This is a genomic window from Pseudomonas mandelii (assembly GCF_024138395.1).
Taxonomy (GTDB): Bacteria; Pseudomonadota; Gammaproteobacteria; order Pseudomonadales; family Pseudomonadaceae; genus Aquipseudomonas; species Aquipseudomonas mandelii_E.
The window spans coordinates 1-54,820 of sequence record NZ_JAMYDU010000007.1; the positions used below are offsets into that span (position 1 = coordinate 1).

Annotated in this window: 59 protein-coding genes (1 of these 59 cut by a window edge); 25 read left to right on the plus strand and 34 right to left on the minus strand. The window is 59.8% G+C overall.

Going from position 1 to position 54,820, the window contains the following annotated elements:
• Positions 1–112: 112 nt before the first annotated feature.
• Entirely contained in the window at positions 113–757 is a 645-nt protein-coding gene (locus NHU87_RS13280) for a TetR/AcrR family transcriptional regulator (RefSeq protein WP_253548968.1), read from the minus strand.
• A 2-nt stretch (positions 758–759) separates the two neighbouring features.
• A complete protein-coding gene (locus tag NHU87_RS13285) occupies positions 760–2,418 on the minus strand; it encodes a bifunctional 3-(3-hydroxy-phenyl)propionate/3-hydroxycinnamic acid hydroxylase MhpA (RefSeq protein ID WP_253548970.1) in 1,659 nt (552 codons plus the stop codon).
• A 300-nt stretch (positions 2,419–2,718) separates the two neighbouring features.
• Here NHU87_RS13285 and NHU87_RS13290 point away from each other — a divergent pair, with 300 nt between their 5' ends.
• The 8 genes from NHU87_RS13290 to NHU87_RS13325 all read left to right on the plus strand — a co-directional run bounded on the left by NHU87_RS13290 (position 2,719) and on the right by NHU87_RS13325 (position 14,847).
• Positions 2,719–5,616, plus strand: a complete 2,898-nt coding sequence (locus NHU87_RS13290) for an AAA family ATPase (RefSeq protein ID WP_253548972.1) — start codon at positions 2,719–2,721, stop codon at positions 5,614–5,616.
• 244 nt (positions 5,617–5,860) lie between these two features.
• Entirely contained in the window at positions 5,861–6,076 is a 216-nt protein-coding gene (locus NHU87_RS13295) for a hypothetical protein (protein WP_253548974.1), read from the plus strand.
• A 117-nt stretch (positions 6,077–6,193) separates the two neighbouring features.
• Positions 6,194–7,708 (plus strand): efflux transporter outer membrane subunit, encoded by a 1,515-nt coding sequence (locus tag NHU87_RS13300; protein WP_253549534.1) that lies wholly within the window; start codon positions 6,194–6,196, stop codon positions 7,706–7,708.
• A 30-nt stretch (positions 7,709–7,738) separates the two neighbouring features.
• A complete protein-coding gene (locus tag NHU87_RS13305; protein ID WP_253548976.1) occupies positions 7,739–8,851 on the plus strand; it encodes an efflux RND transporter periplasmic adaptor subunit in 1,113 nt (370 codons plus the stop codon).
• Positions 8,848–11,943, plus strand: coding sequence for an efflux RND transporter permease subunit (locus NHU87_RS13310; RefSeq protein WP_253548978.1), 3,096 nt, complete (start codon positions 8,848–8,850; stop codon positions 11,941–11,943). The genes NHU87_RS13305 and NHU87_RS13310 overlap by 4 nt, the downstream gene beginning before the upstream one ends.
• A gap of 298 nt (positions 11,944–12,241) precedes the next feature.
• Complete coding sequence (locus tag NHU87_RS13315; protein ID WP_253549537.1) at positions 12,242–13,033, plus strand: XRE family transcriptional regulator; 792 nt, start codon at positions 12,242–12,244, stop codon at positions 13,031–13,033.
• A gap of 264 nt (positions 13,034–13,297) precedes the next feature.
• Positions 13,298–13,972: a polysaccharide lyase family 7 protein gene (locus tag NHU87_RS13320; protein WP_253548980.1), complete on the plus strand. Its 675-nt coding sequence runs from the start codon at positions 13,298–13,300 to the stop codon at positions 13,970–13,972.
• 191 nt (positions 13,973–14,163) lie between these two features.
• Positions 14,164–14,847 carry an SOS response-associated peptidase family protein gene (locus tag NHU87_RS13325; RefSeq protein WP_253548983.1) on the plus strand — a complete coding sequence of 228 codons (684 nt, stop codon included), beginning with the start codon at positions 14,164–14,166 and terminating at the stop codon, positions 14,845–14,847.
• 33 nt (positions 14,848–14,880) lie between these two features.
• Here the strand turns inward: NHU87_RS13325 and NHU87_RS13330 are convergent, their stop codons facing one another.
• From NHU87_RS13330 to NHU87_RS13340, 3 genes are all read right to left on the minus strand, one after another.
• Positions 14,881–15,717: a hypothetical protein gene (locus NHU87_RS13330; protein ID WP_253548985.1), complete on the minus strand. Its 837-nt coding sequence runs from the start codon at positions 15,715–15,717 to the stop codon at positions 14,881–14,883.
• A 368-nt stretch (positions 15,718–16,085) separates the two neighbouring features.
• Positions 16,086–16,340 carry a hypothetical protein gene (locus tag NHU87_RS13335; protein ID WP_253548987.1) on the minus strand — a complete coding sequence of 85 codons (255 nt, stop codon included), beginning with the start codon at positions 16,338–16,340 and terminating at the stop codon, positions 16,086–16,088.
• A gap of 767 nt (positions 16,341–17,107) precedes the next feature.
• Positions 17,108–17,302 (minus strand): hypothetical protein, encoded by a 195-nt coding sequence (locus NHU87_RS13340; protein WP_253548989.1) that lies wholly within the window; start codon positions 17,300–17,302, stop codon positions 17,108–17,110.
• 188 nt (positions 17,303–17,490) lie between these two features.
• Here NHU87_RS13340 and NHU87_RS13345 point away from each other — a divergent pair, with 188 nt between their 5' ends.
• Positions 17,491–17,685, plus strand: a complete 195-nt coding sequence (locus NHU87_RS13345; protein ID WP_253548991.1) for a hypothetical protein — start codon at positions 17,491–17,493, stop codon at positions 17,683–17,685.
• 265 nt (positions 17,686–17,950) lie between these two features.
• Here the strand turns inward: NHU87_RS13345 and NHU87_RS13350 are convergent, their stop codons facing one another.
• The 4 genes from NHU87_RS13350 to NHU87_RS13365 form a co-directional block, all read right to left on the minus strand.
• Positions 17,951–18,181: a hypothetical protein gene (locus NHU87_RS13350; RefSeq protein ID WP_253548993.1), complete on the minus strand. Its 231-nt coding sequence runs from the start codon at positions 18,179–18,181 to the stop codon at positions 17,951–17,953.
• 136 nt (positions 18,182–18,317) lie between these two features.
• Entirely contained in the window at positions 18,318–18,653 is a 336-nt protein-coding gene (locus NHU87_RS13355; protein WP_253548995.1) for a hypothetical protein, read from the minus strand.
• 74 nt (positions 18,654–18,727) lie between these two features.
• On the minus strand, positions 18,728–18,970 hold the full coding sequence (locus NHU87_RS13360; protein ID WP_253548997.1) for a hypothetical protein: 243 nt from the start codon (positions 18,968–18,970) through the stop codon (positions 18,728–18,730).
• Positions 18,971–19,072: 102 nt separating this feature from the next.
• Positions 19,073–20,299, minus strand: a complete 1,227-nt coding sequence (locus NHU87_RS13365) for an RtcB family protein (RefSeq protein ID WP_253548999.1) — start codon at positions 20,297–20,299, stop codon at positions 19,073–19,075.
• A gap of 91 nt (positions 20,300–20,390) precedes the next feature.
• Here NHU87_RS13365 and NHU87_RS13370 point away from each other — a divergent pair, with 91 nt between their 5' ends.
• Both NHU87_RS13370 and osmE read left to right on the plus strand, forming a co-directional pair.
• Complete coding sequence (locus NHU87_RS13370) at positions 20,391–20,630, plus strand: hypothetical protein (RefSeq protein WP_253549002.1); 240 nt, start codon at positions 20,391–20,393, stop codon at positions 20,628–20,630.
• Between the two features lie 11 nt (positions 20,631–20,641).
• Positions 20,642–21,004, plus strand: a complete 363-nt coding sequence (osmE, locus tag NHU87_RS13375; protein ID WP_253549012.1) for an osmotically-inducible lipoprotein OsmE — start codon at positions 20,642–20,644, stop codon at positions 21,002–21,004.
• Positions 21,005–21,192: 188 nt separating this feature from the next.
• On the opposite strand, the gene NHU87_RS13380 is transcribed toward osmE, so the two are convergent.
• Complete coding sequence (locus tag NHU87_RS13380) at positions 21,193–21,396, minus strand: SPOR domain-containing protein (protein ID WP_253549014.1); 204 nt, start codon at positions 21,394–21,396, stop codon at positions 21,193–21,195.
• A gap of 221 nt (positions 21,397–21,617) precedes the next feature.
• Between NHU87_RS13380 and NHU87_RS13385 the strand changes: the two genes are divergently transcribed.
• Complete coding sequence (locus NHU87_RS13385) at positions 21,618–21,980, plus strand: NUDIX hydrolase (RefSeq protein ID WP_253549016.1); 363 nt, start codon at positions 21,618–21,620, stop codon at positions 21,978–21,980.
• A gap of 44 nt (positions 21,981–22,024) precedes the next feature.
• On the opposite strand, the gene NHU87_RS13390 is transcribed toward NHU87_RS13385, so the two are convergent.
• From NHU87_RS13390 to NHU87_RS13425, 8 genes are all read right to left on the minus strand, one after another.
• Positions 22,025–22,798, minus strand: coding sequence for a 1,6-dihydroxycyclohexa-2,4-diene-1-carboxylate dehydrogenase (locus NHU87_RS13390; RefSeq protein WP_253549025.1), 774 nt, complete (start codon positions 22,796–22,798; stop codon positions 22,025–22,027).
• 213 nt (positions 22,799–23,011) lie between these two features.
• Complete coding sequence (gene benC, locus NHU87_RS13395) at positions 23,012–24,025, minus strand: benzoate 1,2-dioxygenase electron transfer component BenC (protein ID WP_253549027.1); 1,014 nt, start codon at positions 24,023–24,025, stop codon at positions 23,012–23,014.
• Positions 24,026–24,035: 10 nt separating this feature from the next.
• A complete protein-coding gene (benB, locus tag NHU87_RS13400) occupies positions 24,036–24,524 on the minus strand; it encodes a benzoate 1,2-dioxygenase small subunit (protein WP_253549029.1) in 489 nt (162 codons plus the stop codon).
• Positions 24,521–25,885: a benzoate 1,2-dioxygenase large subunit gene (gene benA, locus NHU87_RS13405; protein WP_253549031.1), complete on the minus strand. Its 1,365-nt coding sequence runs from the start codon at positions 25,883–25,885 to the stop codon at positions 24,521–24,523. The genes benB and benA overlap by 4 nt, the downstream gene beginning before the upstream one ends.
• 279 nt (positions 25,886–26,164) lie before the next feature.
• The gene (locus NHU87_RS13410; RefSeq protein WP_301271444.1) at positions 26,165–27,124 is read right to left on the minus strand and encodes an AraC family transcriptional regulator; all 960 of its coding nucleotides are present in this window, start codon (positions 27,122–27,124) and stop codon (positions 26,165–26,167) included.
• A gap of 119 nt (positions 27,125–27,243) precedes the next feature.
• On the minus strand, positions 27,244–28,173 hold the full coding sequence (gene catA / locus NHU87_RS13415; protein WP_253549033.1) for a catechol 1,2-dioxygenase: 930 nt from the start codon (positions 28,171–28,173) through the stop codon (positions 27,244–27,246).
• A gap of 54 nt (positions 28,174–28,227) precedes the next feature.
• Positions 28,228–28,518 carry a muconolactone Delta-isomerase gene (gene catC / locus NHU87_RS13420; protein ID WP_007895545.1) on the minus strand — a complete coding sequence of 97 codons (291 nt, stop codon included), beginning with the start codon at positions 28,516–28,518 and terminating at the stop codon, positions 28,228–28,230.
• A gap of 10 nt (positions 28,519–28,528) precedes the next feature.
• Positions 28,529–29,677: a muconate cycloisomerase family protein gene (locus NHU87_RS13425; RefSeq protein ID WP_253549035.1), complete on the minus strand. Its 1,149-nt coding sequence runs from the start codon at positions 29,675–29,677 to the stop codon at positions 28,529–28,531.
• 127 nt (positions 29,678–29,804) lie between these two features.
• Between NHU87_RS13425 and NHU87_RS13430 the strand changes: the two genes are divergently transcribed.
• The gene (locus NHU87_RS13430; RefSeq protein ID WP_253549037.1) at positions 29,805–30,695 is read left to right on the plus strand and encodes a LysR family transcriptional regulator; all 891 of its coding nucleotides are present in this window, start codon (positions 29,805–29,807) and stop codon (positions 30,693–30,695) included.
• A 148-nt stretch (positions 30,696–30,843) separates the two neighbouring features.
• Here NHU87_RS13430 and NHU87_RS13435 read toward each other — a convergent pair whose 3' ends face one another.
• The 5 genes from NHU87_RS13435 to NHU87_RS13455 all read right to left on the minus strand — a co-directional run bounded on the left by NHU87_RS13435 (position 30,844) and on the right by NHU87_RS13455 (position 33,713).
• Complete coding sequence (locus NHU87_RS13435) at positions 30,844–31,095, minus strand: DUF1652 domain-containing protein (RefSeq protein ID WP_253549039.1); 252 nt, start codon at positions 31,093–31,095, stop codon at positions 30,844–30,846.
• Positions 31,096–31,229: 134 nt separating this feature from the next.
• On the minus strand, positions 31,230–32,129 hold the full coding sequence (locus NHU87_RS13440) for a polysaccharide deacetylase family protein (protein ID WP_253549041.1): 900 nt from the start codon (positions 32,127–32,129) through the stop codon (positions 31,230–31,232).
• A gap of 343 nt (positions 32,130–32,472) precedes the next feature.
• Positions 32,473–32,631 (minus strand): hypothetical protein, encoded by a 159-nt coding sequence (locus NHU87_RS13445; protein WP_253549043.1) that lies wholly within the window; start codon positions 32,629–32,631, stop codon positions 32,473–32,475.
• A 72-nt stretch (positions 32,632–32,703) separates the two neighbouring features.
• Positions 32,704–33,015, minus strand: a complete 312-nt coding sequence (locus tag NHU87_RS13450) for an AzlD domain-containing protein (RefSeq protein ID WP_253549544.1) — start codon at positions 33,013–33,015, stop codon at positions 32,704–32,706.
• The gene (locus NHU87_RS13455; RefSeq protein ID WP_032830637.1) at positions 33,015–33,713 is read right to left on the minus strand and encodes an AzlC family ABC transporter permease; all 699 of its coding nucleotides are present in this window, start codon (positions 33,711–33,713) and stop codon (positions 33,015–33,017) included. The genes NHU87_RS13450 and NHU87_RS13455 overlap by 1 nt, the downstream gene beginning before the upstream one ends.
• 136 nt (positions 33,714–33,849) lie before the next feature.
• On the opposite strand from NHU87_RS13455, the gene NHU87_RS13460 reads away from it, so the two are divergent.
• Positions 33,850–34,236 carry a DUF2784 domain-containing protein gene (locus NHU87_RS13460; protein ID WP_253549546.1) on the plus strand — a complete coding sequence of 129 codons (387 nt, stop codon included), beginning with the start codon at positions 33,850–33,852 and terminating at the stop codon, positions 34,234–34,236.
• A 15-nt stretch (positions 34,237–34,251) separates the two neighbouring features.
• Here NHU87_RS13460 and NHU87_RS13465 read toward each other — a convergent pair whose 3' ends face one another.
• The gene (locus tag NHU87_RS13465; protein WP_253549045.1) at positions 34,252–35,829 is read right to left on the minus strand and encodes a sensor domain-containing diguanylate cyclase; all 1,578 of its coding nucleotides are present in this window, start codon (positions 35,827–35,829) and stop codon (positions 34,252–34,254) included.
• Between the two features lie 149 nt (positions 35,830–35,978).
• The gene (locus tag NHU87_RS13470; protein ID WP_253549047.1) at positions 35,979–36,506 is read right to left on the minus strand and encodes a DUF3087 domain-containing protein; all 528 of its coding nucleotides are present in this window, start codon (positions 36,504–36,506) and stop codon (positions 35,979–35,981) included.
• Between the two features lie 228 nt (positions 36,507–36,734).
• On the opposite strand from NHU87_RS13470, the gene ppnN reads away from it, so the two are divergent.
• Entirely contained in the window at positions 36,735–38,108 is a 1,374-nt protein-coding gene (gene ppnN / locus NHU87_RS13475) for a nucleotide 5'-monophosphate nucleosidase PpnN (RefSeq protein WP_253549049.1), read from the plus strand.
• Positions 38,109–38,330: 222 nt separating this feature from the next.
• Here the strand turns inward: ppnN and NHU87_RS13480 are convergent, their stop codons facing one another.
• Both NHU87_RS13480 and NHU87_RS13485 read right to left on the minus strand, forming a co-directional pair.
• On the minus strand, positions 38,331–39,758 hold the full coding sequence (locus tag NHU87_RS13480) for an FAD/NAD(P)-binding protein (RefSeq protein WP_253549051.1): 1,428 nt from the start codon (positions 39,756–39,758) through the stop codon (positions 38,331–38,333).
• 93 nt (positions 39,759–39,851) lie between these two features.
• A complete protein-coding gene (locus NHU87_RS13485) occupies positions 39,852–40,415 on the minus strand; it encodes a helix-turn-helix domain-containing protein (protein WP_253549053.1) in 564 nt (187 codons plus the stop codon).
• A 15-nt stretch (positions 40,416–40,430) separates the two neighbouring features.
• On the opposite strand from NHU87_RS13485, the gene NHU87_RS13490 reads away from it, so the two are divergent.
• The 7 genes from NHU87_RS13490 to NHU87_RS13520 all read left to right on the plus strand — a co-directional run bounded on the left by NHU87_RS13490 (position 40,431) and on the right by NHU87_RS13520 (position 47,756).
• Positions 40,431–41,435, plus strand: coding sequence for a DMT family transporter (locus tag NHU87_RS13490; RefSeq protein WP_253549548.1), 1,005 nt, complete (start codon positions 40,431–40,433; stop codon positions 41,433–41,435).
• Positions 41,436–41,680: 245 nt separating this feature from the next.
• On the plus strand, positions 41,681–44,611 hold the full coding sequence (locus NHU87_RS13495) for a monovalent cation/H+ antiporter subunit A (RefSeq protein WP_253549055.1): 2,931 nt from the start codon (positions 41,681–41,683) through the stop codon (positions 44,609–44,611).
• Positions 44,611–44,955 carry a Na+/H+ antiporter subunit C gene (locus tag NHU87_RS13500; RefSeq protein WP_008029186.1) on the plus strand — a complete coding sequence of 115 codons (345 nt, stop codon included), beginning with the start codon at positions 44,611–44,613 and terminating at the stop codon, positions 44,953–44,955. The genes NHU87_RS13495 and NHU87_RS13500 overlap by 1 nt, the downstream gene beginning before the upstream one ends.
• On the plus strand, positions 44,952–46,637 hold the full coding sequence (locus tag NHU87_RS13505; protein WP_253549057.1) for a monovalent cation/H+ antiporter subunit D: 1,686 nt from the start codon (positions 44,952–44,954) through the stop codon (positions 46,635–46,637). The genes NHU87_RS13500 and NHU87_RS13505 overlap by 4 nt, the downstream gene beginning before the upstream one ends.
• Positions 46,634–47,122: a Na+/H+ antiporter subunit E gene (locus NHU87_RS13510; RefSeq protein WP_253549059.1), complete on the plus strand. Its 489-nt coding sequence runs from the start codon at positions 46,634–46,636 to the stop codon at positions 47,120–47,122. The genes NHU87_RS13505 and NHU87_RS13510 overlap by 4 nt, the downstream gene beginning before the upstream one ends.
• Positions 47,119–47,397, plus strand: coding sequence for a K+/H+ antiporter subunit F (locus NHU87_RS13515; RefSeq protein WP_253549061.1), 279 nt, complete (start codon positions 47,119–47,121; stop codon positions 47,395–47,397). Before NHU87_RS13510 ends, NHU87_RS13515 begins: the two co-directional genes overlap by 4 nt.
• Positions 47,394–47,756 (plus strand): Na+/H+ antiporter subunit G, encoded by a 363-nt coding sequence (locus NHU87_RS13520; protein WP_007895414.1) that lies wholly within the window; start codon positions 47,394–47,396, stop codon positions 47,754–47,756. Before NHU87_RS13515 ends, NHU87_RS13520 begins: the two co-directional genes overlap by 4 nt.
• A gap of 103 nt (positions 47,757–47,859) precedes the next feature.
• Here the strand turns inward: NHU87_RS13520 and NHU87_RS13525 are convergent, their stop codons facing one another.
• The 4 genes from NHU87_RS13525 to NHU87_RS13540 all read right to left on the minus strand — a co-directional run bounded on the left by NHU87_RS13525 (position 47,860) and on the right by NHU87_RS13540 (position 50,336).
• Positions 47,860–48,297, minus strand: coding sequence for a DUF3995 domain-containing protein (locus NHU87_RS13525; protein ID WP_253549063.1), 438 nt, complete (start codon positions 48,295–48,297; stop codon positions 47,860–47,862).
• 229 nt (positions 48,298–48,526) lie between these two features.
• On the minus strand, positions 48,527–49,543 hold the full coding sequence (locus NHU87_RS13530) for an ABC transporter substrate-binding protein (RefSeq protein ID WP_253549065.1): 1,017 nt from the start codon (positions 49,541–49,543) through the stop codon (positions 48,527–48,529).
• Between the two features lie 119 nt (positions 49,544–49,662).
• Positions 49,663–49,866 carry a hypothetical protein gene (locus NHU87_RS13535; RefSeq protein WP_253549067.1) on the minus strand — a complete coding sequence of 68 codons (204 nt, stop codon included), beginning with the start codon at positions 49,864–49,866 and terminating at the stop codon, positions 49,663–49,665.
• Positions 49,866–50,336: a hypothetical protein gene (locus NHU87_RS13540; protein WP_253549069.1), complete on the minus strand. Its 471-nt coding sequence runs from the start codon at positions 50,334–50,336 to the stop codon at positions 49,866–49,868. Before NHU87_RS13540 ends, NHU87_RS13535 begins: the two co-directional genes overlap by 1 nt.
• A gap of 410 nt (positions 50,337–50,746) precedes the next feature.
• On the opposite strand from NHU87_RS13540, the gene NHU87_RS13545 reads away from it, so the two are divergent.
• The 3 genes from NHU87_RS13545 to NHU87_RS13555 all read left to right on the plus strand — a co-directional run bounded on the left by NHU87_RS13545 (position 50,747) and on the right by NHU87_RS13555 (position 51,760).
• Complete coding sequence (locus NHU87_RS13545) at positions 50,747–50,995, plus strand: hypothetical protein (protein WP_253549551.1); 249 nt, start codon at positions 50,747–50,749, stop codon at positions 50,993–50,995.
• A gap of 157 nt (positions 50,996–51,152) precedes the next feature.
• Positions 51,153–51,383, plus strand: coding sequence for a hypothetical protein (locus tag NHU87_RS13550; protein ID WP_253549071.1), 231 nt, complete (start codon positions 51,153–51,155; stop codon positions 51,381–51,383).
• Positions 51,384–51,520: 137 nt separating this feature from the next.
• A complete protein-coding gene (locus tag NHU87_RS13555; protein ID WP_007907886.1) occupies positions 51,521–51,760 on the plus strand; it encodes a DUF2789 domain-containing protein in 240 nt (79 codons plus the stop codon).
• A 30-nt stretch (positions 51,761–51,790) separates the two neighbouring features.
• On the opposite strand, the gene NHU87_RS13560 is transcribed toward NHU87_RS13555, so the two are convergent.
• The 3 genes from NHU87_RS13560 to NHU87_RS13570 form a co-directional block, all read right to left on the minus strand.
• Complete coding sequence (locus NHU87_RS13560) at positions 51,791–53,395, minus strand: methyl-accepting chemotaxis protein (RefSeq protein WP_253549073.1); 1,605 nt, start codon at positions 53,393–53,395, stop codon at positions 51,791–51,793.
• A gap of 208 nt (positions 53,396–53,603) precedes the next feature.
• Positions 53,604–54,008 (minus strand): TraR/DksA family transcriptional regulator, encoded by a 405-nt coding sequence (locus NHU87_RS13565; RefSeq protein WP_253549074.1) that lies wholly within the window; start codon positions 54,006–54,008, stop codon positions 53,604–53,606.
• Between the two features lie 327 nt (positions 54,009–54,335).
• Positions 54,336–54,820, minus strand: partial view of an ABC transporter permease gene (locus NHU87_RS13570; RefSeq protein WP_007907889.1) — the end only. The gene runs 538 nt beyond the window's last position; 485 of the gene's 1,023 nt are visible here — the last part of the coding sequence; its start codon lies beyond the right edge, outside the window — the gene reads right to left on this strand; it ends in the stop codon at positions 54,336–54,338.

Genomic DNA, 54,820 nt, shown 5'->3' on the forward strand with positions numbered 1-54,820 from the left:
GCGAAGGCGTCCTTAAGAGCGCCTTCGCCGGCAAGCCTGGCTCCTACGAAAAGCGGTTCATTCGCTTAACTGAGGGGCATTAGGGCTTAGCCGACCAAGGCTGACATCAGGACTAAGGTAGCGGCTTGTCGGCGATTCTTTTGGATTTGGCTGGTGTAACGCCCAAAGCCTTGAGAATCATCTCGGCGACTCGCTGGTCGTGCTCCGCCACCACACGCCCTTCGACAACCGAGCGCATGGCTCCGGTTGTGCACGATACGACCATGTCCAGGGCGATCCCTTCGTCCTCGTATGCGAAAGTGCCCGCGCGCAGACCTTCACGCAGGTCGCCCAGCACATGAGCAGCCAGGCGCGAGCGCATGGCCTGATCGGAATGAATGATGCGCAGCAGTGCGTTGGCCCATTGATGGTCGTACGCGGCCCGGCATACGAACATGCGCACACCAATCGAAAGCCGCTGTGCGCCGCAATGCACGTCCGAACTCAGGGCGGAAATGGCATCGGAGAACTCGCTCGCCATGGCGATGCCAACCGCCTCGAGTACTTCGTCGCGCGTGCGAAAATAGTTGTAGATGGTGCCGTTGGATACCGCGGCCTCCGAGGCGACATCGAGCAGTGCAATCTCCCCCACCTCCTTACGTGCGACAAGACGCAATGCCGCATCCACCAGGCCGCGACGGGTGCGTTCACGCTTCTTGTGCCCGCGAGTGAGAGGCTCTTGCTCAGTTGCTTCTGAAGGAAAAGTGGGGGAAGGCATCTTCACGCTCTTAATCGAGGGGGCTCGTTGATGGTAATGGAAACGCTATCGGTAGTGACATCGGCGCTACCCATCAGGATTCGGCAGTCTCGAACCAGACTGCCCGCATCGAAGCCGGGCGCGTGGTGCATGATGATACGGTCAGGGCGAATCGCGACCAGCGTGCCTTTGGCTGCCAGCGGCAGGATGTCATGGTTCAGGTCTTCGATGAAGTCGCAAACGCTGTCGGAGCGCTGACCGCAGGGTCCTATCTGCAAGAAATGACCTCCCATCCGTATCCAGGAAAAGACCTCGGCAGCGCTCAGCAGTGACAACGGGTCAACACCGAATCCCACCAGGGTAAGGTTGTGTCCAAGAGCATCGTCGCTCAGTTGGATCTGCTGTTGCGTGTTGCGGACCCAGGCCTGGGGAAACAGACTGCCACGAACCAGCTTGTCGCCACGACGATGCTGCACGAACAGCCCCTCTTTGAAGATGTTCTTCGGCTTGATGTCCAGTTGCTCGAAGTACCTTCTGGTAGCAGGCGTCAACGCCAGCGTGCGCATCAAGCCGTGGACGAAGAAAGCGGCGACCTTGTTTCTCGGCATCACCAGACGGCCCATGAGTTTTGCCAGATTGATCATCGCCTGAGCATGGGGCCGGCGCTCTACGTCATAGGTATCGAGTATTGAAGGCGCGGCTTGGCCGTGAAGGACCCAGGCCAGTTTCCAGGCAAGGTTGGCGCCATCTCGAAGTCCCGCCACAAGACCTTGTCCGACAAAGGGAGGGGTGATGTGGGCTGCATCCCCTACAAGAAAAGTTCGTCCCTTGCTGAACCTGTTGCAGCAACGCGCGTGGAATCGATACACCGCCTTGCGCTCGATTTCCAGCTCCTGCGGATTGACCCATGGCGCGATCAGCCGGGCGATGCTTTCCGGGCTTTCCAGCTCTTCCCGGGATTCGCCTGGGTGCAGCATGAACTCCCAACGCTCCCTTCCGCCGGGCGCGGGCATGTGCGGCGTTGGGCGACGTGGATCACAGAGAAACTCGACGTGATCAATGGCTGACTTATGCCGGTTTTTGGCATCGACAATCAGCCAATCCTCGGCATAGGTTTGTCCTTCGAATTCCTGGCCAATCAAGGCCCTGACCCTGGAGCTTGCACCATCCGCGCCGACCAGATATCGGGCGCGAATGAAATGCACATGGCCGTCCTGGTCCCGCACGGTGGCGACGACACAATCCGATTCCTCGACCAGATTCTCGAGTTCGAAGCCACCCAGGCTGGTCACCGACTTCAGCCCGGAAACCTGTTTACGCATCGCGTGTTCGAGGTCGGGTTGATAGAACGTCACCAGTTTGGGATGGCCGTCGATGCACCCCGCGGTATTGGCCCGACTGAATTGCCCGAGGACCGGGGAGTGCATCTTCACTTCAGGGATAACGATCTTCTCGAAAGCGTCTTCCGACAATCCGGCGAGTTGCAGAATGCGAAGCGCCTCGTTGTCCAGAGCAATGGCGCGGGGCATGAGTACGACCTCATGGGTCTTGTCCAATACCAGCGTCTTTACCCCTTGGCGGCCGAGCAGCGCCGCAATTGTCGCCCCTACCGGACCGTTACCGACGACCAGCACATCGACGGCGGTGGGAGGCAGTTCGGTACCTTTCTTGTTGTTGTTCATCTCGAGCCCTTGTTGTGATTGAAGTCGTGAGATGCGCAGATCTCATCGTCAGGCAAGGTGAAGGTATGTAAAATTGAGAGATATTTCAATATTGAAATTTTCGTCATTACCATTTCTGGATTATTACCACCCCCAGGGACTTGCGCAATCGCAATGCCTCATTGAATGGCTCAGCGATGGACAGCGGGCGCGCCTGCATCAATTTCCGACCGGCGAGGCTTGGCTTATGAGCCGATCAGCGTTGTTATTGGAGTAATGGCCCAGTGCTAGAAACTATGTTTTTGTCTTCAGGAATCCAACGTGGCGCGTCCGCAGCCTCATCCGAACCCCGTCCAGCTCTGCTTCGTCGAGTTCGAACTCGACGAAGCCAACGCCTGCTTGTCACGTAACGGGGAAGCCGTGGCGTTGGCGCCAACACCCTTCACCCTGCTGTGCGTACTTGCACGCCAGCCGGGATCGCTGGTGACCAAGGATGCTTTGCTCGATGCCGTGTGGGGGCATCGGTTCGTCAGCGATTCAGTGCTGAAGACGGCCATCAGTGACCTTCGCAAAGTGCTGGGCGACGACCCCAGGCAGCCCCGCTTCATCGAGACTGTGTCGCGGCGCGGCTATCGCTTTATCGCCACGCCCTCCCCTGCCCCTTCGATGCCGCCTGAACCCGCGACGGTGCCGACGGCCGGCGCGCATCCATCACCGCCGTTCATTGGTCGCATCGACAAGCTCTCAAGGCTGCATCGGGCATGGAAGCGAGCTGACGGCGGGCAACGTGCAGTGGTCTGGCTTGCCGGAGAACCGGGGATTGGCAAAACCACATTGATCGAGCATTTCCTCGCCAACCTTGGCGACATTGCCTGCGCACGCGGCCATTGCGTGGAGCACTACGGCACCGGCGAGCCGTACCTGCCGGTGCTGGAGGCGTTGGCCGATCTGTGCCGCAGCGACACCGCCCTGCCATCGCTGCTGCGCGCCGTGGCGCCGACCTGGCTGCTGCAACTACCGTGGCTGAGCACCGCGCAAGAGCGCGACACATTGCGGCGCGAGCTTGCCGGCATCGGTCCGGATCGCATGCTGCGGGAAATGGGTGAACTGCTGGACCGCTACACGGAGCAGCGGCCGCTGTTGCTGGTGACCGAAGACTTGCACTGGAGCGATCGGGCGACGATCCAGCTCATCGACTATGTGGCGCGGCGACGTGGCCGCGCGCGACTTATGTGGCTGTCGAGCTTCCGCGTCGCCGAGGTGGTGGCGCTCGATCATCCGCTCAATTCGTTGCGCCACGAACTGCGCCTGCAACGTCTGTGCGAGGAAGTGGTGCTCGATCCGTTTTCGGAAACCGAGGTCGCTGACTATGTCGCCCTGCGTTCGGCCTCGCTGGCGCGCGATGAAGCCTTCGTGCGTGCCCTGCACGAGCGCACCGACGGTGTGCCGCTGTTCGTATCGTCAGTCATCAGTGAAGTGATGGACCCAACGGACGACGACGCCACCATCGAGGCCCGACTGGCCGGAATGGCGGTTCCCGAGAACCTCGCGGCCATCATCGATCACTACATCACCAAGCTCGGGTCGGAGCAGCGTGCGCTGCTCTCGGCGGCAGCGGTATGTGGAGTCGAATTCCGGGTCGAGACGGTTTCGCAGGTCCTCGAGCGCGATCTCGATTCTGTGGCCGACGCCTGCGAGGAACTGGTGCGCGAGCACGTATGGCTCACGCAGCCGCGGGCCGCCGAACTTGAAGAGACGGTGGAGCTTCCCTACTCGTTCCGCCATGCCCTCTTCCGCCAGGTACTGTACGACCGCATACCGCGATCATTGCGCACCCACCTCCATCGCCAAGTTGGCGCCGCGCTCGAACGCGAGCGCATGGCCGGCGTGCCGGTTGCGGCCTCGGCGCTGGCGACGCACTTCGACCGGGCTCGGCAGCCAATGACCGCGCTACGCTACTACGCCGAAGCCGCGGAAGCCGCGCTGCTGCACTTCAGCCCGGCCTTGTGCATCGGTCTCACTGAGCGCGCGCTGGTTCTGCTTCGACAGGCACCAGAAGGGATAGAGCGCGATACGCTCGAAATGACCTTGACCACGCTGCAGGGCGTGTCGGCTTTCCATACGCTCGGTGTCGGCAGCGAAGCCAGGAACGCGTTCGAACGCGCGTACACGCTGCTAACGAATGTACCCGAGCATCCGATGCGCAGTCGCCTGCTGCACGGATTTGGCTATCTGCTCGGTCTGCGCGGCGACTATTCGCTGGCGCTGGCGGTAGCGGAACGCGCCGAAGCGCTCTCGTGCGAGGCGAATGATCCAACGCTTATGCTGGTGGCGTGCATCGTACAAGGCGAGATACATCATCTTCAGGGACGCACGCAGGCGACCCGCCGTTGGCTGGAGCGCGCCCTCGCGATCGCCGAGCCGCTGGACCTCGGGGCGAATGAGATCTTTGCGGCCGATCCTCAGGTCACGCTGCACGGCATGCTGGCCATAGAGCTCGTGCGTTCTGGCCTGGTTGAGCAAGGCCGAGCGCATATGCAACTGGCGCGGACCCGCGCTCAAATGCTTCGCCAGCCTATGACCTGGCTGGTCGCCACCTGGCAGGAGGTGTTGATCGAGGTGCGGATGGGCAACCCTGTGCGTGTGGCAGCGCTGGCTGACGACATGCAGGCATTGGTCGATGAGTATTCGCTCGCACTGGGGCGCACGGCTTGCCGCTGGTGGCGTGGCTGGGCCGACGCGCGCAACGGTGCACCGCGCGACGGCTACCGCAGCATCCGCGAGGCTTACGACGAACATACCGCACTCGGCATGCGCTCCGGTGCCAGCGAGGTGCTCGGCTACGCCGCCGAGGCGCTGTTGCTGGCGGGCGATTGCGACGCGGCGCGAGTCGAGCTACAGGAAGCACTACGGGTCGGGGAGGAACTGGGCGAACGCGTGTACCTGCCGCAACTGTTGTTGCTGGAGGCAGCGATCGCGCGGATGCAGGGTCGGCCCGACGCCAGCAGCACGGCAGTGCGGAATGCGATTGAGGAGGCGCGCACCCAGGCAGCACCGTGGCTGGAGCTGCAGGCGTTAGTCGAACTGTGTGGGCACCACGACGCCACGGCCGAGGATCGCCAGGCGCTGGCGGTGCTGCTTGACCAGTTGCCCGAAACGGATGGAACCGAGCTGGTGAGACGAGCGCGCTCGCTGCTTCAGTTGGCAAAGTCTGATTGACGAGTTAAGGGCACAGACCTGTGGGAGAGGGCTTGCTCGCGAAAGCGGTGGGTAAGGCAACATCAATGTTGACTGTGCCGCCGCCTTCGCGAGCAAGCCCGCTCCCACATGGATTGCGCTTAACTGACTGGCATTAATTTCTGAGGGAGCTCCACGGTCCCGACCGAAATCTGACCTTTCGCTTACGACTCGCCCAAGGGGACGGCCTACGCTGTCGTCGAACTTTCTTGCCCCCTGGTCTGTGATGAGTCTGAACCCTGAATCCAAGTACCCCAATCGTCGCTCGTACGTCCTGAAGCTGCGTAGCGATGCCACGCCCGGGGCCCTCGTGGGCCGTCTCGAAAATCTGGTCACCGGGCGTCAGCGCGAGTTTTCGTCCGCCGAAGAGTTGCTGGAGTCGATAGCCTCGGACCTCGCTTCCGCGGCCGATGAGCACGCGGCAGATGCCGACGGCGAGTGACCACTCCAACCTGAATGAGCGTTCGATATGGCGACCCAATGGCGACGTTTCGCTGACGACTTCGCGCGCACCGAGCCCTACGCTGATGCCATCTCGAATCCACACGAGTCCAATGCAATGCCGCGACTTCCAGTTTCCTCTCCACTCCCCCTTCACACCGGTCGGATGACTTTGCAACGGGCCCAGCGCCCGGCCAGGTTTGCTGTTGCGGCCGCCCTTGCCACTTCGATTGCCCTCGCCCTGGCCGGTTGCTCCACACCGGTTGTCAAGCCGTCGGTCGAGCTGCCGAGCAACTTCGCCGCGAGCACGGCCTCCGAAATGGAACCCGAGGCGGCGTGGTGGGAGGTCTACCACGACCCAGTGCTGACGGATCTGGTGCGCCGAGCAGCGCGCGAGAACCGCGACGTCAAGATTGCGGCCGAGCGCCTGCGCGCCGCGCGTGCCGGCGAAACGGTCAGCCGTTCCTGGCTGCTCCCGAGCGTCGGCGCATCCGCCTCCGGCAGCGATCGCAGCAGCGGCTACAACTCGGCCACGAAACAGGGTTATCCGGATACCAAGACCACCAGTGTGGGCCTGGACGTCTCATGGGAGCTCGACCTGAGCGGCCGCCTGCGCGCCGGTGCAGCGGCGGCCGACGCCGATGCGCTGGCCGCGGAGCACAGCATGCGCGGCGTACGCCTGCTGGTGATGAGCGACGTCGTCAGCAATTACTTCACACTGGTCGGCGCGCAGCGCCAGGTCGCGACGCTGCGTGCCATCTCCGCGATGCAGGACGAGACGCTGCGTCTGGTCAGCGCGCGCCAGCAGGTAGGGTTGGCATCCGCCTTCGACGTCGAGCGCGCACAGACCGACGCCTTGTCGGCGCGGGCGCAGATTCCGCCGCTGGAAACGCTGGCGGCTGTGTCGCGCCATCGTATCGCCGTGCTGATCGCCGACCAGTCCTTCAATACCGCAAACATCCAGCCCGCGAATGGCGACGCGCAGGTGCCCGAGGCCAAGCCGGGCCAGCCGGCCGAGCTGTTGCAGCGTCGACCTGACGTGCTGGCGCTGATGGCGCAGCTCGACGCAGCCAATGCGCGTCGCCAGCAGGCCAAGGCCGAGTGGTTCCCGCGGCTCTTCCTCGGCGCGTCCTTCGGCCAACAGGGCCTGAGCCTGAACGGTGCCGATCTCGGCGCTGCGCGCTTCACCAACGTGGCTGGACTGCTGGCGATGCCGATCTTCAACGCCGGGCGCACGCAAGCGATCAACGAGTCCGCTGAAAGTGCTCAACAAGAGGCGGTGCTGCGCGCCGAAGACGGCATCGTACGAGCACTCGAGGATGTGGAGAACGCCCTCGTCACGCTGGCGCAGGAACGCCGCCGCTCCGGGTCGCTGCAATTGGCCGCCGCGTCCGCGGAGGCTGCGCAGAACCGCGCCCAGTCGCTCTATAACCGCGGGCAGATCGACCTGTTGCCGCTGCTGGATTCGCAGCGGGCGCGCCTGGCAGCACGCCTGAATGCCAACGAAAGCAACACCCAGCTGCTGCTCGATAGCGTGAAGCTCTACAAGGCACTGGGCGGTGGCTGGCAGGTGTTCGAACAACCCGCTACCCCCACCGCTGCCACCCAAGCCGACCGGCCACCACTTTCTTAAGAAACTGCCGTTTTTCAAAGAGGAACCGTCTTGAAAACCTCCCTTACTGCGGCCGGCGCCTTGGCCGTAGCCATCATGCTGTCCGCGTGTAGCCCCGACCAACCCACCGTGCAGACACCACGACCGGTGCGCACCGTTGAAATCAGCTACGACAATGCCCGCGACATCAGTCGCTACGTGGGCACCGTACAATCGCGACATGAAGTCGACCAGGCCTTCCGCGTGGGCGGCAAGGTAGCCCAGCGCAAGGTCGATGTGGGCCAGTTTGTGCGCGAAGGCGACATCCTGGCTGTGCTGGATGACAGCGACTACCGCCTCGCTGAGGACGCGTCGCTACAACAGTGGACGGTTGCCGTCGAGCAGACGCGCCAGGCCGACTCGGACCGCCAGCGCTTAACCGCCCTGAAGGTTGACGGCTCGGTCAGTGCGGCCGAAGACGAGCGCGCGCATACAAATGCCCAGACCGCGCATGCGACCGCCAAGGCCGAGGCGCGAAAGCTCGAGCTTGCGCGCAACCGGCTCAAGTACACAGTGCTGCGCGCCTCGCGCAGCGGCGTCGTCACGGCGGTGCGCTTTGAGGCCGGGCAGGTCGTGCCGGAGGGCCAACCGGTTGTCTCGATCGCGAATCCGGATGAATCCGAGATCGTCATCGATGTGCCCGAGGATCAGCTGTCCGCCTTCAAGGAGGCGCGTTTCAAGGCTTCGCTGGCCAGTGCGCCGAACGAGATCTTCGATGTCACGCTGCGCGAGCTGTCGCCGCAGGCTGCGGCGCAGACCCGCACCTATCGCGCACGACTCAAGCCGCTGAAGGCGCTGCCATTGGGCGCCACCGCCACGGTAACGGCCGAACGAGTGATGACCAGTGTCTCGGTGGCGACGGTGCCAGCCACGGCACTGACGCAAAGCGGCGGCCAGCCGGCGCTGTGGGTGGTCACACCCGCGGGCAAGGATCCGGTAGGCGTCGTCGAACTGGTGCAGGTGGCGGTGTTGGGCTACCGCAACGACCAGGTGCTCGTCTCCGGGCCGCAGGCCGGCGTATTGGTCGTCACCGCCGGAGTGCAGAAGATGGCATCCGGACTGAAGGTCGCGCTTCCCGGCGCAGCAATAGTTGACGCGAACACCACGCAGCAGGTCGCCCGATGAACAACTTCAACCTCACCGACTGGGCGCTGCGTCATCGCGCCATCGTCCTGTTCATGCTCCTCATTGTCGCGGTGGCCGGCGCCTTCAGCTTCACCAGGCTCGGTCAGCTCGAGGATCCGAACTTTTCCGTGCCCTCCATGACCGCCATGGTCATCTGGCCAGGCGCCACCGCCCAGCAGATGCAGGACCAGGTCCTCAACCGCATGGAGAAGAAATTCGAGCAGATCGACAACTTCGAGAAAGTGGTCACCTACGCGCGGCAAGGCTACGCCGGCATGACGCTCACCGTGCGCGGAGGCACCTCTAAGGCTGACCAGCGCGAAGCCTGGTACCAGGCGCGCAAGAAACTCAACGACCTGAGCCTGGAAATGCCTGACGGCGTGATCGGCCCGATTCTGAACGACGAGTACGGCGACGTGTATGGCCTGATGTACGCCGTCAAGGGCGACGGCATCGACCACGCCGAACTGTCGGACGCGGCCGAGGACATCAAGCGCCAGATGCTGAAGGTGCCGATGGTCAAGAAGATCGATCTCATCGGCAAGCAGGCCAAGCGTGTCTACGTCGAGTTCTCGCACGAACGCCTGGCAGCGCTGGGCATCACACCGCTGGCCATCGCCGACAGCCTCAAGAGCCAGAACGCCATGCTGCCCGCGGGCCAGATCGATACCCACGGCGACCGCGTCATGGTACGCGTGAGTGGCCAGTTCGCCAGCGAAGACGCCATCCGCAACGTGCCCATCGCAGCAGGCGGCCGGCTGATCAAGCTCGGCGACATTGCGACCGTTACCCGTGGCTTCGAGGATCCGCCAACCTACACGGTGCGCCACAACGGCCAGCCAGTGCTGATGCTCGGCATCACGATGACCAGTGACGGCAACATCGTGGACCTTGGCAAGGCGATGGACACGGCAGTCGCCAAGATCCAGTCGGAGCTTCCACATGGCGTGGAGCTTGAGCTCGTGGCCGACCAGCCCACCACGGTGAAGGATGCAATCCTGGACTTCGGGCGCGCGTTGGCCGAGGCGCTGATCATCGTGATCGCGGTGAGCCTCGCCAGCCTGGGCTGGCGCGCCGGCCTCGTGGTCGCGACCACGGTGCCACTGGTGCTGGGCGGCGTGGCGCTGGTGATGCTGGCGATGGGCTGGAACCTGGAGCGTATCTCGCTCGGCTCGCTGATTATCGCGTTGGGATTGCTGGTGGATGACGCCATCATCGCCATCGAGATGATGGTGGCGAAGATGGAAACCGGCATGGATCGCGTGAAGGCGGCCGCCTTCTCCTATCAGTCCACCGCCATGCCGCGCCTGACCGGTGCGCTGATCACCGTGGTGGGCTTCCTGCCGATCGGCCTCTCGCAATCCACCACCGGCGAGTACGCGGGTGGCATTTTCTGGATCGTCGGCGCCGCGGTGCTGTTCTCGTGGATCTGTTCCGGCATCTTCACGCCGTACCTGGCGGTCAAGATGCTGCCCAACGATTTGGGCAAGCACCCGCACGGTGATCTGTACGATACGAAGTTCTACCGCACCCTGCGCCGCCTGATCGACGCCGCCATCGAGCGCCGCTGGGTGGTCATCGGCGCGACGGTTGGCGCTCTGGTGCTTGCTCTGGCCTGTATCAAGCTGGTGCCGCAGCAATTCTTCCCCAACAGTTCGCGCCCTGAATTGGTCATTGATTTGCGAGTGAAGGAAGGCTCCTCGTTCGCCGCGACGACCGAGCAGGTCAAGCACATGGAGGAGATCCTGGCGAAGGACGAGGACGTGCGTTTCTATACCGCCTACACCGGCGCCGGTGCACCGCGCTTCTATCTTTCGCTCAACCCCGAACTGCCGAATCCGGGATTCGCTCAGTTCGTTGTGATGACCAAGGATCTGGATGCACGCGAGCGGGTACGTGAGCGGCTGGTGAACTCGGCCGACCAACAATTCCCGCAGACGTGGGTGCGCGTGACCCGGCTCGAGTTGGGGCCGCCGGTCGGCTACCCGGTGCAGTTTCGCGTCGTAGGCCCCGATACCCAGGTGGTGCGCCAAATTGCCCGCGACGTGGAGAAAGTGGTGGCATCCAACCCGAAAGTGCGCGACCTCCAGCTCGACTGGAACGACCCGGTGCGCACGCTGAAAGTAGAGCTTGATCAGGATAAGGCGAGCGCGCTTGGACTCACGCCGGCCGACGTATCGCTGGCGACCCAGACCGTGATGAACGGCGCAACCCTGTCGCAATTGCGTGAGCGCGAGGACCTGATCGACATTGTGGCCCGTGCCGTGCCTGAGGAGCGCTTGAGCCTCGACACACTCAAAGACATCAATCTCTACACGCGCCAGGGGACGGTGGTGCCACTGTCGCAAGTCGCACAAGTGCGCACTGAGCTGGAAGAGCCGGTGCTGTGGCGCCGCAACCGCGACATGGCGATCACGGTGCGTGCCGACGTGAAGGATGGCGAGCAAGGTGTATCGGTAACGCAGGAGATTCAGCCATTGCTTAAGGATATCGAAGCGAAGCTGCCGTCGGGCTACCGCATCGACGTGGGCGGCGCGGTGGAGGAAAGTGACAAAGCCAACAAGGCACTGCTGGCGGTGGCCCCGATGATGATGATCACCATCCTGCTGTTGCTCATGCTGCAACTGCAAAACTTCTCCCGCATGTGGATGGTAGTGCTGACCGCACCGCTGGGTCTGATCGGTGTGGTGCCGGCACTGCTGGTGTTCCAGTCACCGTTGGGCTTCGTTGCGATCCTGGGCATTATCGCGCTGGGTGGCATGATCATGCGCAACGCAGTGATCCTGATCGATCAAGTGCAGATCGAGATCACCGAAGGGCGCGACCCGTGGAATGCTGTGCTGGATGCCGCCATTCACCGAGCTCGTCCGGTGATGCTGACGGCGCTGGCCACCGTGCTGGCAATGATCCCGCTGACACGCAGTGTGTTCTGGGGGCCGATGGCAATTGCAATCATGGGCGGCCTTACCGTGGCGACGCTACTGACGATCTTCTTCGTCCCGGCGTTATACGCCGCATGGTTCAAGGTGGGTCGCCAGACGGCTGCGGACAGCCCGCAGGTACGGGAGGATGCCGCGCTCGCTTCTGAGTGAATGAGTGCAATGACACTGTATTTGCGACCTCACCGCTATTAGAAAAAGTCGCGCCTGAAAACAACCGGGATCAGCCGCGAAGTTCTGCGACATAAACGCCGCTCAGTGAGCGGCGTTTTGGCGTTTTCTTGAACCGAAATGCAGACAGTCTGCTTGCGCTAGCCGCGCAAGTTTGCCATTGGACTTCAAAGATGAGCGTCGCGATCTGCCCCGTATAGCAGCAAAGTTGCTTAATCCGTCGAAAACTACTAGCAGCGCTGCTTGCAGCAATATCAGTTCTGCTAATACTCTTGTCGCCATGAAAACACGCCGCCCCCTTACCCCTGAAGAAGTCGCCGAAAGCACCAGGCTCAAGGCTATTTACGACCAGCGAAAGTCTGCTGCCAAAGCGGCTGGATCAAATCTCACTCAAGCGAATGTGGCTGAGGCTTGCGGATGGTCTGGCCAAAGCGCCTTCAGTCAGTACGCGACCGGCAAGGTGCCACTGAACGTCGAGGCACTTCTGAAACTGGCAAAAGCCTTGCGCTTTGATGCCAGTGAAGTGAGCCCACGCCTGATGTCGACCGTTGCCAGTGTCCAGCCTTCCGAGCGCATCCAGCCAAGCGTATTGATGTCGGATATCCAGACGTGGGATGACGACACGCCCCTGGATGACGATGAGGTCTACGTTCCTTTCTTGCGCGAAGTGGAACTGGCAGCCGGATCAGGCCGTTTCGTGATTGAGGAAAGTGACAGCGCCCGCCTTCGCTTTTTCAAGAAAGACCTTCGCCATAACGGCGTTCAGTTCAGCAACGCCAAGTGCGTGGTGGTCAGCGGCAACAGCATGTTGCCAGTGCTTCGTGATGGCGCAACCGTCGGCATCAACGTCGGCAAGAGCTCACTGGGCGATATCGTTGACGGCGATATGTACGCCATCAACCACAGCGGTCAGCTACGGGTGAAACAGGTTTATCGCCTGCCGACGGGCATCCGCCTGCGCAGCTTCAACCGCGACGAGCATCCGGATGAGGACTACACCTTTGCCGAGATCCAGGAGCAGCAGATCGTGATCCTCGGCCATGTGTTCTGGTGGGGGATGTTTGCCCGCTGATTGAGTCAAACCGAAGACCGGTTTTTTACCAATGAAGCCCGCCTGCGCGGGCTTTCTTATGCCCGTCGAAAATATTATTAGCAGCGCTGTTTACTTCTAATAGCAGCACTGCTACTTTTATTTGCAAGCCAAGACAACACCGGCCCGGCAGCGAAAGCATCACTTCTGCCCATTCATCGAGTGGGCAGTGGGATGTAGGCCTACATCAAAGTGCAAGGCTCAACGGAGCAAAAGGTGACATCCAATGAACTGAGGTAAATGACCATGACTGTAGACATCAGCAACTACACAATCGCTACACCGCTTCCTATCTCCGAGACCAATCCCATCGCACTTGAGCTCATCGGCTGGCGGGCATTGCTCGAATGTCCGCAAGTTGTTTCGATGCTTCCAGATGGCTCGCTGCAAATGACGGCGCCGACGCTCGGCGCTTCGAGCAAAAGCACGCACCGGACTCGCTGCGAGTGGAAAGAACCGGGTTATTGGCTGTTCGCCAGTGCTGCCGACCACTGGAACCGACAAGAAATGCGGCTGATGAAAGTCAACTCGCTGCAGAAGGTCGTGATCGGCCAGATTCATGTAAAAGGTTCAGAGCGACCACCGGTAAAAGTATTTTGGAACAAAGGCCGAATCACCATGGGGTTCCGCTCGAGTTATCTTCAAGAAGACCCGGTGAACTCCACGGTTCTTGAAAACGTGCCGCTTGGAGCACTTTTCAAAATCAACATTCACGCCAATTCGAATGGCGCGGTCTCCGTTTCGGCGAGCTGTAACGGCGTCAAATCGACCTCCGCAATCATGCGCCTCGACAACACCTGGGACACGAAAACGCTGGCCTTCCACGGCGGCGTGTACAACCAGATCGATTACTCCGACACCACCGACCCCGAAGACGGTTCGGTCTGCATCATCAGCGACCTTTCCATCACCCACGCTTGATATCGCGCTTGTACGGCCAGAGCAAATCGGACCTGCAGGAGCCAGGCGTGCCGGCGAAGGCGTCCTTAAGTGCGCCTTCGCCGGCCTCAGAATGGTGAGTGTTCCAGACCGTGTTGCATGCTGGTTAGACCGCCTGATAGATCGCCCTGAAACCATTGTCTAAGCTTAAGCTTCAGCATGAGGGCTCAGCCATGTGCGGACGACTTTCGCAATATCGAGGTGTTCACGAGTTTGTGGCGGCGCTGAGCATGCCCAACGCGTTGGTCAACAATGCTGGCGATCAGCCGCTCGAGCTCTACAACGCCGCGCCGTCGACTCAGCTCCTCCTCTTCCACGAAGAAAGCGGCGTGCTGCATGCCGACAGGGTTCGTTGGGGCTGGCGACCGCAGTGGGCCAAGGGTGACGCGACACCGATCAACGCCAGGGTTGAGAAAGTTGCCCACGACCCGTTCTTCAAGGAGATATGGCCGCACCGGGTAATTATTGCTATCGACAACTGGTTTGAATGGGTTTACGAGGGCGGCCCGAAGAAACAGCCTTACCTGATCCGTCGCAAGGATCGCGAGCCGATCCTGTGCGCCGCCATTGGTCAGTATCCACGGTACGAAAAGGAGCCGGACGAGCACGACGGCTTCGTGATCATCACCGCGGACAGTCAGGGCGGCATGGTGGATATTCACGACCGGCGGCCGGTGACGCTCAATCCCGAACGGGCCCGGGAATGGCTTGATCCGGCCACGCCAAAAGAACGCGCCGAACAGCTAGTGCGACTCGAGGGTGAGCCTGTTGAGGCGTTCGAATGGTTCAAGGTCGACCAGGCTATCGGCAATGTACACAATCAAGGTTCGCACCTGATCCTGCCGATCAGTGATTAACTTTCCCGACGCAGGCGTGGCACGTCGCCTCCCCTACCAGCGGCTTTTCAAAACCCCTTTGAGGAAAATATCCCGGCGTTCCAGCCGACCGATGTTGTGGTGCTTGCAGATCTGATAGACCCGGTAAAAAAGTTGCCGATTGACCTGCGGGTAATCCGCCAGTGCTCGTTCGACCAGTGCGTCGTAGTTTGATTCGGTGATGTACCGATAGATCTCATGGAAGTAGAAATGGCCCATCTGGAAGCCCAGGGTTTCGCTGAAAAAGGTTGTGGGGATGGAGAAACTGTTCTCCAGATCGACCGCCAGCGCTACGCCCTGCCCCTCTTTAGGCAGCATAATATTTGCGGCCCACAGGTCCATGTGCGCAATGCCCTTGGCGTTCAGCGATGAGAGCAGCTCAAAAGTGGTTTCGATGAATTGCTCAACCGCCTGCGGGTTAGCCCTGATCCAGGACAAGCCGTCGACATGATTACTCAACCACTGGGTGATGAGAAAGAAGTGGTCCAGCAGCCCCAGGCTGGAGCGGCTATAACCGAAACCCACCAAGCCGGCCACTCTGGCACCGCGCCCATGCGCTTCGATGGTATTGATGAGTTCTTCAATAGCCCAGTCGTACATCCCGTTACTCTTGGGATTACCCAGTTCGATACGCAGTTTTTTCTTCAGCGAATCGAGCTGCTCAGTCTTGGCGAACATCGAGCTCTGTGGGTAATCAAGGGGAGCGCTGACCCGTTTTGTTACGTGCCGCTGCTCGATCAATCGCTCAATGGCAAGTCGAGCCTGGACCGGCAATTGCGTCTTGAAATGCAGAGTGGCACGACGGTGTTTCAGTGTATGGGGAAACTCCTGGGCCCAATCTTTTTGCCGCATCACCACGATTTCCTCTGATCTAAAAAGACCTTTTTATAAATGTAACAAATTCACATACATTTCACATTTCTCCTACATGTTTTTCATCTTTATGGCTTAACGGACAAGCCGGCTGAGACTCCTCCACCCTCATGACGAGTGGGGATCAAACATTCTGAACCCTGTTTTGCGCGGCGTAGCGCAGGCTCATTAACCGGTGCTCGTCAGGATTAAAGTCCATAAATCTGACTCGCGCTCGCCTGGCTTGATCTGGAACTATTCCGTCCGGAATGCGGTTTCAGGGGTCAGGCGAGTTTTTCTGTAAGCAACTGTTGATGCATGGGGCAAGGCGCGCTTTTCATTGGATCCCATGCACGTTCTGCGACAGCTCAGTCCGGCTCGACGAGCAGGTCTTTGTCCTCCGCGCCAAGCGCCGGATCCTGATCTTCCAATTTGTCGGTTTCACGCTTCTTTTTCAGTCGGGCTCGAGCACGCTCGATGTCATAAGTCTTTCCATCTGCCAAGGCATCCAGGGTTGTTGAAATTCGATAGAAACCACCACACGGCTCGCAATAAATACGCAAGCCGCCCCCGAACGAAAGATCTTCCAGCGCATTGGTGTTTCCACACAGCGGACAGTTCATAGCCACCTCCTGACTATTCAGCTACAGCCGCCTTCAGCCCGCCATAAACGCTGACAACCAGGATCGGTGTGGGTGACGAATAGCGGGGACATGTTGATATCGACATGGGCTATCCGTGGAGGTTGCTTGTTTTTTTCGTATCGCTGACCGGCGCTGGATGCGCTCTTTATGAAATATTGCTTTTGACCGCTCGACGACGCTGAGCCCCCGTAGGAGCTGCCGAAGGCTGCGATCTTTTGATCTTCAGCGGCTCCTGAAAGATCAAAAGATCGCAGCCTTCGACAGCTCCTACGGGGACAGTGTCAGCCGGATGGAATCTAATCCGATGTCAACGACTGCCTGGAGCGAACCGGCGCGATCACCGACCGCTCATCAGTGTCGCGATGCAATAAGGAAACGTTGTAATCGTAGGTAGATATCAACGGTACCGGATCGTCATTACGCGACATCTCAAGCCATCGTCTTGTGCGTTCGATGTCAAAGTACTCGTTCCTGAATTTCATTTTCGCCACAAGGTTCGCAGAGACCCTGTAGCGTCCACATCCGGCCGAGCAAGCGACCTCTGACCAGTCTTCAGCGGCATGACCCGTTTTGGCAGCAGCCTGACAAATTAAGCACTTCATGTTCGATCTCCGTATCCATGAATTACCAACTGTAGACGATCCCCAGCGCAAAACCCGATCATCCCGTCGCACCGACTGCAACGACCGCCTGGCCAGAATCGATCGTCGGAAAGTGAAGAGCCCAGCACAATGGCTGGGCTCCGGCTATCTTCTATTTTCGAGCATTTTGTCGGCGAGCGCTTTGGCCCTTTGGACCAGCAAATTCTGCCTGTCTTCGTGAGTGGCTTCTCCTACCACCGGTGCCGTCAGATTGCTTTCGGCAATCAACGCAGCACAGAAGTATTGATCCCAAACAGCGCTTTGCTCCGACTCCTGTCTGTTCATTTGGTCGGCGATCATATGCGGCTCCTTTTGATGAGGTAGCTCTTTCAGTTTACGCCCGAATCGTGGACAACCCCCGACGCGAAGGATGATCGGCACCTCATTGCAATGCGTTCACTGGCGACAAGTCGTTTCCTCAACTAGGATTTTTAGCGCACAGGACTTCGCCCACTGTGTTGTCGGGCGACTCATCAAAGGAGAGATAGATGACATCTACTCGTATTTCCGAGCAAACCTATCGTGGATGGTCCAACCCCATCTTGCTCGAGCTCAAGGAGAGAGAACATCAGCTAAGCCCTTCGGCACGCCAGGCTCTGCAAAATGTCCTGGTAGAGAGAAGGCTTCTTGACACTGGTAACCCAAACGGCAGCGATCGGCGCAAGTCTGATCCGGCCAGGTAAGGGCACCCATAGCGTTAGTCCCCATCCATCCGCTCATCATCTCGCTGCTGGCGCTCCGCCGGCAGCGTGTTCGTAAAGCCACCACCAAACTCCAGACAAAAAAAAGCCCAGGCAGCTGATGGACGCCTGGGCTTTAAAAATGCATAAACCGTGGTGGTGAACGCGGGGCAATATTAACCAATCGCGTGACTTGTAACAAGATATTCTGACTCACTGTCCGGTTACTAAATCTCCTAACCCTTTAAATATCCACACTATTTTTAAGTCATCTGCTGACTGTTCCGCTCCCAACACCATCGCTTGCAGCGGAAAAAGCCCCCCGTGCATCGCGCACCAGCTCACGCCATTCGGCGTTGTTGATGAGCCCGGCCCCTTCTATTTCATCCGCCGCCTTCAGCAGTTTGTCATAGTGTTCTTCACAATCCATCCCGGCCTCCGGTTCTCTCAAGAGCCGGTACCAGGCATCAAGGGCTGCCTTTTTTCGATCATCATTCATAGCCAAACTCCCATGGACTGTCAGCTCTTGGAAGTTGATTCAGGAATGACCGTTCCCCAGTTCCGACATATGGTTCCGACATATGGTTCCGACATATGGCTTCGACGTGTGGCTCCGAATACGGCGGCTGCGGGCGTTACAAACAATCCCGGACTGCCTCGCGCAGCGCCCCTGACTTGGCCCACGGTGGCCCTTGGTAAAGCGATACCCGGCTGCCATCCTTCGATTTCACGATGTCCAGAATTTCGTCAGCCGTGATGATGCTCGGTGCGGTGATGCGGTAGCCGTTGGAAATCGCCGATTGCGTCGATCCAGGAATATCCCGACGCCATAATGGCAGTACACACGCGGCATATTCCTTGGGCGCCTTCTCGCTGTACTTGCTGACATTGGGTTCGCCGGGCACCACGGACGCGGGTAATGAACAGCCCGCCAACACAGCCACCGTTATTCCCGCCATCAACCTGCGCATGACACTTCCCCATTCTGAAAAACGGGAAATGTAGCCTGTCCTTGCGCAGACATCCAGCGGACTACCGACGATCTCTATAACGGGGCTTCGTCCTGCCCCGACCCGGCCCCCGAGTCGGGATCAGGGTCTGGATACGATCTCGCATTCAAGTACGCCAACCACCGCTCATACGCTTCATGCTGCCATTTAGTGATCCGCTCCCATTCCGGACCGCTCAGCTGATGCGCAGAGATCAGCTTCATCATCTCCGTGGTAGCCGCATCCAGATCAACGATCAGCTCATGCGCATGGTGCCGAAAATCATCGGTAGTCGTCATTTTGAAGATGGCCTCGCCCCAGCGAATAAATCACTACCTCAATACGACAGCAGAGCTGTTCACTCCGTTAATGTTCCCGACCAATGGATGCACCTCTCATCGCTATCCCTTCACACAGACCACCTGTCGCAAAGTGTGCAGCACTTCCACCAGATCACGCTGGGCGTACATGACTTTGTCGATGTCCTTGTAAGCCATCGGAATCTCATCGATGACCGCCGCATCCTTGCGGCACTCCACATGAGCGGTCGCGCGAATCTGGTCCGCGACAGTGAAGGTATTTTTGGCTTTGGTGCGGCTCATGGTCCGACCGGCACCGTGGCTGCAGGAACAGAACGATTGCTCGTTGCCGAGACCTCGAACGATGAAACTTTTGGCACCCATGGAGCCGGGAATAATCCCCAGTTCGCCCTTCTGGGCCGATACCGCGCCCTTGCGGGTGACCAGGATGTCTTCCCCGAAGTGCCGCTCTTTCTGCACGTAATTGTGGTGACAGTTCACAGCCTCCAGCGCGACCTCGAAGGGTTTGCGGATCACTTGCCGCGCTGCCTGAATCACCGCCTGCATCATCAATGCCCGGTTCTGCCGAGCGAAGTCCTGAGCCCAGCCCACCGCTTCGACGTAATCATCGAAATGCCGGCTACCTTCCTTGAAATAAGCCAGATCACGGTCCGGCAGATTGGCGATGTGCTCGCGCATGTCCGCCTGGGCCAATTGAATGAACAGGGTCCCGATGGCATTGCCAACGCCACGAGAACCGCTGTGCAGCATGAACCAGACGCGATCGGCCTCGTCCAGGCAGACCTCGATGAAGTGATTACCGGTACCGAGGGTGCCCAGGTGCTGACGGTTGTTGGTGCTGGCCAGTTTAAGGTATTTGTCGGTGATCGCCTTGAACCGCGAGCTCAGCGCCGCCCAGGCTTGATCGGCCTGGTGTGGAACGTGGTTCCAGGCACCTTCGTCGCGTCGGCCTCGACTTAATGTGCGGCCATGGGGCACGGCCTTTTCGATGGCGCTGCGCAGGCCGTGCAGGTTGTCTGGCAAGTCGTCGGCGGTCAGTGAAGTGCGCGCGGCAATCATGCCGCAGCCGATGTCCACTCCCACGGCCGCCGGAATGATCGCGCCCACGGTGGGGATCACACTGCCGATGGTGGACCCTTTGCCCAGATGCACATCCGGCATGACCGCTAGGTGTCTGAAGATGAACGGCATCTTCGCGATATTGATCAATTGCTGCCGGGCTTCGCTTTCAACCGGCACACCCTCGGTCCAGAGTTTGATCGGCTTGCCGTTGGCGACTTCCAGCAGTTGGTAGACAGGCTGTTGCATGATTTCGACTCTCTTGCGATCAGACGAACATAACGCTCCATGCAGGTAAATGGGACTACTATTTCGTAGCGGGGAATTGCAGGAGGTCATCATGTGGCTTAACGAATATGAACAGCAACTTCGGCGCGACCTGCAAGGTGTAGCTTCGGACCTGAGGTGGTCGGCGGTAGAACTTTTGCGCATCGCAGAGCAGTTGCGCCTGGCTGGCAATGATGTGGACGCAGAGGCAACGCTAAGACTGTGCGCCTTGTTCCAGGGCGATGAAGAACGATTGGCGGGCTATGCCGAGGAAGTGAAGGCAAAAGCCATCAGTCGAACGAAAGCTCACTAGAGAACGCTGTCATGAACAAGCCTCTATGCGCGCTGATCGCCGTGCTGGCGGCGTCAGGTGGCTGCAGCACGGAATCATACGTTTATCGCGACCAACCGCTGGTCGCCAAGGTCGAGACCGGCATGAGCAAGGAACAGGTCCAGCAGATTGGCGGCCAGCCTTTATCGATAACACAGCGCACGGTGGAACCTGGTACCTGCTTTGACTACAAGCTGACCCAGGCCGGCCATCAGCAGCCTTACAACGTCAGTTTCGACCGCCAGGGCAAGGTCGATCACAAAAGCTTCATGACCTGCGCACAATGGAGTCGTGCCCAACAAAAAGCCAGAGAGTATTCCCCCTCCACGGGCGGGATGGGCGGAGGCGGGTATTGATCCCATGTAGCAGCTATCGAGCCTGCGCGGCTGCGAGGCTGCGTTCGGCTGCGAAGCAGTCGTGAACCTGCATACAAGGTCTGACTGAAACACTGCGCCGCCTGAACTCACGATCGCTTCGCGGCCGAATGCAGGCTCGCGGGCTCGGCAGCTGCTACAACGCCCCGGCGTACCGGGGCTTCAGCGCACTATTTGTCTGATTTGTGACTGCGCGACGTTTTACCCGACCGGGCTCTGTAGCCGGGAAGCGAAGCCGCATAAGCCAGTGCCTCCTCTCTGCTGCCAAAGGCACCAAGCCGATCACCTTTGGTGCAAACCCGCCAGGGGCCATTGTTCACACTGAGTACGTCATAGCCGTTCATGTGCATTTTGTTCAGCATCGGAACGCTCATAGTCACCTCCATTCGGCAGTGATAGTTCTGGATCGACTTCATTACCTTACACCCGACCTTTACTGAAATGCCAACCAGACGTCGCGTCAGGATTCCGCCATTCAAATCGCACTTTCAGCGAGCGTATCGACTCCAACCCTTGAAGCAGACACTTCAATGGACTTCAGTCTGAATATTGCATTTTTATGACTGTTTTGTGACAGGCAGCAGTCGAGTAATCCATGAAAGTACGTGCAACAGTCATTTGCGAGCAGGATCGGCATATCCTCCTGGTGCGCAAGCCCAAGTCTCGCTGGACCTTGCCCGGCGGAAAAGTAGAGCCCGGCGAAACCGCTGCGGGCGCGGCCTTGCGAGAGCTTTACGAAGAAACAGGACTTGGGGTCGACGGCCTGCTGTACCTCATGGAGCTGGAGACAACCAGCACCCGGCATCATGTATACGAGGCGTCGGTCGTAAGCCTGGCAGTGGCTCGGCCACAGAATGAAATCTTCGACTGCATCTGGTATCCGTTGGACGCCGTCCACAACCTGAATATAAGCGACGCCACGCTCAGAATCGTCAAAGCGTTCCAGCGCCGCTTGTAGGTCACCGGTATTCAGGCTTTAGCCGACGTCACCTAGCGAGCTACTCAGCCCAAGTCACCACCACCGACCGGCATGACCATGCCGGTGATGTAGGAGGCTTCATCGCTGGCCAGAAACAGAATAGCGCTTGCCTGTTCATCCAGCGTGCCGTAGCGCTTCATCAAACTGCTGTCGAGGGTCTGGTCGACAACTTGTTGATACCAGAGCTTTTCCTCGGCGCTTTGTTGCGCGGTGTTGCGCGGGATCAGTCGTGGCGGCGCTTCGGTGCCACCGGGGGCGGTCGCGTTGACCCGCACGCCACGACCGGCCGTTTCGAACGCCAGACAAGCGGTCAGCGCATTGACCCCGCCCTTCGCCGCACCGTACGGCACGCGATTGATGCTACGGGTCGCGATGGATGAAACGTTGACGATGGCGCCGCTGCCTTGTTCGAGCATGAACGGCAGCGCGGCGTGGCAACACCACAGTGTCGGGAACAACGAACGGCGGACTTCGGCCTCGATCTGCGCCTCTTCATAGTGCTCGAAAGGCTTGGCCCAGATCGTGCCACCAACGTTGTTGACCAGCACATCGAGGCGATCAAAACGTTCGACAGCGGTGCGCATCACCCGGCTGCATTCGCTGTATTGCTCAAGGTCGGCGGTCATAGCGAGTACCTGACTGGTTGCCGCCAGTTGCTGCTGCACGTCGAACACCAGATCGGAGCGGTCGACCAGAATCAACCGCGCACCTTCGGCGGCCATGCGTTCAGCCACGCGCCGGCCGATGCCTTGGGCGGCACCGGTAATCAGCGCGACTTTTTCGTGGAATCTGTTCATGTGTACCTCGTGGGGATGGCCGGTCAGTTAGTCCTGTGGAAGCGAACCAGTGTGGCGAGAAGCCCAATGCCGGTTAGTTAAGATGCAGAACCTGTGGGAGCGAGGCTTGCCCGCGAAGAACGATTACGCGTAATACCTGAAAACCGCGGTGCATTCTTCGCGGGCAAGCCTCGCTCCCACAGGATTTTCATCGCTCAAATCCCCCGGCCCGGCTCAAGCCGCGCTGGCGGCAAATTTCTCGTAGTAGAAGTTCACCGGCGCAATGCCTTGTTCGCGGATGTACTGGCTGACTGCCTCGACCATCGGCGGCGGGCCGCACAGGTAGACGTCGATGTCGCCATCGTTCAAATGCCGTGGCTCGATGTGTTGGGTCACGTAACCCTTGAGCGGGTGCCGGCTGTCGGGATTGGCCACGCAGGCGCTGAAGCTGAAGTTCGTAATGCGCGCGGCGAAGGCCTCAAGTCGATCGAGTTCCACCAGGTCGAAATCGTTGGTCACGCCGTAGATCAAATGCAGCGGATGTTCGCTGCCCTGCTCGGCGATTCTCTCCAGCATCGCCGTAAACGGTGCCAGACCGGTGCCACCGGCCAGCAGCAATAACGGACGGCGGATGTCGCGCAAATAGAAGCTGCCCAACGGCCCGGCCAGGCTCATGCTGTCGCCGGCCTTGGCCATGCCGGTCAGGAAACTGCTCATCAAGCCGCCGGGCACGTTGCGAATCAGAAAACTCACCTCGCCGTCACGCTGCAACGAGCTGAATGAGTAAGCGCGGGTCTGCTCGCTGCCGGGAACCCCGAGGTTCACATACTGACCCGGCAGAAACGCCAGTTTGCTCAAGGCTTCGCCCTTGATCGACAGCGCGATGGTGCTGTCGGACAACTGCCGCACGGCGCTGATAGTCGCGTCATAACTGGCCTGACGGGTGCGGCAGACATCCGATGAAACCGGCACCCGCACTACGCAATCGCTCTGCGCGCGCATCTGGCAAGTCAGGACAAAACCCTGTTGCGCTTCATCGGCGCTGAGGGCGTCTTCGATGTAGTCCTCGCCCAAGTCGTAGCGGCCGGCCTCGGCGAAGCACTTGCAGGTTCCGCAAGCGCCGTCGCGGCAGTCCAGGGGAATATTGATGCCCTGGCGATACGCGGCATCGGCCACGGTTTCCCCGGCATTGGCGTCGATGAATCGGGTGACGCCGTCTTCAAAATTGAACGCAATGGAATGAGTCATGACCGCCGCCTCAGAGGTGGTAAACATCAATGACCTGGCGAACGTAGTCGTTCTTCAGGATCACTTTCTTGGCCAGGATCAGCGGGTTTTCACCGCGCACATCCAGGGTGTAGAAACTGCTGCCGAAATAGCTGTCGACGGTCTTGTAGCGAAAGCTCAGGGTATGCCAGTTGAAGCGCACCTTGCACAGCCCGTCGGCCTGTTCGATCAGCTCGATATTGCTAAGGTTGTGCGAGGTGCGGGTGTCCGGGACGCTGGCGCTGGAACGCTCGGTCTTGATGCGGAAGATGCGGTCTTCCAGGCCCGTGCGGTTGCCGTACCAGATCAGTGAAATTTCCCGCTGCGGGTCTTCCGTCAGCTCGTCGTTGTCGTCCCAGGACGGCATCCAGAATGTGGCGTTCGGTGCATACAACTCCAGCCAGTCGTCCCATTGCTTGTCATCGAGGTAGCGCGCTTCGCGGTAAAGAAAGTCGCGCACGGCTTCATAAGTAATGGTCATTGCACGGCCTCCACGGCAATCAGTCCGGACTGTTCAGCGGCCAATGCCTTGAGCATCGTCTGCTGCCAGTATTTGTGTTGCAGCACGAACAGGCCTTCGTCTTCGGTACGCACGCCGCTGAGCAGCGGATGCAGGTCGATTTCCTTGGCCGCGTCATCGGCGCCTTCCACCCAGTGCTCGGCGCCACGGGACATGTCGTTCCACGCGGTGACGCTGCCCTGATAACCCGTCTGGCAGGAGCGAAACTCTTCCAGATCATCCGGGGTGGCCATGCCGCTAACGTTGAAGAAATCCTCGTACTGCCGAATCCGGCTCGAACGGGCGTGGTCGCTTTCGCCTTTGGGAGCGATGCAGTAAATGGTGATTTCGGTGCGGTTGACCGAGATCGGCCGGGCGATTCGAATCTGCGAGCTGAACTGGTCCATCAGGTATACGTTCGGGTACAGGCACAGGTTGCGCGAGTTCTCGATCATCCAGTCGGCGCGAGCCTGGCCGAAGTCCCGTGCCAACTCGTCGCGACGCTCGTACAGCGGACGGTCCTCGGGGTTGGACCAACGGGTCCAGAGCAGCATGTGGCCCTTGTCGAAGGAGTAGAAACCACCGCCCTGCTTGGCCCAAGTGCCGGCGCTCATGGTCGGATTGCAGTCGCCGACTTCGCGTTGCTTGCGCTGGTTCTGGGTCGCCGCGTAGTTCCAGTGCACCGAGCTGACGTGATAACCGTCGGCACCGTTTTCGGCGGTGAGTTTCCAGTTGCCTTCGTAGATGTAGCTGGAGGAACCGCGCAGCACTTCCAGGCCATCGGCGGATTGATCGACGATCATGTCGATGATCTTCGCCGACTCGCCCAGGTGCTCTACCAACGGCACCACGTCGGCCTTGAGGCTACCGAACAGGAAACCGCGATAGGATTCGAAACGCGCGACCTTGGTCAGGTCGTGGGAGCCTTCGCAATTGAAGCTCGCCGGATAGCCGGCCGCTGCCGGGTCCTTGACCTTGAGCAGCTTGCCGGAGTTGTTGAAGGTCCAGCCGTGGAAGGGACAGGTGTACGAACTCTTGTTGCCGGTCTTGTGCCGGCAGAGCATCGCGCCACGGTGGCTGCATGCATTGATGAAGGCGTTCAATTCACCGTCCTTGTTGCGCGCGATGAAGATCGACTGACGCCCCATGGTGGTGGTGTAGAAATCGTTGTTGTTGGGGATCTGGCTTTCGTGGGCGAGGTACAGCCAATTGCCTTCGAAAATGTGTTCCATCTCGAGGTCGAACAGTCGCGGATCGGTGAACATCTCGCGCTTGCAGCGATAAATGCCCTGCTCAGGGTCTTCTTCGAGCAGGGAGTGAAGGTATTCAGGTCGCAGGGTCATGGCCGCCGCCTCCATTGTTTTTATTCAGGCAGGGCCATGCTAGGACGAGGGGATGGGGCGGACTATCCGCGGGGTGCAGACCTGTATCCGTTTTGTGCAACGGTTAATACGCACGTTCACGTAGCAGCTGTCGAGCCTGCGAGGCTGCGTTCGAGTGCGTAGCGCTCGCTAAGGAACAATGCGGTCTGCCTGACATACCGTGCGAGTCATTTTGCGAGCGCTACGCACTCGAACGCAGCCTCGCAGGCTCGACAGCTGCCACAGGTGCTTTGCGGTGTTTCAGTGGCGGCGCTTGAGGGTATCCGATGGCAATTCGCCGAACTGTTTGCGGTAGCTGTCGGAGAACCGGCCCAGGTGCAGGAAGCCGTAATCCATGGCCACTTCCGTGACGTTGCGCACGATGCAGGTCGGGTCGCTCAGGTTGGCGTGGATGCGTTCGAGCTTTTTCTGCCGGATGTAGTTTTTCGGCGTGTCCCCCGCGTTGCGTTCGAACAACCCATACAGCGAACGCAGGCTCATCCGCGCCTGGCGCGCCAGTTCTTCGCTGTCGATGTCCTGCTTGAGGTTGCACGCGATGTAATCGACCAGCGCCTCGAACGTCGCCGAGGGTGAGCCGGGGTCGGTGCGGATGACGTTGGTCTTCATCAGGCCAAGCATCTTGCTGACAACGATTTGCGCATAGTGCTCCTGCACCCGGGGAATCTGCTCGGTGGCTTCGGCTTCCTGGCAAATCATCGCCAGCAGACCAACGAATCCTTCCAGTTCATTGAGCTGATAACGGTTCTCCAGAAACCGTATACCCTGCCCCGGGTACCGCCAGCGCTGCTCTTCGCATACCGACTCCAGCAGCCGCGTGGGGACTTTCAGAATGAATTTTTCGCAATCACTGGAATAGGTCAGATCCACCGGATCGTCGGGGTTGATCAGCAGCAATTCGCCGGGGGCGAAGTAGTGTTCCTGGCCATGGCCACGCCACAGGCAGTTGCCGCGCAGCAGCACTTGCAAGTGATAGATGCTGTCGAGTGCATGGGAGATAACCCGCACGCTGGCGCCGTAACTGATGCGGCACAGGTCGAGACTGGCGAACTTGCGATGATCGAGGCTGGCCAGCGGCCGGCCGGCCCTGGGCATTTGGAGGCAATGATTGCCGACATGCTGATTGACATAGCCCGACACCGCGTAAGGGTCGGCGTGGTCGAAGACTCTGCTGCGATGACTCAACAATTGCGCTTGCATCATCGGATCACTCTCATTGTTGTTATCGGTGGCGCCGCCATTCTAGTGCCCTGGCCGAAACACAGAAGGCCACGAGATAAACGGTCGGTTATCTCGTGGCCCGGTTCGGCTGGGTGAGGATATCAGTCCTCGAGCGCGCGAACCCGTTCATGGCGTTGCTGTTCCTCAGGCTGGGCAGACGACTGCAGCGTGAAGTCAAAATCGATTTCGGCAAAACGCCCGCTCACGCCGTGAGCCGCCGCTCGCTGCGGGTCATCGCTGAAGGTGATTTTGGCAATCAGCTCATCACGGGTGGCATAGGCAAAATCGTCATGCAGGTACTGATCGCCATCGAGGTTGATCTGGGTGGTCAGGTGACGATGATCCGCTGCCGAAATAAAGAAGTGAATGTGCGCCGGACGCTGACCATGACGGCCCAGTTGATCGAGCAATTGCTGGGTCGGACCGTCCGGCGGGCAGCCGTAGCCCGACGGCACGATGCTGCGAAAACGGTAACGGCCCTCGGCATCGGTGACGATGCGTCGACGCAGGTTGAATTCCGATTGAGTGGTATCGAAGTACGAATAAGTGCCGCCGGTATTGGCGTGCCAGACATCCACCACCGCGCCGGCCAACGGTTCGCCGGCGGTATTCTTGACCTGGCCCTGCATGAACAGCACCACACCCGGATCGACGCCGTCATCCAGCCGCGCTTCGCCTTCCGACAGCGGCGCACCCGCCACATACAGCGGCCCTTCGATGGTCCGCGGTGTGCCGCCAGCCTTGCCGGCCTGCTCGTCTTCGGCGTCCATCAGCAGGTCGAGGTAATGCTCCAGACCGAGCCCGGCCACCACCAACCCCGCCTCTTGACGCGCACCCAGCACGTTGAGGTAGTTGACGGCTTTCCAGAACTCTTCCGGGGTCACGGCCAAGTCTTCGATGATGTTCACCGAATCGCGCAGAATCCGGTAAATCAGTGCCTTGACTCGCGGATCGCCGGCTTCGTTATGCAGACCGCTGGCGTCTTCGAGAAACTTCTGGGCACTGGGAGTGTGGGAAATCTTGACGTTCATTTTGGTGGGTTCCTCATCTTGTAATTATTAGCGTAGCGAACTGACAGGCTGGGTTCAGCGGTCATCCTCGCGAATGGAAGAAGGATGCCGGCACATCGCGGTGACTTCGATCGCCATGTACGGGTACAGCGGCAATTGCATCAGCAGGTCGTGCAGTTCCTGAACGCTGTCGACATCGAACACGCTGTAATTGGCATAGAGCCCGGCGATGCGCCACAGATGACGCCACTTGCCTTGCTCTTGCAGGCGCTGGGCCAGGGCTTTTTCGTCGGCCTTGAGCTGAGCGGCGCGTTCCGGGTTCATGTCGACCGGTAAATTCACAGTCATTTTTACGTGAAACAGCATGATGCCCTCCTCAGGCTTGATGAACGGCAGTAGTTGTCTTGTCCCGACGGAAAAACGCCAGGCGCTCTTCATCCAGAGTCAGGCCCAGCCCCGGTGTTTGCGGAACGTGCAGTTGGAAGTCGCGGTAGACCAATGGCTCGCTAAGGATGTCTTCGGTGAGCAGCAGCGGGCCGAACAATTCCGTGTCCCAGCCCAGTGTGTTCAGCGTGACAAAGGCATGGGCCGAAGCCAGCGTGCCGATACCGCCTTCGAGCATGGTGCCGCCGTACAGGCCAATACCGGCCGCCTCGGCAATCGCGGCGGTTCGCAGCACGGCGCGTGGGCCGCCGTTCTTGGCGATTTTCAGGGCGAATACCGAAGCCGCGCCCTCCCGCGCCAGGTTGAAGGCATCCTCCACGCATTCGATCGATTCATCGGCCATGATCGGCGCCGGGCTCACGGTATTCAGGCGCACCATGCCCGCGCGGTTATTGCGCGAGATCGGTTGTTCGATCAGGTCGATGCCGTTGGTTCCGAGGATACGGCAGGCGCGCAACGCGACCGCTTCGTCCCAGGCCTGATTGACATCGACCCGCACGCTGGCGCGATCGCCCAGCGCCTTTTTGATCGCAATGACGTGGGCCAGATCGCGGTTGACCTCGCCTGCGCCGATTTTCAGCTTGAAGATTCGGTGGCGACGCAGGTCGAGCATTTTTTCCGCTTCGGCGATGTCCTTGGCGGTGTCGCCGCTGGCCAAAGTCCAGGCCACCGGCAGCGTATCGCGAACGCGGCCGCCCAGCAGTTCGCTGACCGGCAGGCCCAGGCGCTTGCCCTGGGCGTCGAGCAAGGCGCTTTCGATACCTGATTTGGCGAAGGTGTTGCCACGAATGCTGCGCTCCAGGCGCAACATCGCGGCATTCACATTGCCGCTGTCCTGGCCAAGCAGCAAGGGCGCGAAGTGTTTGTCGATGTTGGTCTTGATGCTGTCCGGGCTTTCGTTGCCATAGGCCAGACCGCCAATGGTGGTCGATTCACCGACCCCTTCAATACCTTCGGCACAGCGCACACGAATGATTACCAGGGTCTGGTTCTGCATCGTATGCATCGCCAGCTTGTGCGGGCGGATGGTCGGCAAATCGACGATGATCGTCTCGATCGATTCAATGGCAGTTGCACGCATGTCGATACCCGTCAGGTTCTTAAAGTTCTGGAACGGATTCTGGTACGGCTTTTTTCGGGAAGCCAATATAGAATTGGTCTGGCTCGATACCTTAAAGGTATTTAACCGATCAACGTCCGGAGGCCTCATGGAACTGCGTCACCTGCGGTATTTTCAGGTGTTGGCTCAAACCCTCAACTTCACCCGCGCCGCCGAACTGCTGCACATCGCCCAACCGCCGCTGAGCCGGCAGATCCAGCAGCTGGAAGACGAACTCGGGGTGCTTCTGCTGGAACGTGGCCGACCGCTGAAGCTGACCGATGCCGGGCGGTTTTTCCATGAACATTCCACCGCCCTGCTCGAACAACTGGGCAAGGTTTGCGACAACACGCGACGGATTGGTTTGGGCGAAAAGACCTGGCTGGGCATCGGCTTTGCGCCATCGACCCTCTATGGCGTGCTGCCGGAACTGATTCGCCGACTGCGCAGTGGGGAGCCGCTGGCGCTTGAGTTGGGGCTCTCGGAAATGACCACTTTGCAACAGGTGCAGGCCCTCAAGGCCGGGCGCATCGACATTGGTTTCGGGCGAATCCGCATCGACGACCCGGCGATAACCCAGACCGTTTTGACGGAAGACCGGCTGGTCGCCGCCCTGCCCGCCGGCCATCCATTACTGGCCGGGCCGATCAGCCTTCGTGACCTGGCAAAAGAACCCTTCGTGCTCTACCCCGGCAACCCACGGCCCAGCTACGCCGACCATGTGATCGCGTTATTCGAATCCTGTGGCGTGCACATCAACGTGGCGCAATGGACCAACGAGCTGCAAACAGCAATCGGTCTGGTGGGGGCGGGAATCGGGGTGACGTTGGTGCCGGCCTCAGTGCAGTTGCTGCACCGCGACGACATCGGCTTCACCCCGGTGCTGGAAGACAACGCCACCTCGCCGATCATCCTCAGCAGGCGCGTGGGCGATGTATCGCCGGGGTTGAATCATTGTTTGCGGATGATCGATGAACTGCTGCCGCGCGAAGGTTCGTAAATCAGGCCATTACACTGCTGTAGCAGCTGTCGAGCCCCAGCGAGGCCGCGTTCGGCGTAGGAGCTGCCGCAGGCTGCGATCTTTTTGATTTCGAAAATGCCAAAGATCAAAAGATCGCAGGCTTCGCCAGCTCCTACAAAGGAGTGCGTTAAGCCATTACGCCGGCGAGAGCTCGGCGCCCGGCGCGCATTTCGGTGCGAAGTTCTCCGATCAGGTTGGAAATATCGCGGACACTGGTCAATTCATCGGGCGATACGCCGGTAATCAACAGCTCAATCCGCCCGGTGCTGTGATCGAAGACCTTGATCCGCAATGTTTCATCGCGATTCACGGTGCATTCGCAGGACAACGGTTTGAAACCGGACTCCACAATGCTGCACAGCTGGGGAACTGGAACCATGACGAGCGCCCTCGGGGACGGTTTTCCGATTGGATCCACTCAGCGTAGATCAACTTCAATAAACCTGCGCCAGCGAACGCTAACAATTAGTGTTAGCTACTTCTCATTTTGAACAGTTAAGCGCCCGGCATCGTTCAGTGGGTATCTGCGCCCCATAACCAGTGCCAGAGCCCGGGCAACTCAACCGCCTCTGAACTGTCACGGACAGTCCGCGCCATGGCCGCCCGCTGCAGCGCTGCCGTGTCGTCGTAAAACGCTTTCTGCGCCGTGACCAGACCGGTGGCCGTGGCGCTGTCGAGGAGGATTTGCAGGTATTCGCGGGTATGCCGCGCGGTGTAGCGATTCAGGTCGTGAAAGGTCACCACCACCGGAATCACCCCATCCACCGTCGGCAATTCACCGCGGGCGATGCGCTCGCGGACTTCGGACAGTTGCAACAGCATATTGGCCCGCCGACGGGGGCTGGCGTTGAAGCCCCAGATCTTGCCGTCATTGGCGCTCAGGTCGGTTAGCAATACTTGCATGCCATGTTTTTGATAAGCGGCGAAGGTGCGCTTGTCGTAGTTCCAGAAAGGTGGACGCACCAGGGTCGGCGAGGCTTTGCTGATCGCGGCGATGTCTGCGCTGCCATCAGTGAGCGACTGTTCCAGTTCTTGCGGGTCCAGCGAACGATGGTTGGTGTGCCGGCGCGTGGCGGTGTGGAAGCCCAACAGGTGACCTTCGGCGTGTTCGCGACGCATGATCTGTCGACCCGCTTCACTGCCGCCGGCGCGTGAGTCACGGGTCTGCACGAAGAACACGGCTTTAATGTCGGGTTGCAGCGGATTGCGCGCGAGGCTGTCGAGCACGGTGACGGTCGGGTTATAAAAACCGGACGCGCTGGGTCCGTCGTCGAAGGTCAGCAGGAAGCGGATCGGTGCTTGCGTGCGCAGACTTTGTTGCGTCTGCGGCGTCATTTCAATGGGCGCGGCGATGCAGCCCAGCAGGCCGACTGCGATGGCGAACGCGGAGAAAACCTTGACCAACTGTTTCATGTTTTGCCTTGGGCCAGACCTTGCGGTCATCACGTTTAATGGCAAAAACCCCTCGCCCATTCATCCCTCGACCGACCTGCAGATCGCTGCAAGCCGAGGTTGGATAAGGGTACACAGTGTTTGGTTCCAGCGCCCGCTCCCGGACTCGCGTATTGCGCTTACGCGCAACGCGCCATGCCTGGCGCACAAGCAAAAGATCGCAGACTGCGCCAGCTCCTACATTGGAATGGCATACACCCGGTAGGAGCTGCCGAAGGCTGCGATCTTTTGATCTTGCTTGTAAGTGCCCGCAACTAAAAAGCCCCGCTTTCCATGGCGGGGCTTTTGGGTATGTACAAGCCGATCAGGGTTTCAGCGGGCGTTCTTGGTCGCGATCCGACAGCTCTTTACCGTCGTCAGGATGCTTCCAGTCCGGCCTCGAACGCCTCTGCCGCTCGAGCTCTTCCTCCGTCGGTTCATCGATGTCCTCATCCGGGTCCGGACGTGTTGGTTCAGTGGCCATGTCCACCTCCCTTCCTTTCTCAAAAAGATCTGTCATCTGTTTTAAGCGTAGAACAGTTTCGGATGAGACGACTCAGAGCCACCACCGCAGCAAAAAGAAGAACCCCATGCTTAACAACATACTCAGCAAGGTGTTGCGGGTGTAAAGCACCAGGCCCACCGCCACCAGCGAACTGATCAGATAAGGATTGTCCCATTGCAGGTTCAACTGCTTGTCGGGCATGAACACGATCGGCCCGCAGATCGCGGTGAGCATGCCCGGCACCGCGAAACCGAGGAACTGCCGGGCATTGCTGCTCAAGCGCAGCGGCAGTCGAGGCTCGAGAAATACGTAGCGGTTCAGGAATACCAGCAGGCCCATCCCGATAATCACAGCCCAGACCATCATGTGCGCCCCACGTAGAGTTTGTTGCAGATAAAGCCTGCGGTCATGCCCGCCAACCCAGACAGCACCAGCGCCGAGCCCCATTGCCAATAGCTGAACAACACCGAACAGAACAGTGAGACCGCCACGCAGACCACCGTCGGAACGTTGCGCACCACCGGTGTGATCAAGGCGATAAAGGTCGCCGCAATGGAGAAGTCCAGCCCCAGGTGTTCAAGGCCCGGAATGCTGCTGCCCAGCACAATGCCCGCGAGAGTGAAGAGGTTCCAGGCGATGTAAAACGTCAGACCCACGCCCAGGGCGTACCAGCGATTGAACTGCTGTTTGTCATGCTGACTGGTCAGGGCGAACAATTCATCGGTGAGCAAAAAGCCCAGCCCCACACGCCAGCGGCCCGGCAACGGGGAAATCACCGAACGCATGCTCATCCCGTAAAGCAAATGCTGGGAGGTCAGCAACAATGTGGTCAACAGAATCGAAAAGACACCGGCGCCGCCCTTGAGCATGCCGATAGCGACCAATTGAGCCGCGCCGGCAAACACGATGCTCGACAAGCCTTGGCCTTGCAGGGGGGTGAGATTGGCCTCGATGGCCATGGACCCGGCCAGCAGCCCCCAAGGCGCGGTCGCCAGAGACAAGGGCATGATGGCCGCGGCACCGCGAAGGAAAGCGCTGCGCGGCATGAGTGAGTTGGACATAACGCTCTACAACCAGGGAAAGACCCCAGACTGTGCCAGCAGTCGCGGCCAATGGCTTGAACAATCTTGCGCACTTTTGGCGATCATCCGGCGCGAGTACCATGGAACGACTCACATAACGCGCCAGGGCATCGACATGCTCTACCGAATCGCCGCCGACGGGCTGGTCCTGTCTCACTTGTTGTTCATTCTGTTCGTGCTGTTCGGGGGGCTGCTGGTGCTCAAATGGCACCACTTGGCCTGGTGGCACCTGCCCGCCGCCGCGTGGGGCGTGATCGTGGAAGTTTTCCACCTGACGTGCCCACTGACCGATTGGGAAAACCTCATGCGCCATGCGGCCGGGCAAACCGGTTACGGCGGTGGTTTTATTGAACATTATGTGTGGCCGATTATTTACCCGGCCGGGCTGACACCCACGATTCAGCTGGGGCTGGGCAGCGTGGTACTGGCGATCAACGTGCTGATCTACCTGCGGCTGATCCGTTTATGGAAATTGCGGCGTCCGACTCATTCAGGGCAGTAACCGGTCCGGTTGAGTTCAATTGGCAATGACGCTCATGTTCCGGCCACTGGCCTTGGCCACATACAGCGCCTTGTCTGCTGCACCAATCAAGTCTTCCGGCTCGCTCTGCGATGTCTGGTTATAGGCGCAGACCCCCAGACTGACCGTGACGATGCCTTCGGGGCTGCCGCTGTGCTTGATGTCCATTTGCTGAACCGCGCGCCGAATCTTTTCCGCCACCAGAAATGCCCCCACATAATCGGTGCCAGGCAGCACCACCGTAAACTCCTCACCACCGAAGCGGGCAGCAAGATCGCCCGGGCGCTGGATGTTGTCGGTAATGATGGTGCTGAGCTTGCGCAAACACTCATCACCCGCCAGATGTCCGTAGTGATCATTGAAACTCTTGAAATGATCGACATCGATCATCAGCAACGCAAGGCTGGTGTGGGTGCGCCTGGCGCGGCCCATTTCCGCCAGGATGAACAGGTCGAATTGACGCCGGTTGGAAAGCCCGGTCAGTGCATCCTCCAGTGCCAGCAACTTGAGGCTATGGTTGACCTCAATGAGTTTGTCCCGAGCCTCCAGCAATTCGTTCTGAATATTATTCTGCTGCTTCATCACGCGGATCAGGCGATAGCCCAGCACGCCCAGAAACCCCAGCAGCAATGAGACGATGCCCGCAGTGAGTATCGACTCCTGCCGCCAACTGGCCAGGACTTCTTCCTTGTCGAGCGCGGCAAAAATGACAAGCGGATAACCCTCTACCCGCCGAAACCCCACCACCCGCTCCACCCCGTCCACATAGGATTTGACGATGGCCGTTCCGGAATTGCCCTTGGGCAACAACTGGGTAAACAGCGGCCCCTTGGCGACGCTGGTGCCGATATCGGTTTCGTTGAACGGGCGGCGAACGATGATGGTGGCGTCGTCGGCGATCAGATTGACCACCCCGTTACTGCCCATGTCGATGCTGTTGTACAGGTCCAGGAAATGGTTGAGATAGATTGATGCCGCCACCACGCCGGCAAACCGGCCATCGGCGTGATTGATCCTGCGTGACACGGTCATGACCCACTCACCGGTCGAACGACTTCTTATCGATGGGCCAATATGAGGGCCGCGTTCGGGGTGATCACGGTGGTAGATGAAATATTCACGGTCGGAGTTATTGGCATTGGCCCGCACAGCGTTGTTGGAGTTGGCAAGCCAGCTTCCTTCTTCGTCGAAAACGAACAGCCCATGGATCTGCGCCAGTTCACTGCGCTGGGCCTGGAGCAAACGTTGCAGTCTGGGAATTTTCGCGGGGTCCATGCCGTCGTTTTCGAGACGGTCCACCACGGCAAACAGCAGCGTGTCGGCCTGCTTGATCGAGGCCTGCGCCTGTGAGGCCAGGGTTTGCGCCAGATTGGACATCTCCACTTCGCTGCCGCGCAAATGATACTGACGCGCGTTCCAGCCTTCCCCGATCGCAATGGCCGTCATGGACAGGCACACCGCAACGAGCAGGAAGACTGCGTATCGAACCCTTAGTTTCGACTCGACCTGGCCGGGCACCCAAGGCGTAGCGAGCCGGGCGCTTTCAATTCGATCTTTGACGGACGGATGCCCCATGACGCTTCCTTAATCCCTTATGACATGGCGAATTTTCCCGTTCGCCCTTTTAGCGCCAGCCAGCCGTGGCTGGCGCTCGGACCACTATGACTCATCAACGAATACGATAGGTGATTTGCACAAAAATGCTCATCGCCGTGATCGTCAGCCTACTTCTGAGTCTGCTTCACCGCCTCAAGCCAGGCCGGGTTCAATTGCGTCTGTTCGGTCTCGATGCCCAGCGCTTCCATCCGCGCCTTGTGCTGGTCCATCTCACGGATCAGCTGGCTATGGTCGCTGGAGTTGCCGTCCAACTGGTGCATCTGGCTCAGTCCCAGATGATAAAAACGCAGCAGCTTCATGGCGCTCGGATCGCCCTTCTCCACTGCCGCCGTGACCTGGTGCATGACGTTGGTGATGCTCATCAGGCTGCGCTTGAGCTGCCAACCGTAGACCGCTGGCGCCATCCATTGCTGGGTCCAGAACGTGCCGCGCATCAGCGCTACCATCAGCAACAATGCGGCAAACACCCCGCCCACGTTAAAACGCAGGTTGTCGCCGCCGGGCTCACCGAACAACGCCACCGCCGCCGTGGACAGCACCATCGCCAGCGCCAGGAACATCAGGGCGATGATCACTGTGCTGCGCCGCGTCTGGCGTCGATAGGTTTGGGCATTCATTGGCTGGATTTCGAACATCGCGACGGGGTTCCTTGCGTCAATGGTAAAGGGCTCTGTGGCAAAAAGAGTGCGGGGCATTATCGCCTCTGCGAGGGATTTAGCTATGCTGGGGCTCCTTTTCATCTTTTCATCGTCAAACCGGGGAACATGGCGATACAGCGCAGTTCGTGCCATCTTCATCATGGATACACACTATTCGGATGCCATGCGCCTGCCGGCGGGTGACATCGTTTTAAGGATCATTGAATGACCCAACGACATGTAATCAACGCCTCGGTCAGCCCTAAAGGCAGCCTGGAAACACTGTCCCAACGTGAAGTACAACAACTGAGCGAAGCCTCATCCGGCATCACCTACACCCTTTTCCGCCAGTGCGCCCTGGCCATCCTCAATACCGGCGCCCACGTCGATAACGCCAAGACCATTCTGGAAGCCTACAAAGACTTCGAAATCCGCATTCACCAGCAAGACCGTGGCGTGCGCCTGGAACTGCTGAACGCCCCGGCCGATGCCTTCGTCGACGGCGAAATGATCGCCAGCACCCGCGAAATGCTCTTCAGCGCCCTGCGCGACATCGTCTACACCGAAAACGAACTCGACGCCTTGAGCATCGACCTGAGCACCTCCCAGGGCATCAGCGATTACGTCTTCCACTTGCTGCGCAACGCCCGCACCCTGCGCCCCGGCGTCGAACCGAAAATCGTGGTGTGCTGGGGCGGCCACTCGATCAACACCGAAGAATACAAATACACCAAGAAAGTCGGCCACGAACTCGGTTTGCGCAGCCTGGACATCTGCACCGGTTGCGGCCCGGGCGTGATGAAAGGCCCGATGAAAGGCGCGACCATCGCCCATGCCAAACAGCGCATCCACGGCGGCCGCTACCTCGGCTTGACCGAACCCGGGATCATCGCCGCCGAAGCGCCGAACCCGATCGTCAACGAACTGGTGATTCTGCCGGACATCGAAAAACGTCTGGAAGCTTTCGTCCGCGTCGGCCACGGCATCATCATTTTCCCGGGTGGCGCGGGCACGGCCGAAGAGTTCCTCTACCTGCTCGGCATCCTGATGCACCCGGACAATGAAGGCCTGCCCTTCCCCGTGGTCCTCACCGGGCCGAAAAGCGCCGCGCCGTATCTGGAACAGTTGCACGCCTTCGTCGGTGCCACCCTCGGTGAAGCCGCGCAGCAGCACTACGAGATCATCATCGACGACCCGGTTGAAGTGGCACGGCAAATGACTCAAGGCCTGAAAGAGGTCAAACAGTTCCGTCGCGAGCGCAACGACGCGTTCCATTTCAACTGGCTGCTGAAGATTGACGAAGGCTTCCAGCGCCCCTTCGACCCGACCCACGCCAACATGGCCAACCTGCAATTGAGCCGCAATCTGCCCTCCCACGAACTGGCCGCCAACCTGCGCCGCGCGTTCTCCGGCATCGTCGCCGGCAACGTCAAGGACAAGGGCATCCGCCTGATCGAAGAACACGGGCCGTACCAAATCCGTGGCGATGCCGCGGTCATGCAGCCACTGGACAAATTGCTCAAAGCCTTCGTCGCCCAGCACCGGATGAAACTGCCGGGCGGCGCGGAGTATGTGCCGTGTTATCGGGTAGTGGCTTAATACGCAAAACCCTGTGGGGGCTGGCGAAGCCTGCGATCGATCGTTCCCACGCTCTGCGTGGGAATGCCTCAACGGACGCTCTGCGTTCGGCTTCAGGAGGGACACGGAGCGTCCCGGGCTGCGTTCCCACGCAGAGCGTGGGAACGATCAATTCACAGCAAATCCCCTGTGGGAGCGAGCCTGCTCGCGATGAGATCCGAAAAAACACCCTCCAACTGTCTGTCAATCCGCCAGTCGCGCCGCAAGAGACTTGGCCTGGCTCGCCACATCGGTCACTGCCGTGCTCTCCCACCACATCCCGCGCAACGGTGGGCCCATGGCGAACAAACGGCTGGCGACCTGTCCCTCAGCGCTTAGTACCGCGCCGTCATCCGCGGCTGCAATCCCCAACGCCAATGGCCCCGGCCGTACCAGCCCGCGCGCCAATAGCTGCTGCGGCAATGGGCGCGCCACCCGCCGCCAGTCGTATTCGATACCGCTGGAGTTGATCAGCGCCGCGCCATGCACCACGCAGGTTTCGGCCTCGCCACGGCGACGGATGCGGATATTCACCCCGCCGGCCGATGAAGGCTCCAACCCTTTGAAGGATGCAGCCTGAATCCGCAACCGCCCTTCCCCGTGCAACCGTTCCACCAACTCGGCACTCAATGGCGGCGAACGATGGTGATGACTTTCCCACCACGGCCGCACATGCCGCACGAACTGGCGACGCTGCACATCCGTCGCCTGACTCCACAGCCGCCCGATGTGCGCTCGTACGGTGTCCAGTGGCGCTTGCCAGTCGATGCCCTGAGCGATGGCGTCGTGGCAATGCCGGCGCAGTTCACGCATCAATTGGCGCGGCGTGCGGATGCTGTGATCCTCCGCCAGAAAATCCGCCCAGGCCGGAGGCTGTCGCCGCACGTGAGGCAGCAGACCATGACGGGAAAACACTTCGATCGGCCCGCGATGCCCGGCCTGCTCCAGCGACACCACGGCATCGACCATGGTCAGGCCCGAGCCGATGATCAGCACCGTCGACTGCGGATCGAGTTGACGCATGGCGGTCACATCCCAGGGGTCGAGCGCTGCTGCGTTCAAGCCGCTGGATTCGGTTTGCGGCGTGCGCGCGGCGGGGAACATGCCCGTGGCCAGCACCGCATAGGCGCCTTGCAAACGCTGGCCATCGTTCAAGGTTAGGCGTACCGAATCGATATCGATCCGCACATCGACCGCTTCCGCGCGCACATGCTCCACCGTCGAGCCATGCCGCGCGCCCACCACCTGTGCCTCGGCCAGACGCTGCTGCACATACACGCCAAACAGACCACGCGGCGGAAACAGTTCACTGACCGGCACATGCTGCTCATCCGACTCCGGCCAACCACCCGCCGCGATGTACTCGGTCAGCCATTGCGTCAGGTCATCGGCATTGTCCGGATCGACACTCATTCGCGCCGCATTGCCATTGAGCGTATGGCCCAACTCCACCGCGCTGTACGCTTCACCCCGACCAAGTTCGGCCCGGGGTTCGATCACCAGCACCTGACGTTTGCCCGGCAAACGCAACAACTGTGCGGCCAGCATCGTGCCGCTGAGGCCGCCGCCGATGATCAGGATATCTGCGTAGCGAATGGCGGGGGTCAACTGTGCGCTTGGTGTTTCAGTCATGGCGTTCTCACGGATCCATTGAGGCGTACTTGCGCCACATTAGTAGCTTGCTCGGCAAACAGGAAGCTCACCCCCGTGTTGATCGGCGAACAGTCAAATCACCACATTACGCACAAACCGCGTCGCCACCGCACCATCATTGCGATAGGAATGCGGCTGGTTGCTGGCGAACATGAAGAACTCACCGGCAGTGATGTGTTGCTGCTTATCGCCCAGGACCAGGGTCAGGCAGCCTTCAAATACGTAGAGCTGTTCGCTCCAGCCATCGGCATCCGGTTGCGACGGGTAAATTTCGCCTGGTTGCAGACACCATTCCCATTGTTCCACTTCGCGGGTGGCGGTGGCTTTTGACAGTAAAACGGCTTTGCTGCCGGGGATCGTTCCGGCCCAGGCGACTTCGTTGATGCGGCTCGGGTCGCGGGCATCCGGGGCCTGGATCAGATCGCTGAAGGCTACGTCCAGCGCTTCGGCAACCCGGTCGAGAGTGGTCAGGCTGACGTTCTTCTCGCCGGCCTCGATGGCCACCAGCATCCGGCGGCTGACCCCGGACTTTTCAGCCAAAGCAGTCTGGCTCATGTCGGCGGCGTGACGCAGACGTCGGACGTTCTGGCTGACGTGCTGGAGAACCGACGCCCGTTGGGTGGAATCTTTGTGCACTATATTGCTCACTTGATGGTGTTGCGCAGTATACTGCCCAACTTCCGGCGCATTGTGCGTCTCCCTCAGGTAGCGCGCAAGGTCATGACGTCGGTGAACTCCTCCCCTGCTTCCTCCCGTTTCTCACGGTTCAGCAAAGCTGAGTGCGTGTTGGTGCTGATCACCATGGTCTGGGGCGGGACCTTTTTGCTGGTGCAGCATGCAATGACCGTCAGCGGGCCGATGTTTTTCGTCGGTCTGCGTTTTGCTGCGGCAGCAATCATCGTTGCCCTGTTCTCCTGGCGTCATTTGCGCGAACTGACCCTGTTCGAACTCAAGGCCGGGGCGTTTATCGGCGTGGCGATCATGCTCGGTTATGGCTTGCAGACCGTAGGTTTGCAGAGCATCCCCAGCAGTCAGTCGGCATTTATTACCGCGCTGTATGTGCCGTTCGTGCCGTTGCTGCAATGGCTGGTGCTGGGGCGGCGTCCGGGGTTGATGCCGAGCATCGGGATCATGCTGGCCTTTACCGGGTTGATGCTGCTGTCGGGACCTGCCGGCGCTTCTTTCAATTTCAGCCCCGGTGAAATCGCCACATTGATCAGCGCCGTGGCGATTGCGGCGGAGATCATTCTTATCAGCACCTATGCTGGCCAGGTCGACGTGCGTCGGGTGACGGTGGTGCAACTGGCGGTGACGTCGGTGCTGGCGTTTTTGATGGTGGTGCCGACTCAGGAAGTGATTCCGGGGTTCTCGTGGTTGCTGTTGTGCAGCGCATTGGGGCTGGGTGCGGCGAGTGCGGCGATTCAGGTGGCGATGAACTGGGCGCAGAAGAGTGTGTCGCCGACGCGGGCGACGTTGATCTACGCCGGGGAGCCGGTATGGGCCGGGATTGTCGGGCGGATAGCCGGGGAGCGGTTGCCGGCGATTGCGTTGGTCGGGGCGGGATTGATTGTGGCGGCGGTGATTGTCAGTGAGTTGAAGACCAAGGGTAAGGTTGCTTCGCCTGAAGAGGAGTTGGAGCAGGAAGCACAGGGATAGGCGTGAAATCTGCGGTGATTGATAGATTGCTTTCGCGGGCAAGCCTCGCTCCTACGATTTCGTGTCGTTTCCTGTAGGAGCGAGGCTTGCCCGCGAAGGGGTCGGAACGGTTGAAACCGGCCTTTCGAAACAAGGAAAAACAGGAATTTTCCATCCACTTTGTAGGATTCTGCGACAGCTTGGCGTTTGGTGATCCGGGAGCTGGCACGTATGATGCTTCACAAACTTCCGCAGATTAGAAGCCTATGTCTCTGATAGTTCTACTGCTTCTGCCTTTTATCGGCAGCTGTCTGGCAGCCTTGCTGCCGCACAATGCGCGTAACACCGAATCGCTGTTGGCTGGCCTGGTTGCCCTTATCGGCACCGTCCAGGTCGCCCTCTTGTACCCGCAAATCGCCGATGGCGGAGTGATCCGCGAAGAGTTCTTCTGGCTACCCAGCCTTGGCTTGAACTTCGTTTTGCGCATGGACGGTTTCGCCTGGCTGTTCTCGATGCTGGTGCTAGGCATCGGCACGCTGGTTTCCTTGTACGCCCGCTATTACATGTCGCCGGACGATCCGGTGCCGCGCTTCTTCGCGTTTTTCCTGGCGTTCATGGGCGCCATGCTGGGGTTGGTGATTTCCGGCAACCTGATCCAGATGGTGTTTTTCTGGGAACTGACCAGCCTCTTCTCATTCCTGTTGATCGGCTACTGGCACCACCGCGCCGATGCGCGACGTGGTGCCTATATGGCGTTGATGGTCACCGGCGCCGGCGGTTTGTGTTTGCTGGCGGGGGTCATGCTGCTCGGCCATGTGGTCGGCAGCTACGACCTGGACAAGGTCCTGGCCGCCGGCGATCTGATTCGTGCACATGCCCTCTACCCTATTCTGCTTCCCCTGATCCTGATCGGCGCCCTGAGCAAAAGTGCGCAATTCCCCTTCCACTTCTGGCTGCCCCATGCCATGGCGGCGCCGACACCGGTTTCTGCCTATCTGCACTCGGCGACCATGGTCAAGGCCGGGGTCTTCCTGCTCGCACGCCTGTGGCCGTCGCTGTCCGGTAGTGAAGAATGGTTCTACATCGTCAGCGGGGCCGGGGCCTGTACGCTGTTGCTCGGCGCTTACTGCGCAATGTTCCAGAACGACCTCAAGGGCCTGCTGGCCTACTCGACCATCAGCCACCTGGGCCTGATCACCCTGCTGCTGGGCCTGAACAGTCCGTTGGCCGCCGTGGCCGCAGTGTTCCACATTCTCAACCACGCCACGTTCAAGGCCTCGCTGTTCATGGCTGCCGGGATCATCGACCACGAAAGCGGCACCCGGGACATTCGCAAACTCAGTGGGCTGATCAAACTGATCCCGTTCACCGCCACCCTGGCCATGGTCGCCAGTGCCTCCATGGCCGGCGTGCCGCTGCTCAATGGCTTCCTGTCGAAAGAGATGTTCTTCGCCGAAACCGTGTTCATCAACGCGACGGCCTGGATCGAGATGACCCTGCCGATCGTCGCGACCATCGCCGGGACGTTCAGCGTGGCTTATTCCCTGCGCTTCACCGTCGATGTGTTCTTCGGCCCGACCGCCACCGACCTGCCGCACACCCTGCACGAACCGCCACGCTGGATGCGTGCGCCGGTGGAATTGCTGGTGTTCACCTGTCTGGTGGTGGGGATCTTCCCGGCGCAAGTGGTCGGCCCGTTGCTCGTGGCAGCGGCATTGCCGGTGGTGGGCGGCACGCTGCCCGAGTACAGCCTGGCGATCTGGCACGGCTGGAACGCGCCGATGATCATGAGTCTGATCGCCATGTCCTGCGGCATCATCCTCTATCTGCTGCTGCGCAATCAGCTCAAGCGCGGGCGCTTCACGCATCCGCCGGTGATCAGCCATTTCAACGGCAAGCGCCTGTTCGAGCGCAGTCTGGTGATCATGATGCGCCTGGCCCGTCGTCTGGAACGGCGGATCAGCACTCGGCGCCTGCAAACCCAACTGTTTCTGGTGGTGCTCGCCGCGGTGTTGGCGGGGTTGATCCCGATGCTGCACAGCAGCCTGAGCTGGGGCGACCGGCCGAAAATTCCGGGCTCGATCGTGTTCGTGACCCTCTGGCTGCTGGCGATTGCCTGTGCCCTTGGCGCGGCGTGGCAAGCCAAGTATCACCGGCTCGCAGCCCTGACCATGGTCAGCGTCTGCGGCCTGATGACCTGCGTGACTTTCGTCTGGTTCTCGGCACCGGATCTGGCCCTGACGCAATTGGCAGTGGAAGTGGTGACCACCGTGCTCATCCTCCTCGGGCTGCGCTGGCTGCCGCGACGGATCGAAGAGGTCTCGCCGTTGCCGAGCAGTCTGCGCAAGGCACGCATCCGCCGTATCCGCGACTTGCTGCTGTCGATCACGGTCGGTGGCGGCATGGCGCTGCTGTCCTACGCGATGTTGACGCGCCAGACGCCCAACGATATTTCTTCGTTCTACCTCAGTCGCGCCCTGTCCGAAGGCGGCGGCAGCAACGTGGTCAACGTGATGCTGGTGGACTTCCGTGGCTTCGACACCCTTGGCGAAATCACCGTGCTGGTGGCCGTGGCCCTGGCTGTGTTCGCCCTGCTGCGACGCTTCCGTCCACCGAAAGAAAGCCTGCAACTGCCGGCCCAACAGCGCTTGCTCGCGCCCGACGTGGTCACCGACTTGGTCAACCCGCGTCACGCCAGCGACACCGCGCTCGGTTTCATGATGGTGCCGGCGGTGCTGGTGCGTTTGCTGTTGCCGATCGCGCTGGTGGTCTCGTTCTATCTGTTCTTGCGCGGGCACAATCAGCCCGGTGGCGGTTTCGTCGCCGGTCTGGTGATGTCGGTGGCGTTCATCCTGCAATACATGGTCGCCGGCACCCAGTGGGTCGAGGCGCAAATGAGCCTGCGACCGCTGCGCTGGATGGGCACCGGGCTGCTGTTCGCCACGGTCACCGGGCTCGGGGCAATGGCGGCCGGCTATCCATTCCTCACCACCCACACCTGGCATTTCACATTGCCGCTGCTGGGCGACATTCACATCGCCAGCGCGCTGTTCTTCGACATTGGCGTGTACGCGGTGGTGGTCGGTTCGACGCTGTTGATCCTGACCGCCCTCGCCCACCAATCGGTACGCGGTCATAAAACCAGCGCGCAACCCAAGCCCGTGGCCAAAGCGGCTGCCACGCAAGGAGCCATCTGATGGAAGAAGTCATCGCAATCGCCATCGGTGTGCTGGCCGCGTCCGGCGTATGGCTGGTGCTGCGGCCACGGACATTTCAGGTGGTCATGGGTCTGTGCCTGCTGTCCTACGGCGTCAACCTGTTCATCTTCAGCATGGGCAGCCTGTTCATCGGCAAGGAGCCGAACATCAAGGACGGCGTGCCTCAGGATTTGCTGCACTACACCGACCCGCTGCCGCAAGCGTTGGTGCTGACCGCGATCGTCATCAGCTTCGCCATGACCGCGCTGTTCCTGGTGGTGCTGCTCGCCTCCCGGGGCCTGACCGGTACCGACCATGTGGATGGCCGGGAGCCTAAAGAATGAATCCGATGGCGCACCTGATCGCTGCACCGATTCTGCTACCGCTGCTGACTGCCGCCGTGATGCTGATGCTCGGCGAGAAACATCGCCCGTTAAAGGCCAAAATCAATCTGTTCTCCAGCCTGCTGGGGCTGGGCATTGCCGTGATGCTGCTGCAATGGACGCAAACCACCGGCGTTCCTGGTTCCATCGGCGTGTACCTGCCGGGCAACTGGCCGGTGCCGTTCGGCATTGTGCTGGTAGTCGATCGTCTGTCAGCGCTGATGCTGGTGCTGACCGGGATCATCGGCGTCAGCGCCCTGCTGTTCGCCATGGCGCGCTGGGATGGCGCGGGTTCGAGTTTCCACGCGCTGTTCCAGATTCAGTTGATGGGCCTGTACGGCGCCTTCCTGACGGCAGACCTGTTCAACCTGTTCGTGTTTTTCGAAGTGCTGCTGGCCGCTTCCTACGGGCTGATGCTGCACGGTTCGGGCCGGGCGCGGGTGTCGTCGGGGCTGCATTACATCTCGATCAATCTGCTGGCCTCGTCGCTGTTTCTGATTGGCGCGGCGCTGATCTACGGCGTCACCGGCACGCTGAACATGGCCGACCTGGCGCTGAAAATCCCGCTGGTGCCCGAAGCCGATCGCGGCTTGCTGCATGCCGGCGCGGCGATTCTGGCGGTGGCGTTCCTGGCCAAGGCCGGGATGTGGCCGCTGAACTTCTGGCTGGTGCCGGCCTATTCCGCGGCCAGCGCACCAGTAGCGGCAATGTTCGCGATCATGACCAAGGTCGGCGTCTACACCTTGCTGCGCCTGTGGACGCTGCTGTTCTCCGGGCAGGCAGGAGCATCCGCGTACTTCGGTGGCGACTGGCTGATCTACGGCGGCATGGCGACCATCGTCTGCGCCGCCGTGGCGATCCTCGCCGCCCAACGCCTGGAACGCATGGCCAGCCTGAGCATTCTGGTATCGGCAGGCATTCTGTTGTCGGCCATCGGTTTCGCCCAGCCGAACCTGATCGGCGCGGCGTTGTTCTATCTGGTCAGCTCGACCCTGGCCTTGAGCGCGCTGTTCCTGCTGGCCGAGTTGATCGAGCGTTCGCGTTCGGCGAATGAAATGCCGCTGGACGATGACGGTGAGTTGCTGCCACGGCCGCTGGAATCCTTGCAGCCGCCCAAAGGCTTCAACCTCGATGACGACCAGAAAGCCGTGGTCGGCCAGGTGATTCCCTGGACCATGGCCTTCCTCGGTTTGAGCTTCATCGCCTGCGCCCTGCTGATCATCGGCATGCCGCCGCTTTCCGGGTTTATCGGCAAACTCAGTCTGCTCAGTGCTTTGCTCAATCCGATGGGGCTGGGTATTGGCAGCGACGAACCGATATCGAATGGCGCGTGGGCTCTGCTCGCCCTGTTGATCCTGTCCGGGCTGGCCTCGCTGATCGCTTTCGCGCGTTTGGGCATCCAGCGTTTCTGGACCCCACAAGAGCGGCCGTCACCCTTGCTGCGGCGCCTGGAATGCGTGCCGATCGTTATTCTGCTGGGGCTGAGCATTGCGCTGACGTTCAAGGCTGAACCGCTGCTGCGCTACACCCAGGCCGCCGCCCAGGCATTGAATAACCCGCAGCAATACGTGATGGCGGTGCTCGGCACACGCCCGATTCCGAACCCGCAGGCCAGCGCAGCACAAGTGGAGGTGCAACCATGAAGCGTCTGTTTCCTGCACCCTGGTTGTCGTTGGCGTTGTGGCTGCTGTGGCTGGTGTTGAACCTGTCGATGAGCCCCGGCAATCTACTGCTGGGCGCCGTGCTGGGGTTCTGCGCGCCTTTGATGATGCGCAAACTGCGACCCCTGCCGATCCGCATTCGTCGTCCCGGGGTGATTGTGCGTTTGTTCTTGCTGGTCGGGCGCGACGTGCTGGTGTCCAACCTCGCCGTAGCCTGGGGCGTGCTCAATGCGGGCCGTCGTGCTCCTCGCTCGCGGTTCATCAAGGTGCCACTGGATTTGCGCGATGCCAACGGCCTCGCGGCGCTGTCGATGATCTGCACGGTAGTGCCCGGCACAGTCTGGTCGGAACTGGCGCTGGATCGCAGCATTCTGTTGCTGCACGTTTTCGATCTGGATGACGAAAGCCAATTCATCCAGCACTTCAAGACGACCTACGAGCGCCCCTTGATGGAGATCTTCGAATGAGCGCATTGCTGTCGAACGCGATACTGTTGAGCCTGTTCATTTTTTCGGTGGCGATGATTCTGACCCTGATCCGCCTGTTCAAGGGTCCGTCGGCTCAGGATCGGGTTCTGGCCCTGGATTACCTGTACATCATCGCCATGCTGATGATGCTCACGCTGGGCATTCGTTATGCCAGTGACACCTACTTCGAGGCGGCACTGCTGATCGCCCTGCTCGGCTTCGTCGGCTCGTTTGCCCTGGCCAAATTCCTGCTGCGTGGCGAGGTGATCGAATGAGGCCTGAACTGTCTCTGTGGGTGGAAATTGCCGTGGCGATTCTGCTGGTGCTCAGCAGCCTGTTTACGCTGATCGGCGCGGTCGGGCTGTTGCGGATGAAGGATTATTTCCAGCGCATGCACCCGCCGGCACTGGCCTCGACCTTGGGCGCGTGGTGCGTGGCATTGGCTTCGATCATTTACTTTTCGGCGCTCAAATCGGCGCCGGTGCTGCATGCCTGGCTGATTCCGGTTCTGCTGTCGATCACCGTGCCGGTGACCACCCTGCTGCTGGCCCGGGCGGCGCTGTTTCGCAAGCGCATGGCGGGGGATGATGTACCGGCGGAGGTGAGTAGTCGGCGTACGGAAAGCGGGAGTTAAATCCACGGGTTTGTGTTGAATGGTGGTGCCTCTTCGCGGGCAAGCCTCGCTCCTACAGGTTATGCGCAAACCTTGTAGGAGCGAGGCTTGCCCGCGAAGCTTTTCAGATCCAGGCGACAGCCAACAACCCGGCCCCCAACACCACACACAGCGGTGAATAAGCCCAGGTGTCGAGCCGCGCAAACTGCGAATCCTTGACCTCCTTGAAGAACCCCACCAAATTCGAATCGCCGATCGCCCGGGCGAACATCAGCATCGCGATTGCGCTGATCACCCATTGCAGCGACCAATGATGCACCGTGGGCAGATACAGCCCGACCCGCAGGCATACCAGCATCGCGATCAGCAGCAAGCCCACCGCCACCAGCAATGTGGCAAAGCCCGACGGCTTGAACGCGGGCCTTGAGGCCTCACCGCCCTCCCCGGGCACTCGCGGCACCGCCGCCTCGCTGCCCCACTTGCCACCTGCGGCCCAGTACAGATGCACCAGGCTGATGAATAGAAAGATTGCCGCAATCCATTGCGCGACCAAAAGGCTCATATTCAGACATCCAGCATGAAATGTCGCAGCAGGATGAACTTCCTTGCGCGTTTTTGTAAGGGTCTTCGCTATCGAACAGTAGCTCGGCTGCAAATGCGGTTAGAAGCGCCCCCGTAGGAGCTGCCGCAGGCTGCGATCTTTTGATCTTGTTTTTTAGAATCAAAGTCAAAAGATCGCAGCCTGCGGCAGCTCCTACGGGGTTTATGTACACCCGGGATTCCCGGGCGGTTTATTTCAGGGCGGCGGAGACTTTATCCGCCACGTCCTTGGGCACCCAGGCCTGCCACACGTCCGGGTGCGCCTTCATGAACGCCTCCGCCGCTTGTCGTGGCGGAGTGTGTTTTTCGCTCATGTCAGCCAAGGCCTTATTCAACGCTTCGATCGGCAAATCGACCTTGCTGAAGAACTCGGCAATCTGCGGGTATTGTTTCTGGAATGGCGTGGACACACCGATGGACAGCTTCGAGGGCAGCGAGCGAGTCGGTTTCGGATTGGGGTGGTCGGCGTCGGTCAGGGTTTTCCAGGCTTCGGCGTCGAATGGCGGCTCTTGCAGCTGAATCAACTTGAATCGGCCGAGCAACGGCGTCGGCGACCAGTAATAGAACAGGACCGGCTTGCCGCGACGAATCGACGAACTGATCTCCGCGTCCAGCGCCGCCCCCGAACCACTGCGAAAGTTCACGTAGCTGTCGTCCAGCCCATACGCCTTGAGCTTCTGCTTGTTGACCACTTCCGACGTCCAGCCGATCGGGCTGTTGAGGAAACGCCCCTTGCCCGGGGTTTCCGGGTCTTTGAACACGTGCTTGTAGCGTGGCAGATCACTGATACTGCGCAGATCCGGCGCCATCGGCTTGATGCCCTTGGCCGGATCGCCCTTGATTACATACTCCGGCACCCACCAGCCCTCGGTGGCGCCCTTGACCGTATCGCCCAGGGCCGCGACTTTGCCTTCGGCTTCAGCCTTGACCCAGACCGGACTGCGACCGGCCCATTCTTCGCCGATCACCTGAATGTCATTGTTGGCCAATGCGGTCTCCAGGGTAATGGTCGTCCCCGGCAAGGTGTCGGTCGGCAAGCCGTAACCCTTCTCGACAATGATCCGCAGAATATCAGTGATCAGGCTGCCACTTTCCCAGTTCAGGTCGGCGAAATGGATGGGCGCCTGGGCAGCGAACACCGGAACGGGTGAAGCCAACAAACCGAACGCGGCCAGGGTAGCGGCCAGTAACCGTCGAAATCCCCTCATGCTTTTGCACCTCGTGCTGTTCACAGCAATAGCAGGATGGCCTGACAAAGAAGACCGCAAGCCTCTGAATACTCAGTCATCTGACTGTAGTTGAGGTTCCTGCTTTCGAGGGGCGAGGATTAATTTTCGGAAGGTTCCTGCAAGCGTGCAAGCTCTCTTCTGACCATGCTGGCGTACGCCGCCGGACGCAACAGGTAGATCTGTGACGCCACCCAACTCAGCCAGGCTCCCTGTAGAACGGCCCTTTGAGCCAACAAGCGCTGCGCTTCGGTGTGCGCACTGGCCTGGTTCTGTTCGTGGAAATCGGCGCGGGTCAGGCTCATTACTCGCTGGCCTTGAAGGTCACCAGTTCGCCCTTGCGCCACTTGGCGGCCTTGGCGGTTACGGCTTTCAGGGTTTTGGTCACGCCTTCCTGCAATTGTTGATGGGCCGCGAACACCATCACCACGCTATGACCTTCCTTGAACACAATGCCGTGGCCATCTGCGGTGGTCACGAACGCGTAATCCCCCAGCCCGTACACCGTCAGCTTTATTTCGCGGAACTTGATGTCCAGCTTGCCACCTTCGCGGCTGGGCAACACCGAGGCACTGAAATGATCGCCAACCTTGAGCTTAAGCCCTGGTTTGTCATCCACCACCAGCGCAGATTCAGTGTCGAGCTCGGCAATGTAAATGCCTTCAGCGTTCTGTTCGGTGATGTAGACGAAACGTGACTGAAACTGTTTAACCAGCTTTGCGCGCAAATCACCCAGTACGAACAAAGCATGCATATCGAGATTACTTACTGCCAAGGAAACATCCCCACATCTGAAAATGACGCCGTACGCCGGAAACGCGCACAGCAGAAAAAAGCGGCAATGCCGAGGTGTAGCCAAATGACCCGGGTCGAATCCTGGAATGAGCAGAGGGCCCATTCATCGCGAGGTTTGAGAAGATTACTGGAACATCCCTCACGTCGTCTTGCCTGGCGGTCGTCAGATGTTGAAGGAAAACGCCCTTCTGACGGCCAGATAAAACCGGATTACCAACTTTAGGGAAAAATCTCTTTAAAAAAAGCACTTTTCCGACATATCGCCAGTAAAAAATTGCTTTAGATGGGCATCAATTGCCAACCATTGATAGCGATTCTAGAGCAGCCATGCTCATCGAGACTACCCATAACACCGTACACACGTCGGTAAAACCACGAAAAGGACTTCATATGTGCACACTGACTCACTTTGCCCAGCCTCACACACGGCACACAATCGGCTCGTCACCTCTGCATTCGATGGGGCTCCGCCAGCAGGACTTCCTGCCTGAAGAGCGTCTGATCCCGCGCTTTCAGGTGGTATTGGCCGGCAACGCCTTTTTCCACATCAGGGAAATATCCACCGGACTTGTAAGAGGTTTCCGCGGCAATCATAACGACGCCTGCGCCCTTGCCCGTTCACTCGAGGCACGCAGTTGAGGCACCTGCTGCATTCACGTCTATAGACGTTTCGTCATGCCGGCGACTTAACTCAGCCGCCGGCAGGCAACTACTGCCATACTGCCCGACCAATGAAACCCGTCCCCAGGGCGGACGGCGTTCAACACAACAATTATTTCCAAGGGAAGACTGCTACGTGACGGAATTTGATATCGGTGAATTTTTTATCCGGGGCGAAGCCAGAGAGATCGAAGGCGAATTCCAGGCAGTCATTATCATGCGCGCCAAACCGCCGTTGACCACTGTGACGTATCACCAGGTCGAAAAGGATCGCTGGTTCAAGACCGCGGATGTCGCGGCCGTCGCCGCCCAGGAAGCCGCGAAAGCCCTGAAGCTTGCCGTTGATGAAGGGGCATTGAAAGCCTGATCATTGGATTTGCAGTCTATGCTCATCCCTGCTTTTGAATATCGCTATCGAACTCCTGAAGCGCGGCTCCCACGACTGCAATGAAGCTGCGCCTCGGATTTCGCCTCGACGCGACGGATTACTGCAAGGAGATGAAGATGGACTCACCCACACATGATTTGAAAGGCTTGTTCGATCAGCTTGGTCTGGATTCCAGCGAAAAGGCCATCGACGATTTCATTGCCCGTCATTCACCCTTGGCCGACGACAAAAAACTCATCGACGCCGAATTCTGGACCCCGCAACAAGCCGGTTTCCTCAAGGAGCAACTGCGCGAGGACGCCGATTGGGCCCATGTGGTCGACGACCTGAACCTGCGCATGCACCAGATCCACTAGCCTGAGGCTCAATGCAGGCTGTCGGTCCTCTCAGCGAGGACTTTGCGGCTTGTAACCCAGGCGCAAACCACCCCAATGCCGGCCCTTGAGCATGATGGGCACCGAGAGGTCGTGCATCAGTTCACCGGTGTCGCGGGTGTATGTTTGCAACAGCACCGCTTGTTGATGGCTGCCACAGCGGATCCCGGTGCGGTCGGCGAATTTGCGCTTGGTGCGGTTTTGCAGGGTATCGACCTGCACGTCACCGGTCAGCGGTTTACTGAACACGGTGTTATGGGTCGGCACATACCCCTGCTGCGTGCAGGCGATGGCGAACACCAGGCCTTCATGGCGCGGCAGCAACGGTTCCTGGATCGCCGGCAATACCTGATCGGTGTAGCGGTCGAAGCGGGTCTGGTATTTGGCCGGGCTGGTGTTGGGGATCGCCTGGTAACTGCGATCAAACAGGTCATCCAGGCTGATCCGGCCCTGATCGATATCCGCTTCGAAGCGTGCCGCAATCTGACTCGCGCCTTCGCGGGCCAGGTCGTAAATCCGCTGGTGATAGTCATCCAACCCTACTTCGGCCAGGCGTTCGCTGATGGTTTCGGCCTGCCCTTCCATTTGCACCGCTGCCTGGGCGAGCCGCTGGGTCTGCTGGTCGCTGATCGCCAGATCGCTGCGCATCTGTTCGATGGCGTGGAACAGACTGTCGAGTTGTTCGCGGTTGGTGTCCGCGCCTTGAGCGATCTCCCCGACCTGCCTTTCGACGCCGTCGGTCAGGCGAGCGATGTTTTCCAGATGCTTTCCGGTGTGCTCGACTTGCGCGACGCCGGTATTCAGATCGCTGGCCAGTTGACGAATCTGCTCCACCACTTGCGCGGTGCGTTGCTGAATGTCGGCGACCATCTCCCCGACTTCACCGGTCGCTGTCGCCGTGCGCGCGGCCAGCCCTCGTACCTCATCGGCCACCACCGCAAAGCCGCGACCGTGCTCGCCGGCCCGCGCCGCCTCGATGGCCGCGTTCAGCGCCAACAAATTGGTCTGGCTGGCGATGGACTGGATTACCAGCGTGACCCGCTGGATATCGTCGCTGCGCAGGCTCAGGGCTTCGATCAGCTCGCGGCTGCCGCTGGCACGCTGACTGAGTTGATGCATGCGCGCGATGGACTCGACCAGTTCCGTGCGCCCGGCCGCGCTGCTCTGATGGGCTTCACTGGCTGCGCTCAAGGCTTCCCGACTGAGTTTCGACGTAGCGTGTTCGGTGGCGATCATCACTTCGGCGCTACTGACAATCTGCGCCGCGGCGTTGAGCTGCGATTGCAGTTTGTCCGCCAGTTGCTTGACCGAGTAGGCCACGCCGGCGGCCGATAAGGCGTTATGACTGGTGGTGTAGGAAAGATCGCGAGTCAACCCGGCGATGGCGCTGGAGCTGTCCGCAGGGGTTGCGTCAGGGAGAGTGCGTGAGCGCAGGCGCGGCAACCAGATAATCAGCACGGCCAACGGCAGGCCAAGGTAAAGCGACCAGCCAGCCAATGTTATGGCGCACAGCAATAGCATCAGGGCGATGCTTTGCAGGGTCGGCGTCAGCCAAAGGTTTTTCGGCAAAAGTACTGGTGCAGGCATTGCCCCAACCAGAGATCCGTCTCTCGTCATCTTCGTCACCCCACGCGTCTTCTAATTGTTGTGATCGCATTAAACGCCACTACAAAGCCATTATCTATGGTCCATTAGTAGTGGGGGGTTGTAGCAGATCAATAGAAGTGCGCGAGATTTTTCGGCCGACAAAAAGCTTCGCGGACAAGCCTCGCTCCTACAGACATCCGTAGGAGCGAGGCTTGCCCGCGATGGGGGCGCTACTGAATCAGGCCTGACGCTGGTGCTTGTCGATCTGCTCGTGACGCTCTTGAGCTTCGATGCAGTATTTGGTGGTCGGGCTGATCAGCAGGCGTTTCAGGCCGATGGCCTCGCCGCTGTCGTCGCACCAGCCAAAGCTGTCTTCCTTGATGCGTTCCAGGGCCTGTTCCAACTGAGGCAGCATGCGCTGGTCGCGATCGATCGCGTTCACCAGCCAGGTGCGCTCTTCTTCGACGGAAGCCGCGTCAGCCGGATCGGCCGGGGTGTCCAGGCTCTCGATGGCGATGCGATTCTGCTCGATGCGCCCATGGGTTTCGACTTTCATGTTCTGCAACAGCTCGGAGAAAAAAGCATGTTGCTCGGCATTCATGTAGTCATCCGCCGGCATGGCCAGCAACTTGTCCTTTGTCATTGATATCTCTATAAAAAAACGTGCATTAAGGCGAATTAGGGAGCGATCCGTTGAACCTGAAGCGGTCATTGGAAAGGCGCCGTTTATTCCAAGCGCCACCCGGCACTCAATTTACGAGGGGCGGCAGTCTAAGGCCGACTTGAGGCCTCAGCAACTGAAAAGACAGCAAATCTGTCCGACAAAGCTCTGAAAGTGCGCTACGGCAGGCTTTGAGCCGCTTATCGGAGTGCGTTTATAGCAAGAAATTCAGTCGAGCGGCTGTATATAGAAGACAAACGGCTGCGCCACGCGGGTCAGGCGTGGCGCATTTTTGCGTTTAATCCGGCGTCAGCGCTTGAGTTTGCGCTTGTTGCGGTACTGGTCGATGACCACCGCCACCACAATAATCAGCCCCTTGATGATGTCTTGAATATAAGCATCAACACCGACAAAGGTAAAGCCGCTGGCCATGACGCCGAGGATCAACGCGCCAATCACGGTGCCGGTGATCCGCCCTACGCCACCGGCCAGGCTGGTGCCACCGATGACTGCCGCGGCAATCGCGTCCAGTTCATAAGACATGCCCATCCCGGCCTGCCCGGTCGCGGCCCGCGCCGACGCCACCACCCCGGCCAGGCCCGCAAGCAATCCGGCGATGCTGTAGACGATCACCAGATGCCGCTTGACGTTGATCCCGGAGGTGCGCGCCGCCTGCATGTTGCCGCCGATGGCGTAGGTGTACTTGCCGTACTTGGTGTAGCGCAGGGCGATGTGAAAGATCACCGCCACCACCAGAAAGATGATCACCGGCATCGCGCCGTGTCCGATGGCTG

Excerpts from the sequence above, each read along its gene's own strand:
- benB (WP_253549029.1), bottom strand. The coding sequence starts at position 24,524 with ATGACCATTACTTATGAAGCCGTGCGCGACTTTCTTTACCGCGAAGCG.
- NHU87_RS13440 (WP_253549041.1), bottom strand. The coding sequence starts at position 32,129 with ATGAAACAGTTGGTCAAGGTTTTCTCCGCGTTCGCCATCGCAGTCGGC.
- NHU87_RS13490 (WP_253549548.1), top strand. The coding sequence starts at position 40,431 with ATGGTGTTGCGCAGTATACTGCCCAACTTCCGGCGCATTGTGCGTCTC.
- NHU87_RS13295 (WP_253548974.1), top strand. The coding sequence starts at position 5,861 with ATGAGTCTGAACCCTGAATCCAAGTACCCCAATCGTCGCTCGTACGTC.
- NHU87_RS13285 (WP_253548970.1), bottom strand. The coding sequence starts at position 2,418 with ATGAACAACAACAAGAAAGGTACCGAACTGCCTCCCACCGCCGTCGAT.
- NHU87_RS13350 (WP_253548993.1), bottom strand. The coding sequence starts at position 18,181 with ATGAATGATGATCGAAAAAAGGCAGCCCTTGATGCCTGGTACCGGCTC.
- NHU87_RS13345 (WP_253548991.1), top strand. The coding sequence starts at position 17,491 with ATGACATCTACTCGTATTTCCGAGCAAACCTATCGTGGATGGTCCAAC.
- NHU87_RS13330 (WP_253548985.1), bottom strand. The coding sequence starts at position 15,717 with ATGCGGCAAAAAGATTGGGCCCAGGAGTTTCCCCATACACTGAAACAC.
- NHU87_RS13425 (WP_253549035.1), bottom strand. The coding sequence starts at position 29,677 with ATGCGTGCAACTGCCATTGAATCGATCGAGACGATCATCGTCGATTTG.
- NHU87_RS13335 (WP_253548987.1), bottom strand. The coding sequence starts at position 16,340 with ATGAACTGTCCGCTGTGTGGAAACACCAATGCGCTGGAAGATCTTTCG.
- NHU87_RS13525 (WP_253549063.1), bottom strand. The coding sequence starts at position 48,297 with ATGAGCCTTTTGGTCGCGCAATGGATTGCGGCAATCTTTCTATTCATC.
- NHU87_RS13300 (WP_253549534.1), top strand. The coding sequence starts at position 6,194 with ATGCCGCGACTTCCAGTTTCCTCTCCACTCCCCCTTCACACCGGTCGG.
- NHU87_RS13325 (WP_253548983.1), top strand. The coding sequence starts at position 14,164 with ATGTGCGGACGACTTTCGCAATATCGAGGTGTTCACGAGTTTGTGGCG.
- NHU87_RS13340 (WP_253548989.1), bottom strand. The coding sequence starts at position 17,302 with ATGATCGCCGACCAAATGAACAGACAGGAGTCGGAGCAAAGCGCTGTT.
- osmE (WP_253549012.1), top strand. The coding sequence starts at position 20,642 with ATGAACAAGCCTCTATGCGCGCTGATCGCCGTGCTGGCGGCGTCAGGT.
- NHU87_RS13470 (WP_253549047.1), bottom strand. The coding sequence starts at position 36,506 with ATGTTCGAAATCCAGCCAATGAATGCCCAAACCTATCGACGCCAGACG.
- catC (WP_007895545.1), bottom strand. The coding sequence starts at position 28,518 with ATGCTGTTTCACGTAAAAATGACTGTGAATTTACCGGTCGACATGAAC.
- NHU87_RS13460 (WP_253549546.1), top strand. The coding sequence starts at position 33,850 with ATGCTCTACCGAATCGCCGCCGACGGGCTGGTCCTGTCTCACTTGTTG.
- NHU87_RS13530 (WP_253549065.1), bottom strand. The coding sequence starts at position 49,543 with ATGAGGGGATTTCGACGGTTACTGGCCGCTACCCTGGCCGCGTTCGGT.
- NHU87_RS13505 (WP_253549057.1), top strand. The coding sequence starts at position 44,952 with ATGAATCCGATGGCGCACCTGATCGCTGCACCGATTCTGCTACCGCTG.
- NHU87_RS13315 (WP_253549537.1), top strand. The coding sequence starts at position 12,242 with ATGAAAACACGCCGCCCCCTTACCCCTGAAGAAGTCGCCGAAAGCACC.
- NHU87_RS13380 (WP_253549014.1), bottom strand. The coding sequence starts at position 21,396 with ATGAGCGTTCCGATGCTGAACAAAATGCACATGAACGGCTATGACGTA.
- NHU87_RS13515 (WP_253549061.1), top strand. The coding sequence starts at position 47,119 with ATGAGCGCATTGCTGTCGAACGCGATACTGTTGAGCCTGTTCATTTTT.
- NHU87_RS13545 (WP_253549551.1), top strand. The coding sequence starts at position 50,747 with ATGTGCACACTGACTCACTTTGCCCAGCCTCACACACGGCACACAATC.
- NHU87_RS13465 (WP_253549045.1), bottom strand. The coding sequence starts at position 35,829 with ATGGGGCATCCGTCCGTCAAAGATCGAATTGAAAGCGCCCGGCTCGCT.
- NHU87_RS13390 (WP_253549025.1), bottom strand. The coding sequence starts at position 22,798 with ATGAACAGATTCCACGAAAAAGTCGCGCTGATTACCGGTGCCGCCCAA.
- NHU87_RS13500 (WP_008029186.1), top strand. The coding sequence starts at position 44,611 with ATGGAAGAAGTCATCGCAATCGCCATCGGTGTGCTGGCCGCGTCCGGC.
- NHU87_RS13320 (WP_253548980.1), top strand. The coding sequence starts at position 13,298 with ATGACTGTAGACATCAGCAACTACACAATCGCTACACCGCTTCCTATC.
- benA (WP_253549031.1), bottom strand. The coding sequence starts at position 25,885 with ATGACCCTGCGACCTGAATACCTTCACTCCCTGCTCGAAGAAGACCCT.
- NHU87_RS13445 (WP_253549043.1), bottom strand. The coding sequence starts at position 32,631 with ATGGCCACTGAACCAACACGTCCGGACCCGGATGAGGACATCGATGAA.
- NHU87_RS13480 (WP_253549051.1), bottom strand. The coding sequence starts at position 39,758 with ATGACTGAAACACCAAGCGCACAGTTGACCCCCGCCATTCGCTACGCA.
- NHU87_RS13555 (WP_007907886.1), top strand. The coding sequence starts at position 51,521 with ATGGACTCACCCACACATGATTTGAAAGGCTTGTTCGATCAGCTTGGT.
- catA (WP_253549033.1), bottom strand. The coding sequence starts at position 28,173 with ATGAACGTCAAGATTTCCCACACTCCCAGTGCCCAGAAGTTTCTCGAA.
- NHU87_RS13360 (WP_253548997.1), bottom strand. The coding sequence starts at position 18,970 with ATGACGACTACCGATGATTTTCGGCACCATGCGCATGAGCTGATCGTT.
- NHU87_RS13535 (WP_253549067.1), bottom strand. The coding sequence starts at position 49,866 with ATGAGCCTGACCCGCGCCGATTTCCACGAACAGAACCAGGCCAGTGCG.
- NHU87_RS13450 (WP_253549544.1), bottom strand. The coding sequence starts at position 33,015 with ATGGTCTGGGCTGTGATTATCGGGATGGGCCTGCTGGTATTCCTGAAC.
- NHU87_RS13280 (WP_253548968.1), bottom strand. The coding sequence starts at position 757 with ATGCCTTCCCCCACTTTTCCTTCAGAAGCAACTGAGCAAGAGCCTCTC.
- NHU87_RS13565 (WP_253549074.1), bottom strand. The coding sequence starts at position 54,008 with ATGACAAAGGACAAGTTGCTGGCCATGCCGGCGGATGACTACATGAAT.
- NHU87_RS13520 (WP_007895414.1), top strand. The coding sequence starts at position 47,394 with ATGAGGCCTGAACTGTCTCTGTGGGTGGAAATTGCCGTGGCGATTCTG.
- NHU87_RS13560 (WP_253549073.1), bottom strand. The coding sequence starts at position 53,395 with ATGACGAGAGACGGATCTCTGGTTGGGGCAATGCCTGCACCAGTACTT.
- ppnN (WP_253549049.1), top strand. The coding sequence starts at position 36,735 with ATGACCCAACGACATGTAATCAACGCCTCGGTCAGCCCTAAAGGCAGC.
- benC (WP_253549027.1), bottom strand. The coding sequence starts at position 24,025 with ATGACTCATTCCATTGCGTTCAATTTTGAAGACGGCGTCACCCGATTC.
- NHU87_RS13435 (WP_253549039.1), bottom strand. The coding sequence starts at position 31,095 with ATGGTTCCAGTTCCCCAGCTGTGCAGCATTGTGGAGTCCGGTTTCAAA.
- NHU87_RS13410 (WP_301271444.1), bottom strand. The coding sequence starts at position 27,124 with ATGATGCAAGCGCAATTGTTGAGTCATCGCAGCAGAGTCTTCGACCAC.
- NHU87_RS13495 (WP_253549055.1), top strand. The coding sequence starts at position 41,681 with ATGTCTCTGATAGTTCTACTGCTTCTGCCTTTTATCGGCAGCTGTCTG.
- NHU87_RS13310 (WP_253548978.1), top strand. The coding sequence starts at position 8,848 with ATGAACAACTTCAACCTCACCGACTGGGCGCTGCGTCATCGCGCCATC.
- NHU87_RS13385 (WP_253549016.1), top strand. The coding sequence starts at position 21,618 with ATGAAAGTACGTGCAACAGTCATTTGCGAGCAGGATCGGCATATCCTC.
- NHU87_RS13355 (WP_253548995.1), bottom strand. The coding sequence starts at position 18,653 with ATGCGCAGGTTGATGGCGGGAATAACGGTGGCTGTGTTGGCGGGCTGT.
- NHU87_RS13510 (WP_253549059.1), top strand. The coding sequence starts at position 46,634 with ATGAAGCGTCTGTTTCCTGCACCCTGGTTGTCGTTGGCGTTGTGGCTG.
- NHU87_RS13370 (WP_253549002.1), top strand. The coding sequence starts at position 20,391 with ATGTGGCTTAACGAATATGAACAGCAACTTCGGCGCGACCTGCAAGGT.
- NHU87_RS13455 (WP_032830637.1), bottom strand. The coding sequence starts at position 33,713 with ATGTCCAACTCACTCATGCCGCGCAGCGCTTTCCTTCGCGGTGCCGCG.
- NHU87_RS13365 (WP_253548999.1), bottom strand. The coding sequence starts at position 20,299 with ATGCAACAGCCTGTCTACCAACTGCTGGAAGTCGCCAACGGCAAGCCG.
- NHU87_RS13430 (WP_253549037.1), top strand. The coding sequence starts at position 29,805 with ATGGAACTGCGTCACCTGCGGTATTTTCAGGTGTTGGCTCAAACCCTC.